Genomic DNA, 57,671 nt, shown 5'->3' with positions numbered 1-57,671 from the left:
TCCCGCCGAATGATGCGACATGTCTGATCCGGCCGTCCCGCGCCGACCGACCCTTGATCTCAGGTCGCTCACGCCCGCGCGCGTTGCGCTCGGGCGCAGCGGCGCGAGCGTGCCGACGAAGGCGCTGCTCGATTTCACGCTCGACCATGCCCGTGCCCGCGATGCCGTGCATGCCGCCTTCGATGCGCCGCGACTGGTAGAAGAACTTCGCGCGCTTGGTCTCGTCGTCACCGAGGCGCGGAGCCGGGCGGTCGACCGCCGCGACTATCTACGGCGTCCCGATCTGGGACGACAGCTTGATGCCGAATCGGCGGAGCTTCTGGCGCGAGATGCGAGCGAGCCATGCCAGATTGCTGTCGTGATTGGCGACGGGCTGTCGGCGGCCGCGGTCCACGCCCATGCTGTGGGTTTGCTGAAGCACCTGCTGCCGTTGCTCGCGAACGGGGACGATGTCGCGCTCCGCCATGTCGTCGTCGCCTCAGGCGCGCGCGTCGCGCTCGGCGACGAGATCGGCGCGATTCTCGGTGCGCGCATGGTGGTGACGCTGATCGGCGAGCGGCCGGGCCTGTCCGCGCCCGACAGTCTCGGTGCCTATCTGACCTTCGCGCCCAAACCAGGCCGCACTGATGCCGAGCGCAATTGCGTGTCGAATATCCACAAGGCTGGGTTGAGCTATCAGGAGGCCGCCTTCAAGATCGCCTGGCTGATCCGCGAGGGGCTGGCGCGGGAAGTCACGGGCGTGGCGCTGAAAGACGAGAGCGGCGACCGCGCGCCGCGTCGAATTGGCACGGCTTTTCCGGAATGACGGGCGTTTGGGCAAAATCGCCGCATCTTGATCGGTTTGGCCACCCTCCGCCTGCTTGCGAAAAGGGTGATTGACCTGCTAAACCCCACGCGGCCATTTTCCGCGCATTTTCAAAGGGCAAGCCTCCCATTGGTATGGCATTTTCAAGCCGTTCGCGGGACGCAATAAGCTCACAGACCGAGCCGATTTAGGAACTGGACAAGGCATGCTCGAAAAGCACCGCGAGAATGAGGTTCATGTCGACAAGGTCGAGCAGGGACCTGCGTCCTCGATCGCCTTCGGGCTCGAACGCATCGGACTGATCGCCGTCCGGGCGCCGATCGTCTCCTGCATCGTCCTGCTCGTGCTGATCGTCGGCGCGGTGTTCGGCATCCACCGGATCAAGATCGACGATTCGTTGTCGCAGCTGTTCCGGTCCAACACGCCGGAATTCCGCCAGTACGAAGCGGTGACAAAGAAGTTCCCGGCGGAAGAATTCGACGTCCTCGTCGTGGTCGAGGGCAAGACCCTGCTGGCGCGGAACAACCTCGAGAAGTTGCGCGACTTCGTCACCGACATGCAGCTGGTCGAAGGCACGCGTGGCCTCGTCTCGCTGTTCTCGGCGCGCCAGGCGCCGGCGCCCGGCAAGCTGCCAGCGGCGCTGTTCCCGCCCGAGCTGCCCGAGGGCGCGGCCTATGACAAGTTCATCGAGACCGTCAAGAACAACGAGATCATCCGCGGCAAGCTGCTGTCGGAGGACGGCACGCTGGCGCTGATCGTGCTGTCGCTCGACCCGGAGGTGGTCGCCTCCAGCAAGCTGACCAAGACCATTGCCGACATCCGCGCGCTGATGAAGGAAGACCTCAGCGATACCGGGCTCAACGTGCAGCTCTCCGGCGTGCCGGTGATGCAGCTCGAGATCCGCAACGCCGTCGAGCGCGACGGGCTCACCTACAACATCCTCGGCATCCTTGCCGGCTGCGTCATCGCCATCATCTTCTTCCGCAAGATCTCCTTCATGGTCGCGGCGGCGTTCCCGCCGATGATCGCGATCCTGCTGGCGCTCGGCGCGCTCGGCTGGGCCAATTTCAATCTGAACATGTTCCTGAACGTGATGACGCCGCTCATCATGGTCATCAGCTTCTCCGATTCGATGCAGCTGACGTTTGCCGCGCGCGACCGGCTGATCGCCGGTCAAGACAAGTTCACCGCATTCAAGAACGCGGTGCTGGTGGTCGGACCGGCCTGCGTGCTGACGCATGGCACTGCCGGCATTTCCTTCATCGCGCTCCAGTTCTCCGACTCGGACCTGATCCGCAAATTCGGTGAGGCGGGTCTGGCCGCCACCATCATCGCGCTGGTCGCGGTGCTGTCGCTGGTGCCGGTGTTCGGCGTGCTGCTGGTGCGCAACGAGAAACTGTTTGCGACCAAGTTCCAGAGCGCCGATGCCGGCGTCCAGGCGCTGCGCAATTTCTGCTACTGGATCGCGGTGCGCATGGTGGGCCGCCCCGGCCTGTTCAGCCTGATCGCGGTGCTGTTCGTCGCGGGCCTCGGCGTCATCTACGCCCATCTGGAGCCGCGCTACCGGCTCGCCGACCAAGTGCCGGACAAGCGCCAGGCCGTTGCCGCCAGTGACCGGCTCGATGCCAAGCTCACCGGCGCCAATCCGGTCAACGTGCTGATCCAGTTCCCCAAGGGTGAGACGCTCTACTCGCCGGAGACGCTGCAGACCATCGCGGACGTGCACGCGACCGTCGAGAAAGCCGCGGGTGTCGGCAACGTCTGGTCGCTCGAGACTTTGCGCCGCTGGCTCGCGGACAAGGCCGGCGGCGCCGACGTCGCGACGCTGAGGGAGTATGTGAGCGTCATTCCCGAACATCTGGTGCGGCGCTTCATCGATGCCGAGCAGGACGCCGTCGTGGTCGCGGGCCGTGTGCCGGACAAGGATTCCAGCCAGCTTCTGCCGATCGTCGACAAGCTCGACTCCGAGCTCGATGCCGTCCGCAAGAAGCATCCCGGCTACGAGGTTGCGGTGACGGGACTCGCCGCCATCGCCGCGCGCAACTCGGCCGGCATGATCGAGAAACTCAACCGCGGGCTCACCGTCGAATTCGCGCTGGTCGCGATCTTCATCGGCCTTGCCTTCCGCTCATGGGTCGTGATGTTCGCCTGCATCCTGCCTGGCATCTTCCCGGTGGTGATGTCGGGCACGGTGCTGTGGGCGATGGGTGAGGGGCTGCAATTCGCCAGCGTCGTCGCGCTCACCGTCTCGTTCGGCCTGGGACTGAGCGCAACCATCCACTTCCTCAATCGCCTCAGGCTGGAGAGCAAGCCGGGCGTCGGTTCGGCGCTCGCGGTGGAGCGCGCGACCGTGCTGGTCGGTCCGGCGCTGATCCTGACCACGCTGGTGCTGGCCTGCGGCCTCGTCGTCACCGTGTTCTCCGATCTGCCGTCACTGCGGCTGTTCGGCTGGCTCAGCGCTTTCTCGATGGTGATGGCGCTCGTCGCCGACCTCTTCATCCTGCGGCCGACGGCGATGTGGCTGATCAATCTGCACGCCAAGCTGCAAGGCCCCGATAAGCCGGCGATCTGAGCGGCTTCATCCATCGGACATGGAATCGGCGCAGTCTGGACGACTGCGCCGGAGTTCCGGTCGAGGATGCGCCATGCGGCACGACAGCTCCATCGTGGAGTTTCAACGGAAGCGAGGCGGCGATTCAGCCGCCTTTTTCGTTCCGTTCCTGACATCGGACACGATCCTGCTCGACGCCGGTTGCGGACCCGGGACCATCACGGCCGCGCTCGCGGGCATCGTCGGAAAGGCGGTCGGCGTCGATATCGAGCCGAAGGCGATCGCCGCCGCCAGTGCACTCGCGGCGGAGCCGGGCTTGAGCAACCTCGCCTTTGCCGAAGCGGACATGACCGCGCTGCCGTTCGAGGATGGATCGTTCGATGCCGTGTTCTTTCACGCGGTGCTCTACCATCAGAGCGAGGCGGTACTGACGCGAACACTGGCGGAAGCGCGACGGGTGCTGAAGCCGGGTGGCTTCCTCGCAACGCGTGACGCCGACGTCGGCGGCAATGTGCTTCACCCTGAAATCGACGGCGTGCGCCTCGCGCTCGATCTCTGGCAGCGCTGGTACGAGCACGACGATCCGGCAGCGCTTCGCTTCGGTCGCCGGCAGGGCGCCATTCTTCGCGCGCACGGTTTCGCGCCGGTCTGGGCGGGCGCCAGCTACGTCAACCACAGCGCCGATGCCGCGATCCGCAGCGAGGCCGTCGCCGATGCCAGGCGAAGCCTGCTCGGCCTCGGGCCGCGGCTTGTCGGCAAGGCGCTCGCCACGGACGACGAGATTCAGGCCGCGCTGGCCGGATGGGATGCCTGGGGGCGCGATCCCGACGCAGTCTATTTCAGATGCCGGTGCGAGTGCGTCGCGCGCAGAGACTGATCCAGCGGTGTGCGGCACTCGCGCGCCGACGCGGACGATCCTGTGAGGGTTGAATTTGAAACCGCCTACAGCAAAAGGCCCCCGGCTCGCGAGAACCAGAGGCCGTATTCATTTCGATGCGGGATAAGGCAATCAGCTCTTCGTCAACGTGATGTTGACGCCGCGGATCTCGCCCTTCGAAGAGATCTGCACCGTCTGCTTGGTGCCGTTGGTGCGCAGCGACAGATTGGCGGCGAAGCCGTTGGCCTCGACGAACACCTCGATCTGACCGCCGCCGGCGGTGCCTTGCAGATTGCCGAAGATGTTGCGGTTGGTCTCGCTCCAGTTGCCGGAGATCCGCTCGCCCTGGCTGGTCACGTCGCTGGTGAGGTCGAACTTGTAACTGTCGGACGCGCAGTGCAGGGCCTGCTTCAGGTTGAGACCGGTGCCGGCGACCTTGTAGTCCGCCCTGCAGCGGATCCGCTCGGTGGAACCGTCCGACAGCGACACCGTGCCGGTGCCGGTCCAGGCGCCATCGAAACCGGCAAACGGTCCGGCCGACTGAGCGTGGCTTGCCGAAACCGAGAAGAGCAGCGCAGCCCCGATGCCGGCCGCCTTGATCGCCAGTGCAGATCGCCCAAAAAATTTCATCACAAATATCCCGTTTTGGAACGACGTCCGCTCAACATCGGGGACGTCTCGCCACATCGAAGGTTTAGTGTTCCGAGCCTGTGTCAGGTTCAACGCCTGATCGCCAGACATGGCGGTTCATCAGGCGCCCGCGCCATGCCCGGACCCTGCGATTTGCTGTGTTTCAGCATGTTTCTGGCCGAAACGGCGGGGCGGACAGATGCAGCGCTGCAACAGCCGTGCAGTAAAATGCGCGGTGCCTGAATTATGACGTAGTATCAACCCCTTACATCTGTCAATGAAGGCCCGGGGAAGACCTGATTTGGTGGATGTGGCGCCAATTTGGCCGCATTTACCAGTGCTTGTGCCTTCTCCAAGGCCGCACTTTCCGCGGCGACTTGCCATCAGAACAATCCGCTCCCGCCGTCCGCCCTGTGCTGTCCGGGACCGGTGCGATTCTGCCGTCAGAACGAAGGAATACAATGCGTAAGCTTCTCGTCGCTCTCACCCTGCTGTCGGCATCCCTTTCCACGGCGGCTTTCGCCCAAGCAGGACGCGGCACGGACGCCGAGCAGAAGGCCTGCACGCGCGATGTGCAGAAGTTCTGCCGTCCGGTCATCGACCAGGGCGATTTCACCATCCTGGCCTGCCTCAAGGAGAACCGGGCCAAGATCTCGCAGTCCTGCGACCAGGTCCTGAAGAGCCACAATCAGTAAGCTCGGCCACTGGCCCACGAAGGCGGTCCTGGGGCCGCCTTTTCGGGCCGGATCCGGAAGGGCTGCCATCGACAGACAGGATTGGTTTTGCGGCCGTATTCCCCTATATGGGGGCCGCGGCGGCATCGTCGGCATGAGCCCGCGCGAGCGAAAAAGCCCTTCCTGTCCAAACGATTGTAGACCAGCCCTCGATGACCTCTGCGAGCGAATTGCGATCCGGCAAGGGTGAGCGCGACGAGAATTTTCCCGTCGCGTCCTGGATCATTCATCCGCGTCATCGTGCGCTGATCCTGGCGTATTACAATTTCGTCCGCACCGCCGACGATATCGCCGATCACGCCACCCTGCCGCCCGACGAGAAGCTGCGCTTGCTCGACCTGTTCGAGGCGGAACTGCTCGGCAACGGCGACACCCAGGCCGAAGCCGTTACGCTGCGCCGCGCGCTGGCCGAACGCGGCATGGCACCGCGCCACGCACTCGACGTGCTCATCGCGTTCCGCATGGACGTGACCAAGCTGCGTTACGAGAACTGGGACGAGGTCATTCACTACTGCCGCTACTCGGCAATGCCGGTCGGCCGCTTCATGCTCGACGTCCACGGCGAGAGCACTGCGACCTGGGCTGCATCGGATGCGCTCTGTGCGGCGCTCCAGATCAACAACCACCTGCAGGATTGCGGCAAGGATTTTCGCGAACTCAATCGCGTCTATCTGCCGCGCGATGCGCTGGCCGCGAGCGGCGCGTCGGTTGAGCAGCTTGGGCTGACCGAGTCGTCGCCGGCGATGCTGGCCTGCCTTCAGGGGCTCGCCGTGCGCAACGAAGCGCTGCTCGACGAGGGCAGGTCGCTAGCTGCGGAGATCCGGGATTTTCGCCTCGGCCTCGACGTTGCGGTGATCCAGGCCTATGCCGATCGCATCGTGCGCTTGCTGAGGGTGCGCGATCCGCTGCGCGAGCGCGTGCATCTGAACAAGTTCGAGCTTCTCACCTTCAGCCTCGCCGGGATGATCGGCGAAGCCGGCCGCCGCGCGATCGGACGCAAGGCCATTTCCAGACCGGGGACTGCACATGACGCTTGAGGCGGCCGCGCCCAGCGCCAATTACGGCTCGACCGCATCGAACAGCTCCTTCTACGCTGCGATGCGCATCCTGCCGCATGACCAGCGCGAAGCGATGTTCCAGATCTACAGCTTCTGCCGCCAGGTCGACGACATCGCCGATTCCGACGGTCCGCGCGACGAGCGGCTCGCCGCGCTTCAGGTTTGGCGCAACGACATCGAGGCGCTCTATCAGGGCAATCCGCCGCCGCGCCTTGCCGACTATGTCGGCTCCGTGAAGACCTTCGGGCTGAAGCGCGAAGATTTTCTCGCCATCGTCGACGGCATGGAGATGGACGTGCCGCAGGACATCCGCGCGCCCGACATGGCGACGCTGGATCTCTATTGCGATCGAGTGGCGAGCGCCGTCGGACGGTTGTCGGTGCGTGTGTTCGGTCTGCCGGAAGAGGACGGCATCGAGCTTGCCCATCATCTCGGCCGCGCGCTCCAGCTCACCAATATCCTGCGCGACATCGACGAGGACGCGGGCCTCGGCCGGCTCTATCTGCCGCGCGAGGCGCTGCTGCATGCCGGCATCACCTCCAACGATCCGGACCGCGTGATCGTCGAGCGTGCGCTGTCAAAGGTCTGCTTGCCGCTGGCACAGCGCGCAAAGGTGTATTTCGAGAAGTCGGACGAGATCATGAACCGCAACCGGCGTCGCGCCGTGCGCGCGCCGCGGATGATGTCGAAATACTATCACGCCATTCTGGACCTCCTGATCGCGCGCGGCTTCAACGCGCCGCGCGAGACGGTGCGTGTGTCGAAAGTCACACGCATCCTGATCCTGCTCCGTTACGCTTTCATCTGATGCAAAACACAGCTCACATCATCGGTGCCGGAATTTCCGGCCTCTCCGCCGCCGTGCGGCTCGCCAATGCCGGCTTCAAAATCGCCGTGCACGAGGCGACGCAGCAGGCCGGCGGCCGCTGCCGTTCCTATTTCGACGCCGCCACCAATCTCACCATCGACAACGGCAATCATTTGCTGTTGTCGGGCAACAGCCACGCGCGCGCCTATGCGCGCTCGATCGGCACCGAGGCCGGCCTCGTCGGCCCCGACAGCGCTCAGTTTCCTTTCGTCGATATCAAGACCGGGCAGCGCTGGCAGATCGATCTCGGCGCCGGCCGGTGGCCCGCCTGGGTGCTCGACGAGAGCCGCCGTGTTCCCGACACCGGGCTCACCGATTATCTCAAGCTGGCGCCGCTGATCTGGGCGTCGGAGCAGACGCTGGTCGGCAAGTCGATTCCTTGCGAAGGCGTGCTCTATCAGCGCCTCGTGCAACCGCTGCTGCTTGCCGCGCTCAATGTCGATCCGCCCGAGGGTTCGGCCGGGCTTGCCGGCGCGATCGTGCGCGAGACGCTGCTCGCCGGCGGACAGGCGTGCCGGCCGCTGATCGCGCGCGACGGCCTCAGCGCCGTGCTGATCGAGCCCGCCGTGACGTTCCTGCAGGAGCGTGGCCATACCGTTCAGCTCGGCCATGAGCTGCGTTCGTTCGTGACCAGCGATGGCAAGGCGAGCGCGCTGAATTTCGGTGGCGAGGATGTGATCCAGCTCGCCGACGGCGATGTCGTCGTGATGGCGGTGCCGCCGCGCTCTGCCTCCAGCCTGTTGCCGGGCGTGAAGACGCCGACCGAATTCCGCGCCATCGTGAATGCGCATTTCCGTATTGAGCCGCCGCCGGGTTCGGCGCCGATCCTCGGCGTGATCGGCGGCGTCGTGGAATGGCTGTTCGCGTTCCCGAACCGGCTGTCGGTCACCATCAGCAACGGCGACCGCCTCGTCGACATGCCGCGCGAGGAACTCGCACAGGCGATCTGGAACGATGTCTGCAAGGCGGGCGGTGTTTCGGGCGAACTGCCGCCGTGGCAGATCGTGCGCGAGCGCCGCGCCACATTTGCCGCGACGCCAGCGCAAAATGCCCTGCGTCCGGGGCCGGTCACTGCGCTGAAAAACCTGTTTCTCGCCGGTGACTGGACTGCTACGGGGTTGCCTGCAACCATCGAGGGATCGGTCCGATCAGGTGATCGTGCCGCAGATCTGGTTTTGGCCGCCAGGAAGTCTTGAAAAGCGGCCCTGAGGGGCAAACGTTCCCGTCAATTTCAATCGACAATCGGAGCAATCGAGCGAGATGGATTCCGTGAACGCGACCAGCCGCGAAGCTTTGGAATCGAAGGTCTTGGAGTCGAGCATTGCGTCGGCGACGCAAGGCGTCCTCGGCTTCCAGCAACCCGACGGCCATTGGGTGTTCGAGCTCGAGGCCGACTGCACGATTCCGGCCGAATACGTTCTGCTGCGTCATTATCTCGCCGAGCCCGTCGACACCGCGCTCGAAGCCAGGATCGCCAACTATCTGCGCCGCGTTCAGGGCGCCCATGGCGGCTGGCCGCTGGTGCATGACGGCGAGTTCGACATGAGCGCCAGCGTGAAGGCTTACTTCGCGCTGAAGATGATCGGCGACTCCACGGATGCCCCGCACATGGTGCGTGCGCGCGAAGCGATGCACGCACGCGGCGGTGCCATCAACAGCAACGTCTTCACCCGCTTCCTGCTTGCGATGTTCGGCGTGGTGACCTGGCGCGCGGTGCCGGTGCTGCCGATCGAGATCGTGCTGCTGCCGTTCTGGTCGCCGTTCCACATCAACAAGATTTCCTACTGGGCGCGCACCACCATGGTGCCGCTGATGGTGCTTGCCGCGCTGAAGCCGCGCGCGAAGAATCCGAAGGGCGTCGGCATCGACGAGCTGTTTCTCCAGGATCCGCGCTCGATCGGCATGACCGCGAAGGCGCCGCACCAGAGCATGGCCTGGTTCGTGCTGTTCCGCGCGCTCGACGGCATCTTGCGCGTGGTCGAGCCGATGTTTCCGAAGAGCCTGCGCAAGCGTGCGATCGACGCCGCGCTCGCCTTCACCGAGGAGCGGCTCAACGGCGAGGACGGCATGGGCGCGATCTATCCGCCGATGGCCAACATCGTCATGATGTACGACGCGCTCGGCAAGGACGAGAATTTCCCGCCGCGCGCGATCACGCGCCGGGGCATCGACAAGCTGCTCGTCATCAAGGACGACGAGGCCTACTGCCAGCCCTGCGTCTCGCCGGTGTGGGACACGACGCTGACGGCTCACGCGTTGCTGGAAGCCGGCGGCGACATAGCCGTGCCTGCGGCCAAGCAGGGCCTCGACTGGCTGATTCCGAAGCAGGAGCTCGCGGTGAAGGGCGACTGGGCGGTGAAACGGCCCGACGTGCGTCCGGGCGGCTGGGCCTTCCAGTACAACAACGCGCATTATCCCGATCTCGACGACACGGCCGTGGTGGTGATGTCGATGGACCGCATGCGCCGGGAGCACGGTGCGACCGGCTATGACGCGGCGATCGACCGTGGCCGGGAATGGATCGAGGGCATGCAGAGCGACGATGGCGGCTGGGCTGCCTTCGACGTCAACAATCTCGAATACTATCTGAACAACATCCCGTTCTCGGACCACGGCGCGCTGCTCGATCCCCCGACCGAGGACGTCACCGCCCGCTGCATCTCGATGCTGGCCCAGCTCGGCGAGACCGAGACAACCAGCAAGCATGTCGCCGACGGGGTCGCCTATCTCCGCAAGACCCAGCACCCGGAGGGGTCCTGGTACGGCCGCTGGGGCATGAATTTCATCTATGGAACCTGGTCGGTGCTGTGCGCCCTCAACATGGCCGGCGTCAGCCATAGCGACCCGATGATGCGCAAGGCGGCCGGCTGGCTGGCCTCGATCCAGAACCAGGACGGCGGCTGGGGCGAGGATGCCGTCAGCTACCGGCTCGACTACCGGGGATGGCAGGCCGCCCCCTCGACGGCCTCGCAAACGGCATGGGCCTTGCTTGCTCTGATGGCAGCAGGCGAGGTTGATCACCCGGCCGTCGCCCGCGGGGTGGAGTACCTGATTGCAACACAGAACAAAAAAGGACTGTGGGACGAGCAGCGGTACACCGCCACAGGCTTTCCTCGTGTATTCTACCTTCGATATCATGGTTACCCGAAGTTCTTTCCGCTGTGGGCATTGGCGCGGTATCGGAACTTGCGGAACACCAACAGCAGGGTGGTAGGGGTCGGAATGTGACTTTGGGGACGGGGGACTACCTTACCGCGGGCAATGCCATTGATCCGCGGCCGATCCTGATCGTGACCGGACTGGTTCAGGAGGCCCGCATCGCAGCCGGGCCCGGGATGGCGGTCATTTGTTCGTCGAGCAGCCCCACCCAGTTGCGGGCGCTTCTGACGGTGCTGGATCCCAATACGATTCGCGGCGTGATCTCGTTCGGCGTCGCCGGCGGGCTCGATCCGACGCTGCGCTCCGGCGACGTCGTGCTGGCGACCGAGGTGCTCTCGGGCGATACCCGCTGGGCGGCCGGCCTGTCGCTCGGCGACGACCTCATCGACCGCCTGACGTCCGGGCGCCGCCGCGTCGTGCGCGGCAGCCTCGCCGGCGCCGAGGAAGTGGTCACCGGGCGCTCCGGCAAGGCGGCGCTGCATTCGGAGACCGGCGCCTCCGCCGTCGACATGGAAAGCCACATCGCGGCCGCCTACGCCGCCGAGGCTGGCTTGCCGTTCGCCGCGGTCCGCGTCATCAGCGATCCCGCCCATCGCGCGCTGCCGGCGCTCGCCCGCGCCGCCATCAAGCCGAACGGCCAGATCGATCTCGCCGCCGTGCTTCGCGGCATCGTGCGCAATCCGACGACGCTGCATGCGCTGGTCTCGACCGGCATCGACTTCAACCGCGCGCTGCGCAGCCTGCGCGGCTGCCGCGACTATTTGATCGGCACCGAGCTCATCGAGAGCGAGGCCCTGGTCTCCAAGGCGGCCTGAGCGGGTTCTTCAAGCTGACAAAAGAAAAAGCCCGGTCGCCATTGGCGTCCGGGCTTTTTTTGTTCGTGGTCGCTGTTTGGCGCTTGCGCGGAATGACACTGCATTCAACTGACGCTGTCCGCTTTCCACGGAATGGCGCGGTGCTTAAATTATGCGCGACCACGGTCGCGCGCGGAGCCAGAAACCACTTGGCGAAACGGCGGTTAAGTGCACTGTCGTTCTCGACCGGGTGGCAGGCAGTCAACGCGCGCCATACACACACACTGAAAACTATCAGGTCTCAGAGCGGATGAGTATCCCACGGGTCGGTTGATGCGATTGCTCAGTTGCATCAATATCGTGGTCGATCGAACGAGCGGTGTTGGGAATGGTCGATCCGGAACTTTTGTCGCAGCTGATCGGCAATATCTACGACGCAGCACTCGACTCCAGATTGTGGGTAGGAGCTCTCGAGCAGGCGACGCAATTCATCGGCGGAACTGCGGCTGGAATTTACTGGAAGGACATCACCGTTCAGGGTGAGCTTCACTACGTTTACAATGTTGAACGGTCCAGCGTGGACGCGTATTTCAATAAATATATCCGCTTCGATCCGAGTTTGACGGCTCAATTCTTTTTCAAGGTTGGGGAGATTTACAACACAACCAACGTTTTGCCTTATGACGAGTTCGTCGAGACGACTTTCTACAAGGAGTGGGTCAAACCGAACGGGTGGGCCGATCATTTGGCTGCCACGCTCGACAAATCCGCAACGAGCTTCGCTCAGTTCGGAGTCTTCCGGAACGAGCGCCAAGGGCTTGCCGACGACGAGATGCGGCAGCGCATGCATCTGTTGGTTCCTCACGTGCGCCGCGCGGTGTTGATCGGGAATGTCATCGACCTTCAAAAGGAAAAAGCCGGAAGTCTATCGGATGCGCTCGACCGGCTCGACGCCGGCGTTCTTCTGTTGGACAAGCACTGTCATATTGCATTCACCAACATAGCCGCGCAGGCGCTGCTCGATGATGCGACGATCTTGCGAACCGTCAACAATGATTTGATCGCCGCGGACCCGCATGCGACGCAGCTATTGCGCAATGTCGTCGTCGCCGCCGCGAGCGGTGGCGATAATGCAGTCGGCGCGGATGGTGTTGCCATTCCGCTGTCTAGCAAGCTTGGCCAGAATTGGGTCGCTGATATCCTGCCGCTGACGTCGGGGGCGCGCCGCCAAGCCGGGGGCCTTCACTCTGCGGTCGCTGCCGTCTTCGTCCGAAAGGTATCAATGTCGGCGCCTTATCCGACCGAAGTGGCGGCACGACAATTCCAACTGACGCCGGGCGAAGCGCGGGTACTTGATGCGGTGCTGAAAGTCAGCGGAGTATCTGAAATAGCGGAGGTGCTTGGCATCAGCGAGGCCACCGTGAAAACTCATCTCCAAAACATCTTCGGAAAGACCGGCGTGCGCCGCCAGGCTGACTTGATCAAGCTTGTTGCGGCACATGCCAGTCCGTTTTCCGCGTAAGAGGACGAAACGTGTTGCGGCCACTAGTCGCGCTTTCCGAAGTCGACGGCAGCATGAATCTGGTGGATTGCGCGCCGGCATAGCGACACGGTCAGCAGCCCGTAGGATGGGTTGAACCCTTGCGAAACCCATCTCTCCACGCGGCGTGAAGGTGATCAGGCAACGCCACGATGGCATCGATCGTGAACGGATGGCGCTGGCGTGTCTCACGAAACGCCGCGCGCAACAGCTCGACATGGTCCGTGAGCAACGATAGTCTCCGTTCCACCAGATTGACGGTGAAGAAGAAGCATCCACCCGGAACGAAGTTGCGGCGGTACGCGGTCACGACGAACGTTACCACGAAGCAAGCGCGATGGGTTTCGCTAAGAGTTCAACCCATCCTACGGCTTTACAATTTCCGCGAGCAATACTAAGCCTACGTGCTGGTTCTTTTGCGGCAGCCAGCCAATGGAGCAGAGCAGACAATCCGGTTCAGGTGGCAAATGACCCTTCGAACACGGGCCCTCCTGTCCGCAATCTCAGTATTCCTAGTGGCTGTCGGATTTATGTACGCGTCCGCGCTAGCGCGTAGTCAGTCATACGCAATTGTGTTTGGCGCTCTCGCTTTCTTTTTTCTCATTCCGGGAGGTCTGTGGGTGAGAAGCATCTTTAGGTGTCCGGTTTGCGGAACATCCATATTTGAAAGAGAAGGTCTGCTGACTGCATTTTGGCCCGCGCGGACATGTGCAAAATGTCATGCCGATCTGGGGAATCGTTAGGAAACGCGGTGAACGGCGGCTTCGACCGTCTTGCCACCATCTACGATGCTCTGCGGCCGGGGGACAATGGCGATCGGAATTACGGTGGCAACCCGTAGGATGGGTTGAGCCCTTGCGAAACCCATCTCTTCCCGATCACCGCTCTCCATAATCGCAGCCATCATCCGACTGATCGCCCGCCCAGTCGGCTGGACAGTTGCCAAGTTCCACGTGACGATGAAACGAGGATGGCGCCCAGTCGCGTACCCGGTCGACCAGCCCGTGCTTGACCGGATTGATATGAACATAGTCGACATGCCCGGGCGAAATCGATTTCGTCGCGAATGGTGTGCTCCCAATATCTGCGTTGCCAGATGCCCCGTTCACCTTTGGCTGAACGACTTTGGGATATCCTTTCGTTTCGCGCCAGACCGCGCGAAAAGGTGGACTTGATCAACTGCCAGCGCAGTGCAAAATCTGCGTCGCCTTCGGGCATCGTCCATACGGTGTGAAGGTGATCAGGCAACATCACGATGGCATCGATCGTGAGCGGATGACGCTGGCGTGTCCCACGAAACGCCGCGCGCAACAGCTCGACATGTTTCGCCAGCAACGATAGCTTCCGCTCCGCCAGATTGACGGTGAAGAAGAAGCATCCACCCGGAACGAAGTTGCGGCGGTACGCGGTCACGACGAACGTTACCACGAAGCAAGCGCGATGGGTTTCGCAAGAGCTCAACCCATCCTACGGGCTACTGGCCAACCGATCAATCCAGCCACGGGAGGAACAGGTACTCAAGGCGAGACGCACGTACCTCTACCGCCCACACCGACTCCAGGTCGGGAGTAACAAGGCATTCCGATGACAACTCTCTCGCAAATCGACTTGGAAAACTTACAAGCTGACTCAACTAGCCTCGTGACTTCGACCTTCGTCGGAGTTCTGGTGGGCTTTGGTTCAATGATATTGCACTTTTCCAATGGTTCGTCGGTGCTCGTGCAGTGTGTATTCGAGGTATTTGGCGGTAAGGTCCCGCGGTCCGGTCACGGGCAGTCACCGGAAACTTCTGTGATCCTCTTTGAGTATTTCAACGAACACGTTGTCAGTGTTAGCGTCGACATGGTCGGTCGGATGACCTTTGACTTTGCCGCAGAAAGAGGGTTTCGAATAATTCCAGGTGGTTCAGGACTCGAGTCATATGTGCTGCGAACTCCGCGGGGGGTATTTCCGGTTTATTGAAACTGGTATTACGGTGACAGTGCTGGACTGCACCCTCAAGTGAGACACGGTAATTGCAGTGACAGACATTTCGGGGAGGGCCCGTGGTAGCACGAGAAGGCCGTCGGTTTCCGCCAGCTTTCAAATTCAAGGCGATCGGATTTCGGAAAGTGGGGAGCCGACCGCGTCGCTTATGGCGACTAGCCGGTAGCGATTTCCAGAAGGGCCATGATGGCATAGTGCCACTGTTTTGCCCGACGCGTCAAATCAAATTCGCAAAAAACGAAGTTCACGCTTGCCTGCGATTTAGCTCAACCCGACGACGTGTCTCGGATTTCGGTGCAACACTGCGGAAACGCCGGCCATTGCCCGTTTGCCGCTGATTTGCTCGACGCGGCAATGGCTTGAGCTAGTGGACATTGTGCCTTTCGGCCGTCGCGTTTCTACTGTGCATGGGGTTGTTTTCCATTTTTCTGTCGGAGAGCGGTCCGGCCCAGCAAGGAGCGCAGCCCGCGCATCGACCGCGCTCTTCCTCTGGCACTTGAGCTGAACAAAAGAAAAGGCCCGGTCGCCATCAGCGATCGGGCCTTTTTCGTTCGTAGTGGCTTACGTGCTTACGCGGCGGTCGAGGCCTTCCGCGCCGCCTTCTCCTGCGCGGCGGCGGCCTCGTCCTTGCGGATCTCCGACAGGCGCTTCTGCACCTCCGCCGAGAAGATGTACTGCGCCGGGCGCTGCTTGGTCATGTCGATCTCGGGCGCCATCGGGCCCGTGGTCCTGATGCCGCGCAGCGACACCCACATCGCCTTCAACGGGTTGTTGATGGCTGCGGTCGCCGCCGTCGGCTCGTAGCCGCAATGGGCCATGCAGTCGGCGCACTTCTCGTACTTGCCGGTGCCGTAGGTTTCCCAGTCGGTGGTGTCCATCAGCTCCTTGAAGGTTTTTGCGTAGCCTTCACCGAGCAGGTAGCAGGGCTTCTGCCAACCGAAGATGTTGCGCGCGGGCATGCCCCATGGCGTGCACTCGTATTCCTGGTTGCCGGCGAGGAAGTCGAGGAACAGGCCGGAATGCATGAAATTCCACTTCTTGCCCTTGCCCATCGCAAAGACGTCGCGGAACAGCTTCTTGGTCTTGGTGCGGTTGAGGAAGTGCTCCTGGTCCGGCGCGCGCTCATAGGCGTAACCCGGCGACATCGAGACGCCGACACCGAGCTCGACGGTGAGGTCGAGGAATTTTGCGATCTCTTCGGCCGGGTGGCCGTCGAAGATGGTGGCGTTGACGTTGACGGTGAAGCCGCGCGCCTTGGCCGCCTTGATCGCGGAGACGGCGCGGTCGAACACGCCCTTCTGCGACACCGCCTTGTCGTGATGCTCCTTCAGGCCGTCCAGATGCACCGAGAAGAACAAATAGGGCGAGGGCGTGAACAGATCGAGCTTCTTCTCGAGCAGCAGGGCGTTGGTGCAGAGCGAGACGAACTTCTTGCGCGCGACGAGGCCGCGCACGATCTCGCCGATTTCCTTGTGGATCAGCGGCTCGCCGCCGGGGATCGCGACCATCGGCGCGCCGCACTCGTCGGCCGCGTCCCAGCACTCCTGTGCGGTCATGCGGCGGTTGAGGATCGCGTCCGGATAATCGATCTTGCCGCAGCCGACGCAGGCGAGGTTGCAGCGGAACAGCGGCTCCAGCATCAGCACGAGCGGATAGCGTTTGCGGCCAAGCAGCTTCTGCTTGATCAAATAGCCGCCGATACGCATTTCCTTGAAGAAGGGGATAGCCATTACATAGTTTCTTTCTGGGCTTGGAATTCGGGTGGGTCAGCTCGCAGCCAAGAGGGCCGGAAGCCTGAATTCAATGTCTCGGGCGCCGAGGCGCCGGCCGTGGCGCCGACGGTCCTGGCATCTTTCAACCACTCCGGATTGAGCTTGCCGTCGGCAATCAAATAACGCGCGACGCCGGCCTCAGTGCCGATTTCGCGGAGCCGGTTCGAGTTCGAGCTATTGGCAGCGCCCACCACCAAGATCACGTCGACCAGCTTGCTCAAGTCCCTTACCGCAGATTGGTTGCCCTGTGTCGCATAGCAGATATCCCGGATATCCGGACCTTGAACATCTGTAAAGCGGGCCTGTAGGGCCGAAATGATATCCTTTGTGTCGTCCGCCGACAGAGTGGTCTCGGTGATGTAGGCCACTGGCGTATCTCCCAGCAGTTTCTGGGCGTTAACCCCTTCAACGCTCTGGACCAGCACGACGGGGGCGGGAACCTGGGCCATCATGCCCCCGACCTCGGGGTGGCGTTTCCCCTGATTGTGAACTTTCGTGACCGCACGGCGCACGTCAGCGGGCGTGCCGTACATGTCCAGCGCCCGTTCCACGATCTCGATCGTGCGCACCACGCCCGCGCAGAAGCCGCGCGGCTGCGCTGGAGAAACTTCCATCGGACGCCCATCACGCAAGTTGCACCAATCCGCTTCTGAAGTCCCCGGCGGCACCCCGATACTGACCAATGAGTTGCAATAACCGCACCATCGATCTCTCGCACGCGGTAACTGCCCACCCCAACTGGGCCCGCCGCATGGAGGCACAGCAATTTGTGTCAAAAAATCGGCAAAAAGGAAAGGCCGGATGAGCGTGGGTTCCCCGTCGCCTCAGTCCTGCGGTACTATGGTATCGAAACTGCTGTGGGCAAAATGACGACATTTGTGCTCACCCCCTTCGCCACTTTCCCGCCTCAACTCGCTGGCTATACCGACCGCCCCGCAAGGATTTTTTCTTGGCCGCCCGCCGTTTACCTCGAACCTTGTTCCGGCGGGTGCCACTCAAAACAGCAATAGGTTTCGCCCGGGAACTCCGATAAACAGCGGGCGTTTTCGGCAAGCTGTTCACACAGAAAGAAAAGAAGTGCTGCAAAGCATAGTTGTTGCCATCGTCAGGGCCTGCACCCGGTTTGCCTCCCTCGTCGTCGTTCTCGGGCTCCTGCTGTCGGTGGGGGCCGGCTATTACACGTCGCAGCACTTCGCCATCAACACCGACATCAACTCGCTGATTGCCCAGAATCTGGACTGGCGCCAGCGTGACCAGCAATTCGACCGGGCCTTCGACCGCGACGCGACGATCATTGCGGTCGTCGAAGCCAAGACGCCGGAGATGGCGACCGCGGCGGCGGACGCGCTGTTTGCAAAGCTGAAGGACGACAAGACCGATTTCCAGTCGATGCAGCAGCTCGGCACCGGCGAGTTCTTCGAGAAGAACGGCCTGCTTTTCCTGCCAACTGACGAGGTCGCCAAGACCACCAGCCAGTTCGAATCCGCAGCGCCCCTGATCGAGATCATGGCAGGCGACCCTTCGATCCGCGGCCTGACCGGCGCGCTGGAGACGGGGCTTGCCGGTGTCAAGCGTGGCCAGGTCAAGCTCGACAACACCGAGCGTCCGTTCAACATGATCGCGCAGACGGTCGAGACCGTGCTCAACAAGGGCAATGCGAGCTTCTCCTGGCGCGAGCTCGTCAGCGATGAGCCGCTGACTGATGCCGACAAGCGCGCCTTCATCGAGTTCAAGCCGATCCTCGACTACAACGCGCTGGAGCCCGGCAAGGGCGCCACCGACGCGATCCGCAAGGCCGCAGTGGATCTGGATTTTGCGACCAAGTACCAGGCGCGGGTGCGGCTGACCGGTCCGGTCCCGATCGCCAACGAGGAATACGCCACCGTCCAGGAAGGCGCCGTCGTCAACGGCATCGGCACCGTCCTCGTCGTGCTACTGATCCTGTGGATGGCACTGCATTCGTCGAAGATCATCTTCGCGGTATTCATCAATCTTTTCGTCGGCCTTGCGCTGACGACCGCTGCCGGCCTGATGATGGTGGGCTCGTTCAATTTGCTGTCGATCGCGTTCGCCGTGCTGTTCGTCGGCCTCGGCGTCGATTTCGGTATCCAGTACAGCGTCCGCTACCGCTCGGAGCGCTACAAGCACGACGATCTCGCCGGCGCGCTGGTGCTTGCCGCAAAGCGCTCCGCGGTGCCGCTGTCGCTGGCGGCAATGGCGACCGCCGCCGGCTTCCTCTGTTTCCTGCCGACCGACTACAAGGGCATCTCCGAACTCGGCCAGATCGCCGGCGTCGGCATGCTGGTGGCGTTCCTCTCCAGCATCACCGTACTGCCCGCGATGTTGAAGCTGTTGAATCCGCCCGGCGAGATGGAGCCGGTCGGTTATGCCTTCCTTGCGCCGCTCGATGAGTTCCTTGAGAAGCACCGTGTGCTGGTTGTGGGCGGCACTTTGCTGCTGGCGATTGCGGGCCTGCCGCTGCTCTACTTCCTGAAATTCGATTTCAACCCGATGAACCTGCGCAACCCGAAGGCCGAATCAATCGCGACCTTCCTCGATCTGCGCAAGGATCCCAACACCGGTGCCAATGCCATCAACGTGATGACGACGTCGGAGGAGCAGGCGAGGGCGGTCGAGGCGAAGCTCGAGAAGGTGCCCGAAGTGCTGCGGGTGATGTCGCTCAACAGCTTCGTGCCGGAGGATCAGGCGCCAAAGCTGAAGCTGATCGCGCAGGGTGCCAAGGTGCTGAACCCCGCGCTCAATCCCGACCAGGTCGACGCAGCGCCGACGGACAAGGAAAATGTCGAGGCGTTGAAATCCTCGGTCGACAATTTGCGCCGGACCTCCGGTGACGCGAAGGGCCCAGGCGCTATCGCCTCTCGCCGGCTGGCGGACGCGTTAGAAAAGCTCGCCAATGGCGACGAGGCCACGCGCAACAAGGCCCAGGATGTGTTCGTCGCGCCGCTGAAGATCGTGTTCGACCAGCTCAGGAACGCGATGCAGGCAGGTCCCGTCACCCTGAACTCACTGCCTCCGGACCTCGTCAACGCTTGGAAGAGCAAGGACGGCATCATCCGCGTCGAGGCGCAGCCGAAGGGCGATCCCAACGACAACGACACGCTGCGCAAATTTGCAGCCGCTGTGCTCAATGCCGAGCCGACCGCGATCGGCGGGCCGGTCTCGATCCTGAAATCCGGCGATACCGTGGTGAATGCGTTCATCCACGCCGGCATCTATGCACTGCTGGTGATCAGCCTGTTGCTGTGGCTCGCGCTGCGGCGGTTCATCGACGTGCTGATGACGCTGGTGCCGCTGCTGGTGGCCGGTGCGGTGACGCTCGAGATCTGCGTGCTGATCGGCCTGCCGCTCAACTTCGCCAACATCGTCGCGTTTCCGCTGCTGCTCGGCATCGGCGTCGCCTTCAAGATCTATTATGTCGTGGCCTGGCGTTCGGGCAGGACAAACCTGCTTCAGACCAGCCTGACACGCGCGATCTTTTTCAGCGCGCTGACGACGGCAACGGCGTTCGGCAGCCTCTGGCTGTCGAGCCATCCTGGAACGTCCAGCATGGGCAAGCTGCTCGCCCTCTCGCTGGTGACGACGCTTGCCGCCGTGCTGCTGTTTCAGCCGGCCCTAATGGGCAAACCCCGCAATCTCAGGGATTAGGCAGATGTCGCCGACGGGGTCGGCGACGCCCTTCTGGCCGGGCTTGGCGGCGGCAGTCTTCGGGGCTGCTGCTGCGGGCGCAGGTGGTGTGGCACCCGTCGTGCCGGCTGGGCCTTGTTGGGCTGCTTGGGTCCCTTGGGCTTTCGGCGCCGCGCCGGCGGGCTTTGTCGCGCCCTTGGCCATGGCGTTGGCGGGGCTCAAGGGGATTGGCGGGCCAACCCGGGTCCAGGTCTCGCCGCCGCAAAGAAATCCCATCACGCAGCCCTTGATCTCGAGCTGGTCGGTGCCGGTGGGTGTGATGGTCGCGCTGTAGGTCTGGCCGTCCTGTGCATTATAGACCTGCCCTTCCCACTGATCGGCGCCGGGCTTCTTCTTCATGTCGATCAGGGTCGGCATGGCCAGCGTCGGCCTGTTCTTTTTCGAGACATCCGGGTTGTTCTCGTCGCGGCCGCCCGGCTGTTTTTCCCAGGAAACGGCGCCCCACATGCTGCCGTTGCACTGGGCGACACGGATATTGGCGACGCCGTCGGCGACCCGCCAGTCGCCGGTGGGATCGGCGGCGAGCGCAGGGTTCAGGCCGGTGTAACCGCCAGCCAGTATTATTCCGGTGTAAATGGCCAAACGCATGAGTGTTCCTTGGCAGTGCAACATGGTTTAAAAGCTGTGCTTGCGAAGATGGTCCGAAAAAGGGCAAAAGGCCGCACAGACCGTTTTCCGTAACGGTCCGTTTTCAGTTGACGAAACGGTCCTCAATCGAAGTATGTAGCGGATGCACAGCCCAAATCCAGACATGTCTGAGCTATTCGCGGACCGTCAGGCCCAGCGCAGCGCCCTGCATAATCGGTATCTGAACGAGCAATTCGTTCGGGTGCTGAAGACCATCGGCTACGATGTCGGCTTCCAGAAGGGGCAGGGGCAGTACCTCTACGACCGCGACGGCGCGCGCTATCTCGACCTGCTGTCCGGCTTTGGCGTGTTTGCGATCGGGCGCAATCATCCGGTCATGCGCGAGGCGCTCAAGAGCGTGCTCGATGCCGACCTGCCCAATCTCGTCCAGTTCGACGTCTCGGTGCTTGCCGGCGTGCTCGCCGAGCGGCTGCTGAAATACGTCCCCTATCTCGACAAGGTGTTCTTCGCCAATTCCGGCGCCGAATGCGTCGAGGCCGCCATCAAGTTCGCGCGCGGTGCTACGGGGCGTCCCGGCATCGTCTATTGCGCCCACGGCTATCACGGCCTGACCTACGGCGCGCTGTCGCTGACCGGTGATTCGAACTTCCGCACCGGCTTCGAGCCGCTGCTGCCGGGCTGCACCTCGATTCCGTTCAACGATCTGGCCGCGCTCGAAAAGGCGCTGGCCTCGCGCGAGGTGGCTGCCTTCGTCGTCGAGCCGATCCAGGGCAAGGGCGTCAACATGCCGACCGACGAGTTCCTGCCGGGTGCTGCCGCGCTTTGCAAGAAATACGGCACGCTGTTCGTGGCCGACGAGATCCAGACCGGCATGGGCCGCACCGGCCGCTTCCTCGCGGTCGAGCACTGGAACGTCGAGCCCGACATGGTGCTGCTGTCGAAGTCGCTGTCGGGCGGCCATGTGCCGGTCGGCGCGGTGCTGACGCGCAAGGGCATCTTCGACAAGATCTTTAATCAGATGGACCGCGCCGTGGTGCACGGTTCGACCTTCTCCAAGAACGATCTGGCGATGGCTGCTGGTATCGCCACGCTCGACGTCATGGAGTCCGAGAAGTTGATCGAGTCCGCGGCCAAGCGCGGCGCCGAGCTGCGGCTGGCGCTGACGCGCATGGTGCCCGGCTACGAGCTGCTGAAGGAAGTGCGCGGCAAAGGCCTGATGATCGGCGTCGAGTTCGGCCCGCCGAAGTCGCTGCGCCTGCGCGCCTCCTGGAACGTGCTGGAGGCCGCCAACAAGGGCCTGTTCTGCCAGCTCATCACCGTGCCGCTGTTCAAGGATCACAAGATCCTCACGCAAGTCGCCGGTCACGGCAGCCACACCATCAAGCTGCTGCCGCCGCTCACCATCACTGAGGAAGATTGCGGCTGGATCGAGAAGGCGTTCGACGACGTGATCGCCGGCAGCCACAAGGTCCCCGGCGCGATCTGGTCGCTCGGCAAGACGCTGGTGGACAACGCGGTGCGGCGATCGGCGTAAGGCCGATCGCTCAGGCCGCTTTAGGTTGTTCACAGTCTCGATGTCGCAGACGTCGGTGGTACTGCACGGCCATGCGGAGGCCAATCCCATCAGCCTCAGTGGTCGAAAACCGCATTGAACAGCGACAGGACGTCGCCGTCCTTCTCGATCGCGAGAATGGCGCGGCGCTGTGTCGCGTACATCATTGGAATGTCCATCCAGGCTCTGCTCCTGATCAGAAGCGAATTGTTGGACGCGTCCTGCGGGACAGCGGAGAGGCCGATCAGGAAATGCGTGTCGTCGACCTTCACCGCGAGTGCGGCAATGGGAATGCCCTTGGCCTGCTCGTTTGCCTTCATCAGAAGGCCCATGACCTGCTTGATCCTGCCGGCGGCGAAATCAGGCGCGACCTCGACCTGTATGGTGTGACTGGCGGGCAAGGTGGAATCGAAATTGCGTCGGATGAATAGCGTCAAGCGCAGGTTTCGCTCGGGCACCTCGACGTCGCCGCGTATCGTGACGTCGCCAGGCGGCGCGGCGGCATCGCTCGTCGGTTCGATCCGCCAACTGACCTGTCCCTCCGAGCGATCGCTCTTCGCGTTGGCCGGGTCTTCCTCGTAGAGGACAGTCCGCATCGTGACTGCGTCTGTGTCGCGGGCTGCGGCCGGCCCCGGCACGGCTATCGTCCAGACAAACGCTGCGGCAAGAAAAAGAACACGCTTCATGGCGCTGAATTAGCAGCGCCTCTCCATTTCTGCAATTAAAAGTTGCTTTTGACGAGGAGGTGCTACCCCATCTCATCAGCACTACCTACCATAGTTCCAGGCGTGGAGAATGCCCAGGGTCACCAGACCGGCGATCCCCGCGAGGACGGCGAGACCTGCAAACCACACCCATTGTTTTCGGTCTTTCAACGCCAGCAACGCGGCGCAGCCGACAGCGAACATCGACGGCAGGGTCGTACAGAGAATCAGTGTGGGAAGCATTGTGGTCCTCCTTGATGACGGCTCCACTCTGCCGTGCTGCGCTCAGGAGGACCGTGAGTCCCGTCACCATTGAACGGTCAATTGGTCGAGGGGCGGGCGAAGCTACCCCTCCACATTTGCCTTCATCGCCGCCTCGAACTTGTCCACGAACTCGGCGAGTTCGTCGGCGCCGATATCGCTGACGGCCCAGAAGTTCAGGCCGCGCTCGCCCCAGCGGCGGCAATTGAAGCCCTGCATGGTCTGGGTCTTCGGCGGGCGGTGCTCGGTGCTCGATGTCTGCGACACGAACAAATTGATGACGTGCTGCCTGCGCTTGTAGACGACTGCGCCGATGGCGCGCGCGTCGATATAGTCGAGCCGGCCGCCGACCAGCGTAAAGCCCTGCGCGGTGAGATCGATCACGGGCGGGGCGACGTCGAGCTTGCCGTTGAACCATGGCTTGACGGTGTGCTGGTCGGTCGAGACCACGTCGATGAGATGGCCGGCCTGGAGCGAGCGCAGATGGGCGGAGACGACCTCCGACAGGATGCGCTGCTGGTCGTCCTGTCGCAACACCACGGCAACGACACCGGAGGCGGCGAGCGCGGAGACAGCCGAGCCCATCGCAAAACCGCGCAGCACGGAGCGGCGGGTCGGTTGCTGGCGCTGTGGTTGCGGCAGCGACGCTTCGATCCGGTTCCGCAGGCTTGCGGGCGCGGTGTAACGCAGATTGGTGTCGGCGAGCACGCGCTGCATCTCGCGCTGTGCGGCAAACTCCGCGGCGCAATCCGGGCAGCCGGCGATATGGGCTTCGACCTCGCGCGCGTGGCCGGCATCCAGCTCGTTGTCGAGCAGCGCGTGAAGCAGGATCTTTGCTTCGTCGCAGGTCATCTTGCTTGCTCCTCTTCCGCCGTCCAGGCCGCGCGCAGCATGGCGCGGGCGCGGGCGAGGCGGGACATCACGGTGCCGACGGGCACGCCGGCGGCCTCGGCGATTTCACGATAGGACAGGTTGTTTATCTCCCGCAGCACGAATGTTTCCTTGAACGGTTCGGCCAGCGCGTCGATCAGCTTGCGGATGGCGCCGGCATCGCGGCTGCGCAGCACTTCGGCCTCCGGGCTCGCCTCGCTCTCCTGCCATATCGGCGTCTGCTCGGCGGCGCCGGGCGTATCCTCGATCGCGCTGTGTTTGTGGGCGCGACGTGCATATTCGGCATTGCAGACGTTACGCAGGATCGCGAACAGCCAGGGCTTCATCGCCGGCCCGCGATAGCTGCCGAAATGCTTCAGCGCGCGCAGATAGCACTCCTGCACCGCGTCCTCGGCATCGGAGGCGTCGCGCAGCAGATAGCGCGCAAGCGTGTAGACGTCGTCGAGATAGGGCAGCGCCGCCTCGCGGAAGCGCTGCGCCTTCTGCAAATCGTCGTTGGCGGGCATCGCTCCTCGCTTTGCCTCTTGTTCTGCGCGTTGCGCCGTTTCGTCCAGGTTCGTTTGGTCGGCGTGTGTGACCGAAGGCACACGAGCCCGGCCGGCGTGGGACCACCGGCCGGGCAAGACGTTGATGCCTTGGTTGGAGACGTTACTCAACCTTGATCATCCCCGTCATGTGCGGGTGCAACGAACAAAAATATTTGTAGTCGCCCGCATTGGTGAAGGTGAACGTGAACTTGTCGTCGGTATCCAGGGTTTTGGATCTGAACTTGCCGGCCGACACCACGGTATGAGGGATGTCGTCCCGGTTGGTCCAGCTCACGGTGGTGCCGACCTTGATCGTGAGTTCGGCCGGCTGGAAAACGAAATTGTCGATATGGACTTCCATGTCGTCGGCACGGGCAGTTGTCGCGGGCAACAGGACGGCCGCGGCCAAAGCGAGACCGAGGTCGACACCGAAGTCGCGGCGATTGAGTGTCTTCATTGTCAGCTTCCGTTCAGCCTTGCATCAACCTTGGATCGGCGTGTCGATGATCGCGAGCCGCTGCTCGTTCTGCTTGAAGTTGATGCTGGCAACGCCGAGCATGGAGCGGAGTTTTGCGTCCTCGACCTTCATCGGTCCGGGCGAGAGGGCGGCCCCCGGCGCCGGTTGCGGGAAGGCGGTCGAGCGCGCGGTGTGGAAGGTGACGTTGCCCTCGACCTTCTGCATCACCTGGTGGATGTGACCGTTCAGCACGGTAACCGAGCCAAAGCCCTTGACATATTCCAGCGCGCGGCCGCCATCCTCGGTGCCCCAGCCCCATTCGGGATAGACGGTCCAGAGCGGAATGTGGGCGAACAGCACGACCGGCGTCGATTTCGACTTGCCGCGCAGATCGTCCTCCAGCCAGGCGAGCTGCTCGGCGCCGAGGTTGCCAAGGCCGCCTGCCTTGAGGTCGACGACGTTGACGAGGCCGATGAAGTGCACGCCGCCGGCGTCGAACGAATACCAGCCCGCGCCCTTGGTGCCGCGGCCGTAGCGCTCGCGATAGAACTTCACTTCTTCGTCGAGGAAGTCATGCTCGCCGGGCACGTAGTGCACGTCGAGCTTGCTTTGCGAGATGATGCGATCGGCATTGTCGAACTCGGCGGCCTTCGACAGATGGGTGATGTCGCCGGTGTGGATCATGAATGACGGCTTGGCCGGCATCGCGTTGATCTTGTTGACGGCTTCCTCCAGCGTGCCGAGCGCGTTGGGATTGGCCGGCTTGTCGAAGCCGACATGGCTGTCGCTGATCTGGAGGAAGGTCATGCCGGGCGCGGCCGGGGTCGCCGCTTGCGCGGAATCGATGATGCCGAGCGAGCGCGGCACGCCGCCCGTGATGGTCCAGAGCACCCCGGTGCCGGCCCAGGTCATGCATTCCAGCACCTTGCGGCGGCTGACGCCGTCGTCCCCGTGATCGTGTCCGCTCATCGCACGTCTCCACTTCGCCCTGAATTGGGCTTCGGGGAGGTGATCGGGGGAGGGGGGGACTTATTCCCGGTTGGGATGACGTTTTCGTGAGGTGGTGCCGTGTCCCGGACGCGGTGCAATGCGTAGCATTGCTGCGCAGAGCCGGGACCCAGAAGGCCGCACGGCACGTGGTGAGATGGGCCCCGGCTCAGCAGCGCATCACTTCGTGCTGCGCTGCGTCCGGGGCACGAGACTTATTCTGCGAAATCTCGCACGGCCTCGACCACGCGCGCCGGCACTTCCTGCGCCACGCAGTGCCCGGCGTCCTCAAAGACCATCGTGCTGACGCGCGGAATCAGCGACACGGCGCGTCGCGCCATCTCCTTGTAGATCGGCCCCGATTTGGCGGCGGTCGTGACGCGCACGGGACAGTCGATCTCGGCGAGCGAGGCGAAGGAATTACCGCGGGCATCGCCGGCATAGACCTGCTCCATCGCCTCGTAGATCGGACGTAGGATCGCCGACTCGATCTCGGGCGTGCAGCAGAGCCGCACCCGGCCATCGTCGAGCGGCGCGAAGCCGTGACGCACATAGGCCCGGAGCGAGATCTCGGTCCAATCCGCAAACGCCGGCGCGGCGCGATAGCGCTCGAACACGGCGTCAGCACTGTCGAACTCGGCGCGCCGGCGCAGCGTCCCTTGCACGAGGGACAAGGATACCTCGCTCAATCCTCCGGAGCGCGCCGCACGCGGGTCCATCACGGTCGGCTCCATCACGAAGAGACGTGTGAAATATCCGGGCCGTAGTTTCGCCGCGAGTAGGAGGTCGGTTGCACCCGCACTGTGGCCGATGCCGTAGACGCCGCGCAGCCCGAGCGCATCGATCACCCGGCAGACGTCCTCGGCATAATCGAGAAAATGATAGGCGCCGGGCTTGTGGCTGGCGCCGTGGCCGCGGCGATCGAGCGCGTAGACGGTATAGGTCGAGGCGAGATCGCGCGCGACCTCGTCCCAGACATCGGCAACGAAACCGGTGCCGTGCACGAGCAGGGCGGGCGGCTTCCCGCTCCCGCCCCATTGCAACATGGCGATCTCCGCGCCGGCGGGGCCGATTGAAAAGCGGTGCGGGTTGATCATGGTGGCGGGATGCTACTTCGCATCCTCCAAAATCATCGTCGCGCCTTTCTCGGCGATCATCGCCGTTGGCGTGTTGGTGTTGCCCGACGTTATCGTCGGCATGATCGAGGCATCGACGATGCGCAAGCCTTCGAGGCCGTAGAAGCGCAGGCGTTCGTCGACCACCGCCATCGGATCGCTCGCCGCGCCCATCTTGGCGGTGCCGACGGGATGGAAGATGGTGGTGCCGATATCGCCGGCGGCCTTCGCGAGCGAGGCATCATCGTCGCCGACGGTAGGGCCGGGCAAATATTCGCTCGGGCGATATTTTGCGAGCGCCTTCTGCTGCATCAGGCGGCGGGTAGTACGGATGGCGTCGGCGCCGACCTGACGGTCGTCGTCGGTCGAGAGGTAATTCGGCGCGATGATCGGCTTCTCGTCGGGCGTTGCCGAGCGCAGCCGCACCGTGCCGCGCGAGGTCGGCTGGAGATTGCAGGCGCTTACCGTGATCGCGGGGAAGCGGTGCAGGGGATCGCCGAACTTGTCGAGCGACAGCGGCTGCACGTGGAACTGGATGTTGGCGCGTGCACGTGTCGCATCCGAGCGCGTAAAGATGCCGAGCTGCGACGGCGCCATGGTCAAGGGACCGCGGCGGCGGAACGCGTAATCGAGCCCCATCAGGCCGCGGCGGAACAGATTGTAATAGGTCTCGTTCAGGGTGCGCACGCCCTCGACCTTGTAGATCGCACGCTGCTGGAGATGGTCCTGCAGATTGCGCCCGATGCCGGGCTTGTCCATCACGATATCGATGCCGAGCGGCGACAGCCAGTCGGCCGGACCAATGCCGGAGCGATGCAGCACCTGCACCGAGCCGATCGAGCCCGCCGAGAGGATCACTTCGCGCTTGGCGCGCGCCTCGATGATCTCGCCGTTCTGGATGAAGCGCACGCCGACGGCGCGGCCCTGCTCGATGATGAGACGGTCGACCAGCACGCTCTTTTCGAGCCGCAAATTGGGGCGGTTCAGCGCGGGCTTGAGAAAGCCGCGCGCCGACGACCAGCGCCGGCCGCGCTTCTGGTTGACGTGAAAGTAGCTGGTGCCTTCGTTGTCGCCGGTGTTGAAATCCGCAATGCGCTTGATCCCCATCTCCTCGGCGGCATCGCCAACGGCATCGAGCACGTCCCACGACAGCCGCGGCGCCTCGATGCGCCAGCCGCCGCCTGTGCCGTGATGCTCGCCCGCGCCGAGGAAGTGATCCTCGAGCCGCTTGAACAGCGGCAGCACATCGTCATAGGCCCAGCCGGTCATGCCGAGCTGGCGCCAATGGTCGTAATCGGCGGCTTGGCCCCGCATCGAGATCATGGCGTTGATCGCCGAAGAGCCGCCGATCACCTTGCCACGGGGATAGGCGAGTGCGCGCCCGTTCAGGCCCGGCTCGGCCTCGGTCTTGAACATCCAGTCCGAGCGTGGATTGCCGATCGCGAAGAGATAGCCGACGGGGATGTGGAACCAGATCCAGTTGTCGTCGCCACCGGCTTCGAGGATGAGGACGCGATTGCCTGATACGGCCGAGAGCCGGTTGGCGATGATGCAGCCGGCGGTGCCGGCTCCGACGACAATGTAGTCAAACTCACCTTCGAGCCGCCTTGGCATTCTGCTTCCACCCGGATGGTCACTTGACGTTCCGTCCTAATAGGCAGACGCGGCCGATCGGGACAAGCCCGGCCATGCCGGGCGGGCAGGGCCAGGCCCCGATGTCAGGCAGTTGGGTGGACTGGCGCTTGCATGGTAGACAGTCCTGTATTTTCAACAAAGCTCGAGACCCTCAATGCCCATCGTGAACCGCGTCGCCGACCTTCAACCCGATATTCAGGCCTGGCGCCGGGACATCCATGAGCATCCCGAGCTTCTCTACGACGTCCACCGCACCGCAGCATTCGTCGCGGACCGGCTGCGCGAGTTCGGCTGCGATGAGGTCGTGACCGGCCTCGGCCAGACCGGCGTGGTCGGCGTGATCAAGGGCAACAAACCGGCGGGCGAGGGCCTCAAGGTGATCGGCCTGCGCGCCGACATGGACGCGCTGCCGATCGACGAGCAGACCAACCTGCCTTACGCCTCCAAGACGCCGGGCAAGATGCACGCCTGCGGCCATGACGGCCATACCGCGATGTTGCTTGGCGCCGCGCGCTATCTCGCCGAGACCCGTAACTTCGCCGGCGATGCCGTGGTGATCTTCCAGCCGGCCGAGGAAGGCGGGGCCGGCGGCTTGGCCATGGTCAAGGACGGCATGATGGAGCGCTTCGGCATCGAGCAGGTCTACGGCATGCACAATGGCCCCGGCATTCCGGTCGGCTCGTTCGCGATCCGGCCGGGTCCGATCATGGCGGCGACCGACGAGGTCGACATCATGATCGAAGGTCTCGGCGGCCACGCCGCGCGTCCGCACAAATGCATCGATTCCGTGCTGGTGGGCGCACAGGTGATCACGGCGTTGCAGTCGATCGTCGCGCGCAGCGTCGATCCCCTGGAATCGGCAGTGATCTCGATCTGCGAATTCCACGCCGGCAACGCCCGCAACGTCATTCCGCAGACGGCGACGCTGAAGGGCACCATCCGCACGCTGTCGCCGGAGGTGCGCAAGCTGGTCGAGAAGCGCGTGCACGAGGTGGTGGCGGGCGTGGCGCAGATCACCGGCGCCAAGATCGATTTGCACTACAAGCGCAACTATCCCGTCGTGAACAACCACGCCGCGGAGACGGAAGTCGCGCGGCGTATCGCGAAGCAAGTCGCGGGCGATGCCAATGTGCACGAGATGCCGCCGCTGATGGGCGGCGAGGATTTCGCCTACATGCTGGAAGCGCGCCCCGGCGCCTTCATCTTCTGCGGTAACGGCGACAGCGCCGGCCTGCATCACCCCGCCTACAATTTTGACGACAAGGCGATCGTGTTCGGCACGTCTTATTGGGTCAAGCTGGTCGAGGAATCGCTCGCGGCGTCGTGAGGGCCGAACTCGAAGCGCAAATGAAAAGGGCCCGTGCATCGCACGGACCCTTTTGTCTTGGCGGGATCTGATCGGCCTCAGAGGATGCGCGAGAAGATCACGTAGAGCGTTCCCGACAGCAGGATGGCGACGGGCAGGGTCAGCACCCAGGCCATCACCATGTTCCTGATGGTGGCGATCTGGAGACCCGAGCCGTTCGCGGCCATCGCGCCCGCGACGCCTGACGACAGCACGTGCGTTGTCGACACCGGCAGGCCGAAATTGTCGGCGGCAGCGATGGTGGCGGCGGCGACGAGTTCGGCGGAGGCGCCCTGTGCGTAGGTCAGGTGCGTCTTGCCGATCTTCTCGCCGACGGTCACGACGATGCGCTTCCAGCCGATCATGGTGCCGAGGCCGAGCGCGATCGCCACCGCAACCTTCACCCAGGTCGGGATGAACTTGGTCGCGCTGTCGAGCCCGCCCTTGTAGGCGTTCAAGGTCGCGACCTCTTCCTTGCTGAGATCGTTTTCCTTGTCCTTCATCAGGAAGCGGATCGCTTCCGAGGTCAGGTACATGTCGTTGCGGGTGTTGCCGACCACTTCGGCCGGCACCTTGTTCAGCGAGCCGTACTTCGCGACCTGGTCGCCGACATCCTTCACCAGCACCGCCAGCGAAGGATAGGTGCCTTCGGCGATGTGATGCGAGGTGATGTACTGCGTCACCGCGGGACGGGGGTCGCCGATGATGCTGTGGCCGGCGCCCTTGGCCGCAACCACCTTGGAGGCGGCTTCCGAGACCTTCTGGAACTGGGCGACCTGCGACTCCGGCAAGGCGCGATTGAGCGCGTAGGCCGTCGGCACGGTGCCGATCAGGATCAGCATGATCAGGCCCATGCCCTTCTGGCCGTCGTTCGAGCCGTGGGCGAAGCTGACGCCGGTGCAGGTCAGGATCAGCAGGCCGCGAATCCAGATCGGCGGGGCCTTGTTGCCCTCAGGCGCGGTGTAAAGCGCCGGGCTCTTGATGATCATCTTGAGCAGCAGCAACAGGACCGCGGCGCAGACGAAACCCACCAGCGGCGACAGCAAGAGCGCATAGCCAATCTCGGTGGCCTTGCCCCAATCCACGCCCGAGGTGCCGTCGCGGCCGCGCATCATTGCGTTGGCAACGCCGACGCCGATGATCGAGCCGATCAGCGTGTGCGAGGAGGAGGCCGGCAGGCCGAAATACCAAGTGCCGAGGTTCCAGAGGATCGCGGCGATCAGCAGCGCGAACACCATGGCGAAGCCGGCGCCGGAACCGACCTGCAGGATCAGTTCAACCGGCAGCAGCGAGACGATGCCGAACGCCACGGCGCCGGTCGAGGTCAGCACGCCGAGGAAGTTGAACAGGCCGGACCACATCACCGCGAATTCCGCCGGCAGCGAATGGGTGTAGATCACGGTCGCGACCGCGTTGGCCGTGTCATGGAAACCGTTGACGAACTCGAAGCCGAGCGCGATCAGCAGCGCGACGACCAGGAGCATGTAGGGGACGTAGCTCGTGACCTTGGTGCCGGTCGCATCAACATCGGAATAGATGCTGTAGGCGACATAGAGCAGGCCCACGGCAAGGATGCCGAAGAAAAGAATCATGGTGAGCGGGTTAAAACCCTTGTCGAGATTGGGCCGCGAAGCCGGCTGGACGGGCGACGGATCGCCTATAGCCCTGTCAAATGTTGCATCGGTCATTTTTGGACGCCCCTTAACTTATTGGAGGGGCTATTGTCCGCGATGGATTTGAAGGCTGGATGACAGCCTGCGTCTTAAAGTCGCTTTCTCACCGGTATTTAGGCGGCGTGTGCGGCTTTCCTCTGCAAACGGGCCGCGATCTTCAAATCTTCGACAAAGCGCTGATATTCCAGCACTTTGGCCTCCGGATCGGGCAGCCGCAGCAGATAGGATGGGTGCACCGTCACCAGAGCCTTGCGCCCGTCGGGCAGGTCTATGAGCCGGCCGCGGGTCTTTCCGATCGGAGTGATCTTGCCGAACACGCTTTGCGCGGCGGTGGCGCCCATGGCGACGATGAGTTCGGGCTGGATTGCCGAAACTTCCCGCTCATACCATTGCCGGCACGCCCGGATCTCCGGCGTCGCCGGCTTCTGATGCAGGCGGATTTTTCCGCGCGGCACGAATTTGAAGTGTTTGACTGCGTTGGTGACATAGACCTTCTTGCGGTCGACACCGGCTTCCGCAAGCGCGCGGTCGAGCATCTGGCCGGCCGGGCCGACAAAGGGATGGCCGGCAAGGTCTTCCTTGTCGCCGGGCTGCTCGCCGACCAGCATGATGGTGGCATCCTTCGGACCTTCGCCGAACACGGTCTGGGTCGCGTCCTTGTAAAGCGGGCAGGCGCGGCAATGGGCGGCTTCCTCGCGGAGCGCTTCGAGATTGTCGGCAGCAAGCTTGCGTGTCATCGGGGCCTCCGGCCGCTTCTGAGGCTTGTGCGGATCGGTTGCGGCATTGGCGATCATGGCGCCGGTCATGCGTTCGGCGTCCTCGATCAGAGGCTTAATGATCGAAGCCTCGGGCAGGTTCCTCCAGTATTTCTTCGGCATCTCGCTCTGCATCGCCTTCACCTTCAACCGCGCCGGATTGAAGATGCTGGCGTAGTAGCGCCGCCAGGTTTCCTCCAGCCGGTCTTCGCCCGGAGCCTCGCTCTTGCTGACGCCCGGTGTGAAGGTGAGGGCGTGGCCGTCCCAATGCGCGCAGAGGTCGGGCGTCAGGATCGACCAGGGCATGTCGGCAAAGCGTTTGGCGAAGAACGGCGCGGCGAGCTCGACGATGTGATGTTCCGGCTCGAACCAGGCGACGTAGTGTGCGGCGCGTTCCCGGCCGATCTCGCGGAAGCGCACGAAGGCATGCATCTTGTGCTCGTCGCGATGGACCGCTCTTGCCATGGCTGTGACTTGCGCGACATCAGGATCGGTCGCGACCTCGATGAGATCGTGATTGTCCTTCAATCGCCAGAGCAGGCGATAGAGGATCGCGAAACGCTCGCTGTCGCGATGCAAGATTGTCGATTTCGCGAGATCGACGAATTTGCCTGATACGTTGAAGGTGCCCTCGTTCACCTCGAGGATCGGAGACGGCGCGGGCGGTGCGAACAACTCCGCTTCGCCGCCTTGCACGGCCCAGGTGACATCGGTGGGCTGCACGTGATGCAGCACGAGGTGACGCGCGGCTTTGCGCCAGCCGGCGAAATCGGTTTCGGTGTCGAGGATGATGTACTGCATCAAAAGCCAAACCCCAATTGTGTTGCCTTCGGCTTGAACCGCTCGATCAGCCGCGCCTCGTCGAGACGATGCGGTGAGGGGCGGTGATCGCTGAGCACGATGAACGGCAGCGCCTTGTTGCGAGGCACGTGCAGCCGCGCGAGATCGGAGAGGCGGATCGTGGTGGTGCGGCGCGTCGCGATGATGCATTCGACCGCCTTGGTGCCGAAGCCGGGCACGCGCAACAGCTCCTCGCGGCTGGCGCGGTTGACGTCGAGCGGGAAGCGGTCGCGGTGGCGCAGCGCCCAGGCGAGTTTCGGATCGATGTCGAGCGGCAGCATCGCGCTGTCGTCGACGATCTCGCCGACGTCAAAACCGTAGAACCGCATCAGCCAGTCCGCCTGGTAGAGCCGGTGCTCGCGCAGCAATGGCGGCGCGCGCAGGGGCAAAGCGCGGCTGGCATCGGGGATCGGGCTGAAGGCGGAATAATAGACGCGCCGCAGCCGGTAGGAGCCGTAGAGATTGGCGCTGGTGTGGAGAATGGTGTGGTCGGAGGCGCTATCTGCGCCGACGATCATCTGCGTGCTTTGGCCGGCCGGCGCAAAGCGCTGCGGTTTTGTCTTTGTTTTCGCCGCGCGGCCTTCCTCTGCTTCGTCCAGCTTCAGCCGCAGCCGGCCCATGGTGCGCCGGATCGCGCGCATATCCTTCTCGGGCGCGAATTGCTGCAGGCTGGTCTCCTCAGGCATCTCGATGTTGATGGAGAGGCGGTCGGCATATTTGCCGGCCTCCGTAATCAGCGCGTCGTCGACCTCGGGAATGGTCTTGAGATGGATGTAGCCGCGGAAGTGATGCTCCTCGCGCAATTTGCGCGCGACGCCGACCACCTGCTCCATCGTGTAGTCGGGGCTGCGGATGATGCCGGAGGAGAGAAACAGCCCCTCGATGTAATTGCGCCGGTAGAAGTCGAGCGTGAGCTTGACCACCTCATCGATGGTGAAGCGGGCGCGCGGCACGTTGGAGGAGGTACGGTTGACGCAATAGAGGCAATCGTAATTGCAGGCGTTGGTCAGCAGCACCTTGAGCAGCGAGATGCAGCGTCCGTCCGGCGCGTAGGAATGGCAGATGCCCATGCCCGGCGCGGTCGAGCCCATGCCCTTGCCGTCGCTGGAATCCCGCTTCTCGGTGCCGCTGGAAGCGCAGGACGCATCGTACTTGGCGGCGTCCGCCAGAATTTCCAGCTTGCGTTGTACGTCCATCCCGGAATCCCTTTGATTTAACGTACGAATCCGGATGAGCACCAATTCGATTGACTCACCCGGTCCCGTTAGCTTTATATTAGAACATATCATGAACAAATGAGCCAGTCGCAGGTTCTTATTTTTGAGAGCCTCGGCAATCACCCCTGAAGGAGCGGCGAGCATGAGCGGCGCACGTCTAAGCGCGCTTGCAACCTTGCGCGGCCAGATCGAGCGCATCGAGACGACGGAGGTCGTGCATCAGCAGGATCGCGTCGCGCTCGGCCACAGCGAGGTTGATGGCGCGCTGCAGGGCGGGCTCGCGCGCGCGGCAATCCATGAAGTGTTTTGCGAAGGGCGTCAGGGGGTGGCCGCGACGGGTTTTGTCACCGGGCTTGCGGGGCGCGTGACGGCGCGTAAGCCGCTGCTATGGGTGCGTCAGGACTTTTCAGAGATAGAGACGGGCGCGCTGTCGATGAGCGGGCTCGCCGAGATCGGCCTCGATCCGCGCCGCGTGGTGATGGTGCGCGCCGCCGATGTCGAGAGCGCGCTGCGTACCGCGGCCGACGCGCTTGCCTGCGATGCGCTGGGTGCCGTCGTGCTCGAGCTCTGGGGCGAGACCAGGCAGTTCGATCTGGTGGCGAGCCGCAAGCTGACGCTGGCCGCGCAATCGTCCGGCGTCACCGGTCTGCTGCTGCGGATGGCGGCGCAGCCGCTGCCCTCGACTGCTGAAACGCGATGGATGCTGCGCGCGGCGCATTCGCCGCCGGGTTCAGCATGGAGCATCTGGGGCGCGCCACGCTTCGATGCCGAGCTGTTGCGCAATCGTCATGGCCCGTGCGGCCGGTGGATCATGGAATGGAAGTGTGATGAGTGCCAGTTCAGTGAACCGCCGGCGTATCCTCAGTCTGTGGCTGCCGCGCCTGCCCATCGACCGGATCCAGCGTTTTTTCAGCAGCGCCGGGCTGGTTAAGAACAATGATCCCAGCATTGTCGTCATCAAGGACAACAATGCGCTGGTGATCCATGCGCTGGACGAGGCCGCTGAGCGCCTCGGCTTGTATATCAGTCAGCCGCTCGCGAATGCGCGGGCGATGTGTCCGGATTTAAAAGTGTTCGACGCCGATGTCGTGGCCGATGCGAAGACGCTCAGCGACATCGCCGACTGGTGCGACCGTTTCACGCCGCTGGTGGCGCTCGATGCGCCGCACGGGCTGTTCCTCGACATCACCGGCTGCGCACACCTGTTCGGCGGCGAAGCCGCGCTGTTGCAGACGCTGATCCGGGCGCTCGATCGGCAAGGCTTTGCCGTCAGCGCAGCGATTGCCGGCACCTCGGTCTGCGCGCGTACGCTGACGCGGCAGGCGCCCGGCATCATCGTCGCCGATGGCGGGGAGGCGGCGGCGATCGACCGGTTTCCGGTGTCCGCGCTCGGTGCGGGCGAGGCCATCACCACCGGCCTGCGCCGTGCCGGCCTGAAGACCATCGGCGATGTCGCCTCGCGCGCGCCGGGCGAAATCACGGCGCGGTTCGGCGCACGGTTCTCCACGCTGCTCGCGCATGCGCTGGGGCAGGGCGATGCGCCGATCAGTCCACGAAAGCCGTTGCCCGACTACATCGTGGAGAAACGTTTCGCCGAGCCGATCGCGACCGACACCATGATCGCGATGACGCTGTCGCGACTCGCCGACACGTTGATCGCGTCGATGGAGAAGCAGGGCAAGGGCGCGCGCCGGCTGGAGGCCGCGTTCTTCCGCACCGACGGCGTGGTGCGCGCGATCATGGTCGAGACCGGACGGCCGGTGACGCAAAGCAAAGTTATCGACCGCCTGTTCCGCGAGCGGCTCGATGCGCTCGCCGATCCCCTCGATCCCGGCTTTGGCTTCGACATGGTGCGGCTGTCGGCAAGCCGGACCGAGATCGTGGTGCAGGAGCAGCGCGATCTCGACGCCCATGTCCACGACAATGACGAGCTTGCCGCGCTGATCGACCGCATCGCCGCGCGCATCGGGGGAAAACGCGTCGTCGTGCATTTGCCTGAGGATACCCATATCCCCGAATGCGCGGTGCTGGCGGCACCGGCACAGCATCATCTCGCCGCCGCCATGCAGGCGGAATGGCCGGCCCGCGCCGAGAGCGAGCCGCCGCTGCGCCCGCTCAGGCTGTTCGACAAGCCCGAGCCGATCAAGGTGCCATTCGCGACCGTGCCCGACGGTCCGCCGCACCAATTCACCTGGCGCCGTGCGCTGCATGCGGTGGTGCGGGTGGAAGGGCCGGAGCGCATCGCGATGGAATGGTGGCGGCAGGACGGCAAGCAGTTGACGCGGGATTATTTTCGCATCGAGGATGCCGAGGGCCTGCGCTTCTGGATTTTTCGCGATGGTCTCTACGAAGGAGAGGTGTTCGACGGCGACGGCAAGCCGGCTTCTCCGGGCTGGTATGTGCACGGTCTCTTCGCATGACGACATCAGCTTATGCCGAGATCGGCATCACCACGAACTTTTCTTTTTTGCGCGGCGGCTCTGATCCGCGGGCCTATGTGCATCAGGCCAGCAAGCTAGGCATTCCCGTGATCGGCATTGCCGACCACAACACGCTTGCCGGCGTGGTGAGGGCATGGAACGAGCTCGACAATGACAAGGTGTTGCACAAGCCAAAGCTGCTGATCGGCGCGCGCATCGTCTTCATCGACGGCACGCCCGACATTTTCGTCTACCCGCGCGACCGCGCCGCCTATGGCCGGCTGTGTCAGCTTCTCACACGAGGCAAGCGCGGCGACGACATCACGCGGATCGAAAAGGGCGAATGTCGTCTTACCTTCGCCGATCTTCTCGAGTTCTCGGAAGGCCAGCTCCTGATCCTGACGTTGCCGCATCGTTTCGAGCCCGAACAGGCGCTGGATGTTCTCGCAAAATTGAAAGCGAGCCGCGCCGAGGGCGTGTGGCTGGCGGCGAGCCTGATCTATCGCGGCGACGACCGCCGCCGTCTGGCAGGGCTCGATGATCTCGCCGCCAAAGCAAAGGTGCCGCTGCTCGCCACCAACGAGGTGCTCTATCACGATCCCGGCCGCCGTCCGCTTCAGGACGTACTCACCTGCATCCGGGAAAAGACCACGATCGAGGCGGTCGGACGAAAGCTGGAAGCCAATGCCGAGCGCTTCTTGAAGACGCCCCGCGAGATGTCCCGCTTGTTCCGCGATGTCCCCGCGGCGATCGCGGAGACGATGCGTTTTGCGGACAAGATCAATTTCTCGCTCGACCAACTCAAATACCAGTATCCGGACGAGCCGGTGCCGCCGGGCAAGACCGCGCAAGGGCATCTGGAGGATCTGACCTGGGCGGGCGTCGACAAATACTTTGGCAGTATCGAGAACATTGACGCAAAGCTGCACGCCACGCTGAAGAAAGAGCTCTCGCTGATCGCCGAGCTGAAGTACGCGCACTATTTTCTCACCGTGCACGACATCGTCCACTATGCGCGCAGCCAGAACATCTTGTGTCAGGGACGGGGATCGGCGGCGAACTCGGCCGTCTGCTACGTGCTCGGCATTACCTCGGTCGATCCGACCAAGGTCGATCTGCTGTTCGAGCGCTTCATCTCCAAGGAGCGGCTGGAGCCGCCTGACATCGACGTCGATTTCGAGCACTCCCGGCGCGAGGAGGTGATGCAATATGTTTATCGCCGCTATGGTCGCCACCGCGCGGCGATCATCGCCACCGTCATCCATTACCGTCCGCGCAGCGCCATCCGCGATGTCGGCAAGGCGCTGGGACTAACCGAGGACGTCACCGCCGCGCTCGCGGATACCGTCTGGGGCAGCTGGGGCAAGGGCCTCAACGACATGCAGGTCAGGCAGGCCGGGCTCGATCCGCAAAATCCCATGATCAATCTCGCGGTCGAGCTTGCGACCGAGCTGATCGAATTCCCGCGCCATCTCTCCCAGCATGTCGGTGGCTATGTGCTGACGCAGGACCGGCTCGACACCTATGTGCCGATCGGTAACGCCGCGATGGACGACCGCACCTTCATCGAATGGGACAAGGACGACGTCGACGCGCTCAACATGATGAAGGTCGACGTGCTCGCGCTGGGCATGCTGACCTGCATCAGGAAATGTTTTGATCTGATCGCGGACCACAAGGGCAGACGTTACGAGCTTGCGGACATAAAATCGGAGGATGACGACGAAGTTTATCAGATGCTTCAGCGAGGGGAATCGCTCGGCGTGTTCCAGGTCGAGAGCCGGGCGCAGATGAACATGCTGCCGCGCCTGAAACCGCGAACCTTTTACGATCTCGTCATCGAGGTCGCGATCGTGCGGCCGGGTCCGATCCAGGGCGACATGGTTCATCCGTATTTGCGGCGGCGGAATGGTCTGGAAAAGGTGAGTTATCCCTCGCCGTCGCCGGACCACGGCGACAAGGACGAGCTTTACAATGTGCTGCACAAAACGTTGGGCGTGCCTCTGTTCCAGGAGCAGGCGATGCGCATCGCGATCGAGGCAGCGAAATTCACCTCCGAAGAAGCCAACGGCCTGCGCCGCTCGATGGCGACCTTCCGCAATGTCGGCACGATCGGCCAATACGAGGAGAAGCTGATCGGCAACATGGTCACGCGCGGCTACGACCCTAATTTTGCTCGTAGCTGTTTTGACCAGATTAAGGGCTTTGGCTCCTACGGTTTCCCGGAGAGCCATGCTGCGAGCTTTGCGCAACTCGTCTACATCTCGTCATGGCTGAAGCATCACCATCCCGACGCATTCTGCTGCGGTCTCCTGAACTCGCAGCCGATGGGCTTTTACGCGCCCGCTCAGATCGTCAGCGATGCCCGCAAGAACGGCGTCGAGGTGCGCGACATCGATGTGTCCTACAGTTTTGCTCAGAACACACTGGAGAATGGTGACGGAAAATACTGCGCTGTGCGTCTGGGCTTCCGTCAGATCGACGGCTTTCATTGGCTCGATCCGGATGAGGAGTTCCTCAAAGAGGAGCAGGCGAAACGGCAAGGCAAGGAATACGTCAAGCAGGAAGATTGGGCTGACTGCATCATCAAGGTCCGCAACCGGCGCAGCTTTACTTCGCTCGAGGATTTCGCCCGCGACACCGGCCTGCCCAAGCGCGCGCTGATCCTGCTCGCGGATGCCGACGCGTTCCGCTCGCTCGGGCTCGATCGCCGCGAGGCGCTGTGGCAGGTGCGGCGGCTGCCCGACGATGTTGCACTGCCGCTGTTCGAGGCGGCGACCGCGCGCGAGCAGCCGGACGAGCACGCGCAGCCGTTGCCATTGATGCCGCGTTCCGAGCAGGTCGTCGCGGACTACCAGACCATCCGGCTGTCGCTGAAGGGCCATCCGATGGAATTCCTGCGCGAGATGTTTTCGCGCGAGCATATCGTCGCCTGCAAGGAGATCAGCCACGACAACGAGCGGCGCCGCGTTCGCTGCGCCGGCGTGGTGCTGGTGCGGCAGCGGCCGGGCAGCGCCAGCGGCGTCGTGTTCATGACGCTGGAGGACGAAACCGGCATCGCCAATGTCGTAGTGTGGCCCAAAGTCATGGAGCAGTACCGCAAGGAGGTGATGGGTGCGCGCCTCATCGAGGTTCAGGGCTATATCCAGAGCAGCCCCGAAAAGGTGACGCATCTGATCGCCCAGCGCATGATCGACCGCTCGCACGATCTGGTCAGCCTCGCCAACGATGCGCTGAGCCGCAAGCATCCGGTGCCGGCAGGCGCCACCGTGATCGAGCCGCTCAACGAAGACCCCCGTGCGCTTGCGGACATGCCCGCGCAAAAACACCGCCACCCCCGCAACGTCCGCATCCTGCCGCCGTCGCGGGATTTTCATTGAAGTGGTGGCGCGGGCTTCCGCCACAACATCATTGCGAGGAGCTCTTGCGACGAAGCAATCCAGACTGTCGCCGCGGAAAGATTCTGGATTGCTTCGCTACGCTCGCAATGACGAGTTTGCGGAGACGACCGAGTACCCAACTCTCGGTCGTTACGCTCCCTAAAAATTCACCCGGTTCGAGATCGCCCCGTCCACGACGAGATTCGATCCCGTGGTGAACCCCGACACCGGGCTTGCGAGAAACACCGCCGCGCTCGCGATCTCCTGCGGCGTTGCCATCCGGCCCGTTGGATTGCGCTTCATCGCGTCGTTGTAACGTTCTGGCGCGTTCTGCTCGATCATGTTCCAGACGCCGCCCTTGAAGTAGACGGTGCCGGGCGACACGACATTCACGCGGATTTTCTTCTTTGCGTATTGCCGCGCCAATCCCTTGGCCATGTGGATCAGCGCCGCCTTGATCGGGCCGTAGGAGCTCGCGAAATCGGCCTGCGCCGCCGCGATCGAGGAGATGATAACGAAGGCGGCATCGCCGCTCTTTTCGCCGCTGGCCTCCAGGAACGGCCGCGCGGCGTCGAACGCATGCACGGCGCCGAGCACGTCGAGCCGGAAATTCTGCTCCCATGATGCGGGATCATGGCCTTGCGCCATGGCGCCGGCATTGGCGAACAGCAGGTCGATGCCGCCGAGCTCCTTTGCCACGCCCTCGACCCATGCCTTCAGCGCCGCGCCGTCGGTGACGTCGACCGTGCCGCCAGCGGCGCGGATGCCGTTCGCCTTCAGCTCAGTGACGGTCGCCGCAACCTGCTCCGCGTTGCGCGCGCACACCGCGACATTGGTGCCTTCACCAGCCAGCGTTGCCGCAATCGCCCGCCCGATGCCACGCGTGCCACCGAGCACGACGGCGATTTTTCCTTTGAGACCGAGATCCATTGTTTGGTTTTCCTTCTTGTTGGTGCAGGGAGTGTAGCCGCTTCAGGAGAGACGCAGAAGCCTCCACAACATCATTGCGAGCGCAGCGAAGCAATCCAGAAGTGCAACCGAGGAAACAGTCTGGATTGCTTCGTCGCAAGAGCTCCTCGCAATGACGGCGGAAAACAGCGCCCCTCACTCCGGCGCCGCGCCCACCGGCGGGCCGCCGGGCGGGCGGTGCAGGAAGGTCAGCGAGGCGTAGGCGCCGGCCCAGGAGCCGATCGCCGCGAAAGCGACATAGAACGCATTTTCCGTGTAGCTGATCACCGCGTAGGAGGAGAGCATGTACCAGACGGCGCTCCAGTTGGCCGCTGGCACGCGTTTTCGCGCGATCACGGCCGAGGTGAACATCACATAGACTGCGTCGGTGGCCGCCGTTGCGACGAACACGGCGCCGGCGGTGAGGGGATCGATGGCGGCCATTGCATTCCTTTATGTGCTAATGCGATGGCTGCAAAACTACAGCATGATCCTGAAAAGTGCGCAGCGGTTTTCCGAAAAGATCATGCTTAGACTTGAAAGGGAGAGAAGCGGACATGCAAAGCCCCGCCGACATTCTCAAGGGTATCTGGACTTCCGCCGGCGGCGATAAGGCCGCGCTCTCGTGCGTGCGGCTGACCGGGGAGGAGCCGCAGATCCCGTCCTCGTTCCGCGTTGCCGTGGCCGGGCAGGCGACGATCGCCGCAGCTGGCCTCGCCGCCGCCGAGATATGGCGCCTGCGCAGCGGCGTGGCGCAGGACGTCACTGTCGACATGCGCCACGCCGTCGCCGAATGCCGCTCCGAGCGTTATTTGCGTCTCGACGACAAGCCGCCGCCTCCGGCCTGGGACGCCATCGCCGGCGTCTACAAGACCGGCGACAACCGCTTCGTCCGCTGCCACACCAATTTTCCGCATCACCGCGATGCCGTCTGCAAGGTGCTGGCTTGCGAGCCTGAGCGCGAGCAGGTGCAGGCAGCGTTGATGCAATGGACGGGCGAGGATTTTGAAACTGCGGCTTATGCTGCCGGCGGCGTCGTTGCCCTGATGCGCTCTTACGACGAATGGTCGGCGCTGCCGCAGGCACGTGCGCTTGCCGAACTGCCGCTGATCTCGATCGAGAAGATCGGCGAAGCCCCGCCAAAGCCGTGGCCTCAAGGCGATCGTCCGCTTGCCGGCCTTCGTGTGCTCGACCTCTCCCGCGTCATCGCAGGCCCGGTTGCCGGCCGCACGCTCGCGGCGCATGGCGCGGATGTGCTGCTGGTGTCAGGGGCGGAGCTGCCTGCCATTCCCTGGCTCACCATCGACACCGGTCGCGGCAAGCTCACGACGTTTATCGCGCTGAAGAGCGAGGCGGGCAGGGCGCAATTGCGCGAGCTCCTGAAAGAAGCCGACATCTTCTCGCAAGGCTATCGCCCGCGTGCGCTTGCCGCCCTCGGCTTTTCGCCCGAGGACGCCGCGAAGATCAATCCCGGCATCGTCTATGTCACGTTGTCGGCCTATGGCCATGCCGGCCCCTGGGCCGAGCGGCGCGGCTTCGATTCCCTGGTGCAGACCACCACCGGCTTCAACCACGCCGAAGGGCAGGCCGCCGGCATCGATGGTCCCAAGGAATTGCCGGCGCAGATGCTCGACCACGCCACCGGCTATCTGATGGCGCTCGGCGCGATGATGGCCAAGGTCCGCCAGGCCGGCGAAGGCGGCAGCTGGCATGTGCGCGTATCGCTGGCCCAGACCGGGCGCTGGCTGTGGAATCTCGGCCGGCTCGACGGGGGGCTGAATACCCCGGATCTTACGGGCGAAGCCGTACATGCTGCGTTCATCGAGAGCGTGCCATCTGGCTTTGGCACGTTGAAGGCGATGCATCATTCGGCGCTGCTGTCGAAGACGCCGGCGCAATGGAGCCGTCCGGCGATGCCGCTCGGCAGTCATCCCGCGAAGTGGCCGGCGCGAAACTGACGTGAAGCTGACGTGTCGCAAAATTTTAACGTAAACCGAAAGGCGCCCGGCGTTTTTTAGGTTGTTTGAAATCTCAATTCAGCACTATTAGCGCGACCGATGAGGCAGTCGTTTGCCGAGATCGTCGCAGACATGACCGGGCCCTATGGTAGTTGAAAATACCAAGCGATTGCAGGTGTTTACAAAACAACGGGTGATCACATCCGTAGTTTTACTGGCACTTGGCGGCGCCGGCGCCTATGGCTTCCTCTACGCGGGGACCAAGGACAAGAGCCACTCCGAGATCTCCAGCCAGTCGCGCAGGAATGCGCAGAACTTCACGCCCACGCCGTCCGAATGGGCGACGCTGACGATCGAGCCGGTCAAGGCCAAGACCTTCCGGGCCGAATACGTCACCGAAGGCAAGGTCGCGGTCGACGAAGACCGTTCGACGCCGGTGTTCTCGCCCTATGCGGGCCGCGTCACCAAGCTGCTCGCCAAGCCGGGCGAGATGCTCAAGCAAGGCCAACCGCTGTTCACGATCGAAGCCGCCGACACCGTGCAGGCCCAGAACGATTTCATCGCGGCGATGACCTCGCAGAACAAGGCGAAGTCGGCGATCGACCTTGCCGACATCCAGTTCAAGCGCGCCAAGGATCTCTATGAAGGCCACGCCATTCCGCTGAAGGACTATCAGCAGGCGGAGGCGACCCAGGTCCAGGCGCAGAACGACATGCGCTCCTCGGGGACGGCGCTGGAGGCCGCGCGCAACAAGCTGCGCATCCTCGGCTTCACCGACGAGACCATCAAGGTATTCCAGGACAAGGGCGTCATCGACCGGGAGATCACGATCTACTCGCCGATCGCGGGCACGGTCGTGCAGCGCAAGATCGGCCCCGGCCAATACGTCAATTCCGGCGCCAGCGATCCGGTCTTCGTGGTGGGTGATCTCTCGACGGTCTGGCTCACCGCCTTCGTACGCGAGAGCGACGCCGCCGCCGTGTGCATCGGGCAGGACATCAGCGTCAATGTGATGGCGCTGCCGGGCCGCCCGCTGACCGCGAAGATCAACTACGTTGCGGCGGCGATCGATCCGAGCACCCGCCGCCTGCTGGTGCGTGCCACCATCGACAACAAGGACGGTCTGCTCAAGCCCGAAATGTTCGCCAACGTCACGATCTATTCGGCCGGCGACCGCGCCGCACCGGCGGTGCCGAAGCAGGCCTTGATCTATGAAGCCGACAAGGTCCGCCTCTGGGTCGCGCGCGAGGACAAGTCGGTCGAACTGCGTGAGATCAAGATCGGCCTCATCAACGGCAACCTCGTCGAAGTCACGAGCAATTTGAAACCCGGCGAGCAGATCGTCGTCAAGGGCAGCCTGTTCATCGACCGCGCGGCGTCCGGCAGCTGATCGACGACCCAAGAAACTGAAGACAGACTGAAGACCTGAATGGATCGCCTCGTCGCCCTTGCCGTCAACCGGCGCTTCCTGATGGTCGGCATGTTCGTCGCCGTACTGATCGGCGGCCTGATTGCGTTCAACCAGCTCAACATCGAGGCCTATCCCGATCCGACCCCGCCGATGGTCGACATCGTGACGCAGTCGCCGGGCCTGTCGGCGGAAGAGATCGAGCGCTACATCACGATCCCGATCGAAACTCAGGTCGCGGGTCTGAAGAACCTCACGACCATCCGCACCATCTCGCTCTACGGCCTCTCCGACGTCAAACTCCAGTTCTCCTTCGCCTATACTTATGACGAGGCGCTGCAACAGGTGTTGAACCGCCTGGCGCAGCTCGCGCCGCTGCCGGGCAACGTGCAGCCGCAGATCTCGCCGCTGAGCCCGATCGGTGAGATCTTCCGCTACCGTCTGGTCGGCCCGCCGAACTACAGCGTGCTCGACCTCAAGACCATCCAGGACTGGGTCCTCCAGCGTCGTTTTCGCGCCGTACCCGGCGTCATCGACGTCACCGGCTGGGGCGGCAAGAGCAGGACCTACGAGCTCCAGGTCGACAACAACAAGCTTGTCGCCAACGGCCTGACGTTGCCGCAAGTGCTTCAGGCCGTCAGCAATTCCAACGTCAATGTCGGCGGCAACACCGTCAATATCGGCCAGCAATCGGCCGTGGTGCGCGGCGTCGGCCTGATCCGCTCGATCGACGACCTCGCCAACACCATGATTGCCCAGACCAACGGCAATCCGGTGCTGGTCAAGGACGTCGCCACGGTCACCGTTGGGCAGAAGCCCCGCCTCGGTATCGCCGGCATCGACGATGCCGACGACATCGTGCAGGGCATCGTACTGATGCGCCGCGGCGAGCAGAGCTCGCCGACCATCAAGCGCGTCCACCAGCTCGTCCAGACCATCAACAACTCCAGCATCCTGCCGCCGGGCGTACGCATCGAGCGCATCTACGACCGCGGCGACCTGATCGAGCTCACCACCCACACCGTGCTGCACAACATGGTGGTCGGCATTCTGCTGATCGTGCTGTTGCAATGGATATTCCTCGGCGATCTCCGCAGCGCGCTGATCGTCGGCGCCACGATACCGTTCGCGCTGTTCTTCGCCGTGATCATCCTGGTGCTGCGCGGGGAATCGGCCAACCTGCTGTCGGTCGGCGCGATCGATTTCGGCCTGATCGTCGATGCCACCGTCATCATGGTGGAGGCGATCTTCCGCCGCCTGACGCAGACGACGCCGGTGTCGGACTCCGATCATATGTCGCCCGAGACGCTGTTCGGCATGAAGAGCCACGCCATCCTCAGCGCCGCGGCCGACGTGTCGCGCTCGATCTTCTTCGCCGCCGCCATCATCATCGCAGCCTTCCTGCCGCTGTTCACGCTGTCAGGCGTCGAGGGCAATATCTTCGGGCCGATGGCGCGCACCTATGCCTATGCGCTCGCTGGCGGCCTGCTTGCGACCTTCACCGTTACCCCGGCGTTGTCGGCGATCATCCTGCCCGCGCATGTCCGGGAGACCGAGACCAGGGTGATGCGGATCCTGCATCGGCTCTATATGCCGTTGCTGAACTGGGCGGTCGCCAATCGCAAGCTCATGCTCGGTGGTTCGGTCGGACTCGTGCTGATGACAGTCGCGCTCAGCCGGCTGCTCGGCCTCGAATTCCTGCCGAAGCTGGAAGAGGGCAATCTCTGGATCCGCGCTACGCTGCCGCCGACCATCTCGCTCCAGGAAGGCAACAGCTACGTCAACGAGATGCGGAAGTTGATCCGCGCCCGGCCCGAGGTCGAGTCCGTGGTGTCGCAGCACGGCCGACCCGATGACGGCACCGATGCGGCCGGCTTCTTCAACGCCGAGTTCTTTGCCCCGCTGAAGCCCGCCAGCCAATGGCCCGGCACCCACGACAAGGAAGAGCTGACCGCGCAACTGCTCAAGCAGCTCGACGACCGCTTCCCCGGCGTCGAGTTCAACTTCTCGCAATATCTCCAGGACAACGTCTCCGAAGCCGTGTCCGGCGTGAAGGGCGAGAACTCGATCAAGCTGTTCGGCAGCGATCTCCAGGCGCTGACCGACACCGCCAACAAGATCAAGCAGGTGCTGTCGACCGTGCAGGGCGTCACCGACCTTGCGGTGTTCACCTCGCTCGGACAGCCGACCATCCAGATCGACATCGACCGCGCCAAGGCCGCGCGCTATGGCCTTGCGCCTGGCGATATCAACGCCACCATCAAGGTCGCGATCGGCGGCGATACCGCCGGCGATATCTACGAGCCCGGCTCCGACCGCCATTTCCCGATCATCGTCCGACTGGCGCCGGAATTCCGCCGGAGCGCGGAGGTGATCCAGAATTTGCGGATCGGCGCGCCCGGGCCGAACGGCACCGTCACGCAGATTCCCCTGAGCGAGGTCGCCACCATCAGCCTCGTCTCGGGTGCGGCCTACATCTATCGCGAGCAGCAGGAACGCTACCTGCCGATCAAGTTCTCGGTGCGCGAACGCGATCTCGGCAGCGCCATCCGCGAGGCGCAGCAGAAGGTCGCCGACCAGGTGCAGTTGCCGCCCGGCGCGCACATGGACTGGGTCGGCGAATTCGGCAATCTCCAGGATGCGATCCGGCGGCTGTCGATCGTGGTGCCGATCTCGCTGGCGCTGATCGGAATCCTGCTGTGGTTCAATTTTGGCTCGATGACCGACACGCTGCTCGCCATGAGCGTGATCCCGATGGCGATCTTCGGCGGCGTGCTTGGACTGTTGATCACCGGCACCGCCTTCAGCGTGTCCGCGGCAATCGGCTTCATCGCGCTGTTCGGCATCGCGGTGATGGACGGCATCATCATCCTGTCGCAGTTCAATCAGCTGATCGAAGAAGGCATGGACCGCATGAGCGCGGTGATCCGCACCGGCGAGTTGCAGCTCCGGCCCGTGCTGATGACCTGCGTCGTCGCCGGCGTCGGCCTGCTGCCCGCTGCGCTTTCGGAGGGCATCGGCTCGCAGGTGCAGAAGCCGCTCGCGGTCGTCGTGGTCACCGGCATGATGCTGGCGCCGATCGTGATCCTGGTGACGCTGCCGGTCCTGATCTCCTTCTTCTCCCGCCGCGCGCGCTGACGAAGCAATCCAGATTGCTTCCGCGGAAAGATTCTCGGCTCGTCAAAACATACGCTGCGCGATCCGCACCAGCATCGTGGTGCCGAGCCCGAGCAGCATCAGGCTCGCGAACCGGCTGCTGAGCGACAGCACCCGTGGCGTCAGCCGTGATCGCGCGGTTGCGACGATGGTGCTGAGCATCATCCACCAGACTGCAGAGCCCACGAAGACGCCCGCGACGAGCGGTGCGGTCGCAGCCTGCGTGGAAAACGCATGCAGCGCGGCCAGAAACAGGATGGCCGTCAGCGGATTTGTCAGCCCGAGCGCGATGGCGCTGAGATAGGCGCGCGCCAGCCGCACTCTGTCGATCTCGCCGGCCTCTTGAAGCACGACGGCGCTCCGATGCGTGCGGATCGCGAACCACAGCAGCGTAAAGGCCGAGACGACGCCGAAGACCGCCGCATTCGCCTCGACCCATGGCTGTGCGAGCGAGCCAAGTCCCAAGACCGCAAGGGCGCTGTAGGTGAGATGCACAGTCGCCGCACCGAAACCGGTTGCCAGGCCTGTGGCCATGCCCGATGCCAATGTGCGCTGAATGCACAGCATGCCCATGGGCCCGATGGGAGCGGCGACGGTGAAACCAATTCCGATGCCGGACAAAAGCGCGGCAAGATAATGCGATAAAGGCATGCACCCGCACGAACAAATGAAATCCGTGCGTGTGCGTATCGGGATGCGCGGGTTCGTGCCTCAACCGAATGGGTGAAAAGCGAAAGCAAACACGAACACGTTCGTGTGAGTCCGACGTCGTTGTGATTTTGCGATAACAGTTCCGCGATTCGAACACGGAACTGCGTCGCTTCGTTGAACCTAATTGCGCGTGTCGCGACTCAGAAGCCGTAAAGTCGCGCGGGGTTGTCGACCAGGATCTTCTTGCGCACATCCGCATCCGGCGCCCACACCGGAAGCTGGTTGAGCAGGCGGCCATCGTCGATCTGATAGAGCGGCGCGATGTCGGTGGCTTTGCGTCCCTCGACACGACTCGAATCCGGATGCGGCCAGTCCGTTCCCCAGACGATGCGGTCCGCGTTCGCGGCGATCAGCGCCTTCGCGAACGGAACCATGTCCTGATAATCGGGCGCAAGCGTCGACGAACGGTAGGCACCCGAAATCTTGACATAAGCCTTGCCGGACTTCACCAGCGCGACGAGATCGGAAAAGCCCGGCTGCTCCAGGCCGCGCGAGGCTTCGAGGCCGCCGAAATGGTCGAACACGACGGGCACCGGTGCTGTCTCGACAAGGTCCTTGATCGCCGAGATCATCGGCAGCGTGGTGTAGAGTTGCACGTGCCAGCCGCGCGCCTTCATGCGCTCGACGGCAGCGGTGAAGCGCGGCCGGCCGACATTGGGGTCGTTGACGCCACCGGTCGCGAGATTGAGGCGGACGCCGCGGAAACCGTCCTGCTGCATCGTATCGAGCTGGGCCTCGGTCGTCTTGTCGTCAATGACGGCGACGCCGCGCGCATTCGCGCCGCGTGCTTTCATGCCGAACAAGGTCGACGAATTGTCGGTGCCGTAGACGCTGGGCGTGACGATCACCACGCGTTCGATATGCAGAGCCTTGTGCAGCGCGGCCATCTCCTCCGGAGAGGCCAGCTCGGGCGTGTAGACGCGCCCGGCGAAGAACGGAAATTTTTCGGGATCGCCATGAATGTGCGTGTGGCAGTCGCAGGCGTGCGCCGGGACGTCGAAATTGACCGGCGTCGCGGGCTGCGCCGCGCGGGCGTGGGCTCTGTTGGTCATGGCTACTCCGGCGGCGAGGGAGGCAAGCAGGACGTTGCGTCGATTGAGCACGGTTCTCTCCCTGATTTTTATTTGGATATCGTGGAGAACGGTATCACATCAGCCCGGCAGCTGCTCCGCTTCGCTGCATAGCTGCTCGACAAGCTCCGCAAGCGGACGTGAGCCGTCAACGCGCACGACCGGGCAGGGCAGGCCCGCGAGCCAGGATTCATGCTTGGCGAGATTGCGGCCCTCGCGATCGCCGGCTTCGTAATGGGAGGCCCATTCGACGAAGGATTCGGTCTCCTCATGGCGCCAGCCGCCCGGCGCGACGGCGTCAGCGCCGAAATGGGCGGCCTCGCGGGCGCGCAATCGTTTCAGCCGGATGTCGCGCGGCGTGGTCACGTAGACGACCAGATCAAACAACGGAACGAGTTCGTCGCCCCAGCCGGTGATGGATCCGCTCAGCACCCAATCGAGACGCGGCAGAAACATCTCGCGCATCAGGCGCAGGCGCTCGGTCGCGGGACGCGTCGTCTGGTAGGGTGGCACGGTCGGCAGCCAGAAATAGTCGTCGCTGTCGTGATGCGCCAGCGCAAGCCGGCCCGCGAGCGCGCGGCCGAGCGTCGTCACGCCGGAGCCCGAAGCTCCCATCAGATGGATGCGGCAGCGTTTCATCGGCACCAACGATTTGAAACTACTGCCCCGACGGCGTGCGCAGGCCGTGCCAGGCGTCACGGACCTGCTGGTAGTGCACCTCGGGCAAATAGTCCGGCGTGTTCAGGCTCAAGGTCTTGACGTCGAGATGGCCGACGGCGCTGAGCAGCGTGTAGGAGGCGATCACGCGGTCGCGGTTGGCGCCGATCAGGCGGGCCTTGGCCTGGATCAGATCGGCCTGCGAGTTCAGCACGTCCACCGTCGTGCGCTGTCCGCCCGCGGCTTCACGCTGCACGCCCTGGAGCGCGACGGTTGCCGCCTTCACCTCGGACTCCGAGGCCGAGACCGCGATCTTGGCGCCTTCATTGGCAACCCAGGCGCTCACCGCCGCCGTGCGTGCCTGGTTGCGCACCTGGTCGAGCACGAGCCGGCTCTGCGCCGTGATTTCCTTGGCCTGCCGGGTCTGCGCGGCGGCCTGGCCGCCGTCATAGATCGGCACGGTGACATTGGCGACGATCGAGGCCTGGTCCTCGGCGAAGGTGCCGAGCGTCGGGTCGTTGTTGCGGCTTTTGCTGGCGCTGCCCTGGAGGTTGGCGCTCGGCAGCAGCGCGCCTTCGGCAACGCGGATATTGGTGGAGGCGACGTCGACGTCGAAGCCGGCCGCCATCACCGCCGGGTGCTGCCGGATCGCCATCGTCAGCGAGTCCTCGCGGCTCTTCGGCAGATAGCGGTCGACGACTTCGGCAGCCCGAAGCTGCGACGGCGCATTGCCGATCACCTGCGCATAAGTCGCCTGGCTCACCGCGAGCGCGACTTCGGCGGCGTTGAGATCGGAAAGGCCGCGGCTGAGCCGCGCCTCGGCCTGGGCGGTGTCGGTCGGCGTGACGTCGCCCGCGTTGAGGCGGCGCTGGGTCACCGAGAGCGTCTCGCGCAGGAACGCGACGTTGGAGCGCTGCGCTTCGACCAGCGACTGGTTGGCGAGCACGTTGGTGTAGGCGGTGACGGCGTCGAGCAGCACGCCTTGGCCGACATTGCGCAGCGCCTCGCGGCCCGATTGCACCTGGAGTTCGGCGGCGCGCACGTTGTTGGCGGTGCGGAAGCCGTTGAACAGGGTCTGCGTCACGGTGACGCCAATGATCCATGGCTTCAGATTCGCGGTCTGGATGGTGTTGTCGGGCAAGAGATTGCGCACCGATTGCAGGCCGGCGCTGAGGCTCGCCACGATCTGCGGCCGGTAGCCGGCCAGCGCCTGCGGCACGTTCTCGTCCGTGGCGCGCTGGCGCGCGCGCTCGGCATTGAGCTGCGGATTGGTCTGGTAGGCTTTGGCCAGCGCCTCGGGCAGGGCTTCCGCCCATGCCGCCGAGGGCAGGGCGCACGTGAGCGCCAGCGTGGTCCATGTCGCAAGCACAGGACCCACGCCCGGTCGACGCCGCGTCATCACGCGACCAGCTCTGGCGGTACGCCCAATCATGTAATCCCGCTTGACCCCGGCTGTCCGCCCCCGCCGACGGTGGCCTCTTAACTGTTTAACCAGCCGGGGTCCCGCAGGCAAACTGCCGCGGGGAAAACCCCCATCTATTCCGTGCTTGTTGCAGGTGCGTCACAGGGTTTCTGCGGGAAGGTGGCAGAGTCTTACACCAGCCTGACCGTTCGCCGGTATTAGCGGTTCTTGTTCACCGGCTTGCGTTTCTCGATGAAGGCGGCCATGCCCTCGGAGCGGTCTTCCAGCGCGAAGGTCGAATGGAACAGATTGCGCTCGACGCTCATGCCCTCACTGAGCGTGGTCTCGAAGGCGCGATTGACCGCTTCCTTGGCCATGGCGGCGGCGGGCTGCGACATCGAAGCGATCTTCTCTGCCGCGGCCATGACTTCGTCCATGAGCTTGTCAGCGGGCACAATGCGGCTGACGAGGCCGCTGCGCTCGGCTTCCGCGGCGTCCATCATGCGGCCGGTGAGGCAAAGGTCCATTGCCTTGGACTTGCCGATCGCGCGGGTCAGGCGCTGGGTGCCCCCGATGCCGGGAATGGTGCCGAGCGTGATTTCGGGCTGGCCGAATTTTGCGGTGTCGGCGGCGATGATGAAGTCGCACATCATGGCGAGCTCGCAGCCGCCGCCGAGCGCGTAGCCCGAAACCGCGGCGATGGTCGGCTTGCGGCAGCGCGCGACGCGATCGCCGCCGATTGCGGCAAAGTCCTCGGAGAACATGTCGATGAAGCCCTTCGGCTGCATTTCCTTGATGTCGGCGCCGGCGGCAAAGGCCTTCTCGCTGCCGGTCACGACGATGCAGCCGATGGCGTCATCGCCCTCGAGATCGTCGACGGCGGCGGCAATCTCGCGGAAGACGCCGAAGGAGAGCGCGTTGAGCAGCTTCGGCCGGTTCAGCTTGATGATGCCGACCGCACCGATGCTTTCGACGATGATGTGTTCGAACGTGCTCATGCTCCACCCACGCTTTTGATTGGGCCGGCAATGTGCCCGCTGGCGCGGATGGCTTCAAGGGGGCCAATGGTGGCCCGGAACGCGCGGCAAGACGCACGTCCCGGGCGGGATTTCCTCAGGCCAAGAGATCAGGCCAAGAAATCAAGCCATGAACATCCGCGCGGCGGAGGCCAGCGTCAGCAGCGTGCCGACTCCGATGAAGATCTTGCCGATCAGCGAGCTCTGGTCCCAGGCCGAGCTATGGTCGCTGCTCGCCATCACCGGTGCCGGCCGCGGCTGTGCGTCGGTTGCGGCGATCACCGCCTTCTGTGCGGGCGCAGGGTCGGGATCACCGAGCTGATCGGGTGCCGTCGCATGGTTCTCGGCCTGGTTCTCGGCATTCGGCGTGGCGGTATTGTCGGCCGCGGCCTGGACGGTGTCGTTGGCGCGGCCTGTCATGGTGGAGGCCGCAGCCGCGGGCGGCGTATCGGCGGCGGCGAGCTGCGCATGGGCGTTGGCGATTTCGGGCGGCATCTGGCTCGAGGCCGGGATGTCGTTATCGGCCTTATTATTGCCGGTCTTGTTATTAGCGGTCTTGGCCTCGTCCGATTTCGCCTGGTCGGATTTGGGGGCGGCATCGGTCTTGCCGGCCTTGTCGTCGGAGGATTTCTGCGCCGTCTTGCTGCTGGTGCGGCGAGACGTGTGGCGCCGGTGCTTGTCCGGCTTGACCGCGTCGGCCTGTTTGCCTGCGCTGTCCGGTTTGCCGCTCGCAGCCGAACTCGGCGCCGCCTGTGCGGCGCCTCCGAACAGCAGGAAAAGTCCGGCCAGAAGAATCAGGGCGGCGCGCCCGCTCGCTTTCATCATGTTGACGATCTCCCCAATCGACCCATCCCGGGACCGAACAGAGACGCCGGGGCGTGACGACAGCGGGGCAGAAAATGGGAATCTTCGGGCTACACTTGGCAAAAACGGGGCAAGCCGTCCCGTCTGCAGCCGGCGCCGGGTGCGTACGGGACCGATCAGTGTTATGAGCCGTCGCAGATTTTTGGCGGCCGCGCAGACAATGGGTCCCGCATCGATCACGAGTTCGTGATCATGAGGGTGCTCGCGTAACAAACTGAAAGAGCGGCCGAATTGCATGGTGAGGGCGCGCGTGCGCGGACGTGAGGACGAGTGGACCGGCCTGATGCGGTCGGCCATGGCAGGCGATGATGCGGCGTATCATCGCCTGTTGAGGGCGGTCACGCCCGTGCTGCGCGCTGCCGCGAGGCGTGGCTTGGCGCGGGCCGGGCAGCCTCCCGATCAGGCCGAGGATATCGTGCAGGAGATTTTGTTGGCGGTGCATCTGAAGCGGCACACCTGGGACAGCGAAGCCCCCTTCGCGCCATGGCTGTTTGCGATCGCCCGCAACAAGCTGATCGATACGCTGCGGCGGCGCGGCAGGCGCATCTTCGTCGATATCGACGATTTCGCCGAGACCCTGCCGGGCGAAGTGCCGGAGGAGACCGCTTCGCCGGCCGAAGTCGCGACGCAGCTGGGTACGCTGCCGCAGCGCCAGCGCGACGTGTTGCAGTCGATCGCGGTCGAGGCCGCCTCGATCAAGGACACGGCGGCAAGATTTTCGATGAGCGAAGGTGCGGTGCGGGTCGCGCTGCATCGCGGACTTGCGGCACTGACTGCCAAACTGCGGGACCACTAGTCATGGATACCGATCAACTCATTCGTTCGCTCGCGGCCGACAATGCCAGCCGAGCCCCGCGCGTCGGCGCCGTGCTGACGATGGGACTTCTCGTCGGCGCGCCGCTGTCGATCTTGATCTTCGCCACCTTCCTCGGCGTGCGGCCTGACGTGATGAGCGCGATGCACAACCCGTTCTTCGACATGAAGTTCGCAGTCACGCTGTCGCTCGCAATCCCCGCGATCATCATCAGCCTGCATTTGTCGCGGCCCGAAGCCTTGATGCGTGGTTGGGGTTGGCTGCTGCTGCTCCCGGTCGGGCTGCTCGCGGTGGCGATCGGTAGCGAGGCGATGATGGCGCCGGCCATGCCGATGACGATGCGACTCGTCGGCAAGAACTCGCGGTGGTGCCTGTCGGCGATCCCGGCGATGTCGTTGCCGCTTCTCGCGGGCGCGCTGTTCGGCCTGCGCCACGGCGCGCCGTCGCGGCCGGCGCTGGCCGGTGCGCTCGCCGGCCTGGTGTCGGCTGGATTGGCCGCGACGCTCTACGCCTCCCACTGCACCGACGACTCGCCTCTGTTCGTCGCAACCTGGTACACGATCGCAACCGCACTGGTGACGGCGATTGGCGCCGCGGTTGGCTCGAGAGTCCTGCGGTACTAGGGACGTTTCGCGCAAACTGGCGTGACGTCAAATTGCCACGAGTGCCAGGCGAGCTCGATCGCTCTCTCGAGCCCGCATTCATGAATGGCGCTAATAGGTTCATGCGCTTGTGAACGGCTAATACAGGCCACGCCTAGAAACTAACTTCGGTTGGACGACTTCTATCCAGCGCGCCGATGGGCGCTGCTGTAGCGAGGGATATGCCCAACCATGCGAGAACCCAGCGCATTCGAAATGTCGCGGCGGAACCTCTTGATTGGAACCGCCACGTCGGTTGCGATCGGAGCTGCTTCGCACGCGGCCAAAGCTCAGAATTCTGCCACCGCGCTTCCGGCCGCTGCGGAGGAAGCGCCGGCGATGGCGACGGTTTCCTTTAGCGTCAACGGCGAGGTCCGCGCTCTGAAGCTCGACACCCGCACGACGCTCCTCGACGCTCTTCGCGAGCATCTCCATCTTACCGGCACCAAGAAGGGCTGCGACCACGGTCAATGCGGCGCCTGCACCGTGATCGTCGGCGGGCAGCGGATCAATTCGTGCCTGACACTTGCGGTCATGCATGAGGGCGAGACCGTCACGACCATCGAGGGGCTTGGTACGCCGGAACAGATGCATCCGATGCAAACCGCCTTCGTCAAGCATGATGGTTTTCAATGCGGCTATTGCACGCCCGGGCAGATCTGCTCAGCGGTCGCCGTGCTCGACGAGATCAAGGCCGGAATCCCAAGTCACGTCACGGGCGACCTGAATGCCGTCCCGCACCTGACCAACGCCGAGCTGCGCGAGCGCATGAGCGGCAACATCTGCCGTTGCGGCGCCTATTCCAACATTGCCGAGGCGATCACCGAAATTGCCGGGAGGCCCGCATGAAGCCCTTCACCTATGAAAAGGCAAATTCGCCCGCAGCGGCGGCATCGGCGGCCGCTGGGCGCAGCAACGCCAAATTCATCGCCGGCGGCACCAATTTGCTCGATTTGATGAAGCTTGAGATCGAGACGCCGTCCCATTTGATCGATGTCAACGGCCTGGGATTCGACAAGATCGAACCAACGTCCGACGGCGGACTTCGCATCGGCGCGCTGGTGCGCAACACGGCGCTGGCGGCCGATGCACGGATCCGGCGTGACTATGGCCTGCTGTCACGTGCGTTGCTTGCCGGCGCGTCCGGACAATTGCGCAACAAGGCGACCACCGCCGGCAATCTGCTGCAACGGACACGTTGCCCATACTTCTACGACACCAATCAGCCCTGCAACAAACGTAACCCCGGCAGCGGCTGTGCCGCCATCGGCGGCGTAACCCGCCAGCATGCGGTGATCGGTGCGAGCGACGCCTGCATCGCGACGCATCCGAGCGACATGGCGATTGCCATGCGTGCGCTCGATGCGACCGTTCAGACGGCGCGCCCGGACGGCTCGATCCGGGACATTCCGATCGCCGATCTCCACCGTCTGCCCGGCGATACCCCGCACCTCGAGACGACACTGACCCCGGGTGAACTGATCACGTCCGTCACGCTGCCCAAGCTCGTTGGCGGAACGCATATCTACCGGAAGGTCCGCGACCGCGCTTCCTACGCGTTCGCATTGGTCTCGGTCGGAGCGATCATCCAGCGCGACGGGACGGGACGCGTTGCCGTCGGAGGCATCGCTCACAAGCCGTGGCGGGTCGAAGCGGCCGAAGCCGAAATGCCGCACGGTGCAAAGGCCGTTGCCGCGCGTCTGCTCGAAGGAGCCAGTCCCACGAAAGAAAATGCATTCAAGCTTTCGCTGGTGGAGCGAACCCTGGGCGCGGTCCTGACCGAAGCGAAAGGTTGAGCCATGAAGTTCGACACGCCTGCGACCACCAATCCGATCGATCAGCTCAAGGTCATCGGTCATGCGACCAGCCGGATCGAGGGTCCGCTGAAGACCACCGGACGGGCTACCTATGCCTACGAGTGGCACGATCGCGCCGCCAGCGCCGCCTACGGCTACATTGTCGGCTCGGCCATCGCCAAGGGCCGGATTGCTTCGATGGATCTGTCTCGTGCCAAGTCCGCGCCCGGCATCATCGCGATCGTCACGGCGGAGAATGCCGGCAAGCTCGGCAAAGGCAATTACAACACGGCAAAGCTGCTCGGCGGGCCCGACATCGACCATTATCATCAGGCGGTCGCGGTCGTCGTCGCCGAAACCTTCGAGCAGGCCCGCGCCGCAGCCCAGCTCGTCAAGGTCGATTA

At 63.7% G+C, this 57,671-nt stretch carries 48 protein-coding genes and 2 pseudogenes (2 of these 50 cut by a window edge); 25 read left to right on the top strand and 25 right to left on the bottom strand.

Annotated features, from left to right (window positions below; genetic code table 11):
- The 4 genes from IVB29_RS02325 to IVB29_RS02310 form a co-directional block, all read left to right on the top strand.
- Positions 1 to 13 carry the 3' portion of a B12-binding domain-containing radical SAM protein gene (locus IVB29_RS02325; RefSeq protein ID WP_247501769.1) on the top strand. 1,574 nt of this gene lie to the left of the window's left edge, so the window shows 13 of its 1,587 coding nt (coding positions 1,575-1,587); its start codon lies off the left edge, out of view; it ends in the stop codon at positions 11 to 13.
- Between the two features lie 6 nt (positions 14 to 19).
- On the top strand, positions 20 to 805 hold the full coding sequence (gene eutC / locus IVB29_RS02320; protein ID WP_247501768.1) for an ethanolamine ammonia-lyase subunit EutC: 786 nt from the start codon (positions 20 to 22) through the stop codon (positions 803 to 805).
- 205 nt (positions 806 to 1,010) lie between these two features.
- Positions 1,011 to 3,377, top strand: a complete 2,367-nt coding sequence (locus IVB29_RS02315) for an MMPL family transporter (protein WP_247501767.1) — start codon at positions 1,011 to 1,013, stop codon at positions 3,375 to 3,377.
- A 73-nt stretch (positions 3,378 to 3,450) separates the two neighbouring features.
- Entirely contained in the window at positions 3,451 to 4,233 is a 783-nt protein-coding gene (locus tag IVB29_RS02310; protein ID WP_247501766.1) for a class I SAM-dependent methyltransferase, read from the top strand.
- A gap of 132 nt (positions 4,234 to 4,365) precedes the next feature.
- Here the strand turns inward: IVB29_RS02310 and IVB29_RS02305 are convergent, their stop codons facing one another.
- Complete coding sequence (locus IVB29_RS02305; RefSeq protein ID WP_247501765.1) at positions 4,366 to 4,863, bottom strand: hypothetical protein; 498 nt, start codon at positions 4,861 to 4,863, stop codon at positions 4,366 to 4,368.
- 461 nt (positions 4,864 to 5,324) lie between these two features.
- On the opposite strand from IVB29_RS02305, the gene IVB29_RS02300 reads away from it, so the two are divergent.
- The 7 genes from IVB29_RS02300 (at position 5,325) to IVB29_RS02270 (ending at position 12,998) form a co-directional block, all read left to right on the top strand.
- A complete protein-coding gene (locus IVB29_RS02300) occupies positions 5,325 to 5,558 on the top strand; it encodes a hypothetical protein (RefSeq protein WP_247501764.1) in 234 nt (77 codons plus the stop codon).
- Between the two features lie 191 nt (positions 5,559 to 5,749).
- Positions 5,750 to 6,634 carry a squalene synthase HpnC gene (hpnC, locus tag IVB29_RS02295; RefSeq protein ID WP_247501763.1) on the top strand — a complete coding sequence of 295 codons (885 nt, stop codon included), beginning with the start codon at positions 5,750 to 5,752 and terminating at the stop codon, positions 6,632 to 6,634.
- Positions 6,624 to 7,463: a presqualene diphosphate synthase HpnD gene (gene hpnD, locus IVB29_RS02290; RefSeq protein WP_247501762.1), complete on the top strand. Its 840-nt coding sequence runs from the start codon at positions 6,624 to 6,626 to the stop codon at positions 7,461 to 7,463. Before hpnC ends, hpnD begins: the two co-directional genes overlap by 11 nt.
- Positions 7,463 to 8,719, top strand: coding sequence for a hydroxysqualene dehydroxylase HpnE (gene hpnE, locus IVB29_RS02285; RefSeq protein ID WP_247501761.1), 1,257 nt, complete (start codon positions 7,463 to 7,465; stop codon positions 8,717 to 8,719). The genes hpnD and hpnE overlap by 1 nt, the downstream gene beginning before the upstream one ends.
- Before the next feature lie 64 nt (positions 8,720 to 8,783).
- Complete coding sequence (gene shc / locus IVB29_RS02280) at positions 8,784 to 10,751, top strand: squalene--hopene cyclase (RefSeq protein ID WP_247501760.1); 1,968 nt, start codon at positions 8,784 to 8,786, stop codon at positions 10,749 to 10,751.
- Positions 10,748 to 11,497, top strand: a complete 750-nt coding sequence (locus IVB29_RS02275) for a phosphorylase (protein ID WP_247501759.1) — start codon at positions 10,748 to 10,750, stop codon at positions 11,495 to 11,497. Before shc ends, IVB29_RS02275 begins: the two co-directional genes overlap by 4 nt.
- A 367-nt stretch (positions 11,498 to 11,864) precedes the next feature.
- Positions 11,865 to 12,998 (top strand): helix-turn-helix transcriptional regulator, encoded by a 1,134-nt coding sequence (locus IVB29_RS02270; protein WP_247501758.1) that lies wholly within the window; start codon positions 11,865 to 11,867, stop codon positions 12,996 to 12,998.
- A 142-nt stretch (positions 12,999 to 13,140) separates the two neighbouring features.
- On the opposite strand, the pseudogene IVB29_RS02265 reads toward IVB29_RS02270, so the two are convergent.
- The 4 genes and pseudogenes from IVB29_RS02265 to IVB29_RS02250 form a co-directional block, all read right to left on the bottom strand.
- A pseudogene (locus IVB29_RS02265) lies at positions 13,141 to 13,326 on the bottom strand (transposase); the annotation flags it as partial.
- A 568-nt stretch (positions 13,327 to 13,894) separates the two neighbouring features.
- Positions 13,895 to 14,429 (bottom strand): annotated as a pseudogene (locus IVB29_RS02260) (transposase).
- 1,142 nt (positions 14,430 to 15,571) lie between these two features.
- The gene (gene hpnH / locus IVB29_RS02255) at positions 15,572 to 16,732 is read right to left on the bottom strand and encodes an adenosyl-hopene transferase HpnH (RefSeq protein ID WP_247501757.1); all 1,161 of its coding nucleotides are present in this window, start codon (positions 16,730 to 16,732) and stop codon (positions 15,572 to 15,574) included.
- The gene (locus IVB29_RS02250; RefSeq protein ID WP_247501756.1) at positions 16,732 to 17,388 is read right to left on the bottom strand and encodes a hypothetical protein; all 657 of its coding nucleotides are present in this window, start codon (positions 17,386 to 17,388) and stop codon (positions 16,732 to 16,734) included. Before IVB29_RS02250 ends, hpnH begins: the two co-directional genes overlap by 1 nt.
- Positions 17,389 to 17,851: 463 nt before the next feature.
- Between IVB29_RS02250 and IVB29_RS02245 the strand changes: the two genes are divergently transcribed.
- Entirely contained in the window at positions 17,852 to 20,440 is a 2,589-nt protein-coding gene (locus IVB29_RS02245; RefSeq protein ID WP_247501755.1) for an MMPL family transporter, read from the top strand.
- Here IVB29_RS02245 and IVB29_RS02240 read toward each other — a convergent pair.
- Positions 20,408 to 21,067, bottom strand: a complete 660-nt coding sequence (locus IVB29_RS02240) for a DUF2147 domain-containing protein (protein WP_247501754.1) — start codon at positions 21,065 to 21,067, stop codon at positions 20,408 to 20,410. The genes IVB29_RS02245 and IVB29_RS02240 overlap by 33 nt on opposite strands.
- 142 nt (positions 21,068 to 21,209) lie before the next feature.
- Between IVB29_RS02240 and hpnO the strand changes: the two genes are divergently transcribed.
- Entirely contained in the window at positions 21,210 to 22,601 is a 1,392-nt protein-coding gene (gene hpnO, locus IVB29_RS02235; RefSeq protein ID WP_247501753.1) for an aminobacteriohopanetriol synthase HpnO, read from the top strand.
- A 95-nt stretch (positions 22,602 to 22,696) separates the two neighbouring features.
- On the opposite strand, the gene IVB29_RS02230 is transcribed toward hpnO, so the two are convergent.
- From IVB29_RS02230 to IVB29_RS02195, 8 genes are all read right to left on the bottom strand, one after another.
- Positions 22,697 to 23,215 carry a hypothetical protein gene (locus IVB29_RS02230; RefSeq protein WP_247501752.1) on the bottom strand — a complete coding sequence of 173 codons (519 nt, stop codon included), beginning with the start codon at positions 23,213 to 23,215 and terminating at the stop codon, positions 22,697 to 22,699.
- A 171-nt stretch (positions 23,216 to 23,386) separates the two neighbouring features.
- A complete protein-coding gene (locus IVB29_RS02225; RefSeq protein WP_247501751.1) occupies positions 23,387 to 23,566 on the bottom strand; it encodes a hypothetical protein in 180 nt (59 codons plus the stop codon).
- Between the two features lie 102 nt (positions 23,567 to 23,668).
- Positions 23,669 to 24,436, bottom strand: coding sequence for an anti-sigma factor (locus IVB29_RS02220; protein WP_247501750.1), 768 nt, complete (start codon positions 24,434 to 24,436; stop codon positions 23,669 to 23,671).
- Positions 24,433 to 24,981 carry a sigma-70 family RNA polymerase sigma factor gene (locus tag IVB29_RS02215; RefSeq protein WP_247501749.1) on the bottom strand — a complete coding sequence of 183 codons (549 nt, stop codon included), beginning with the start codon at positions 24,979 to 24,981 and terminating at the stop codon, positions 24,433 to 24,435. The genes IVB29_RS02220 and IVB29_RS02215 overlap by 4 nt, the downstream gene beginning before the upstream one ends.
- 142 nt (positions 24,982 to 25,123) lie before the next feature.
- Positions 25,124 to 25,459, bottom strand: coding sequence for a cupredoxin family copper-binding protein (locus tag IVB29_RS02210; protein ID WP_247501748.1), 336 nt, complete (start codon positions 25,457 to 25,459; stop codon positions 25,124 to 25,126).
- A 24-nt stretch (positions 25,460 to 25,483) separates the two neighbouring features.
- Positions 25,484 to 26,428: a metallophosphoesterase gene (locus tag IVB29_RS02205; RefSeq protein WP_247501747.1), complete on the bottom strand. Its 945-nt coding sequence runs from the start codon at positions 26,426 to 26,428 to the stop codon at positions 25,484 to 25,486.
- A 233-nt stretch (positions 26,429 to 26,661) separates the two neighbouring features.
- Positions 26,662 to 27,543 (bottom strand): alpha/beta hydrolase, encoded by an 882-nt coding sequence (locus IVB29_RS02200; RefSeq protein WP_247501746.1) that lies wholly within the window; start codon positions 27,541 to 27,543, stop codon positions 26,662 to 26,664.
- Positions 27,544 to 27,555: 12 nt separating this feature from the next.
- A complete protein-coding gene (locus tag IVB29_RS02195) occupies positions 27,556 to 29,175 on the bottom strand; it encodes a GMC family oxidoreductase N-terminal domain-containing protein (RefSeq protein ID WP_247501745.1) in 1,620 nt (539 codons plus the stop codon).
- Between the two features lie 175 nt (positions 29,176 to 29,350).
- On the opposite strand from IVB29_RS02195, the gene IVB29_RS02190 reads away from it, so the two are divergent.
- On the top strand, positions 29,351 to 30,523 hold the full coding sequence (locus tag IVB29_RS02190; RefSeq protein ID WP_247501744.1) for a M20 aminoacylase family protein: 1,173 nt from the start codon (positions 29,351 to 29,353) through the stop codon (positions 30,521 to 30,523).
- Between the two features lie 77 nt (positions 30,524 to 30,600).
- On the opposite strand, the gene IVB29_RS02185 is transcribed toward IVB29_RS02190, so the two are convergent.
- The 3 genes from IVB29_RS02185 to IVB29_RS02175 all read right to left on the bottom strand — a co-directional run bounded on the left by IVB29_RS02185 (position 30,601) and on the right by IVB29_RS02175 (position 35,005).
- A complete protein-coding gene (locus IVB29_RS02185) occupies positions 30,601 to 32,229 on the bottom strand; it encodes an inorganic phosphate transporter (RefSeq protein ID WP_247501743.1) in 1,629 nt (542 codons plus the stop codon).
- Positions 32,230 to 32,327: 98 nt separating this feature from the next.
- Positions 32,328 to 33,770, bottom strand: coding sequence for a UdgX family uracil-DNA binding protein (locus tag IVB29_RS02180; protein ID WP_247501742.1), 1,443 nt, complete (start codon positions 33,768 to 33,770; stop codon positions 32,328 to 32,330).
- On the bottom strand, positions 33,770 to 35,005 hold the full coding sequence (locus tag IVB29_RS02175) for a putative DNA modification/repair radical SAM protein (protein WP_247501741.1): 1,236 nt from the start codon (positions 35,003 to 35,005) through the stop codon (positions 33,770 to 33,772). Before IVB29_RS02175 ends, IVB29_RS02180 begins: the two co-directional genes overlap by 1 nt.
- 163 nt (positions 35,006 to 35,168) lie before the next feature.
- Between IVB29_RS02175 and IVB29_RS02170 the strand changes: the two genes are divergently transcribed.
- Genes IVB29_RS02170 through IVB29_RS02160 form a run of 3 tightly spaced genes read left to right on the top strand, consistent with a single transcriptional unit; the run spans position 35,169 to position 40,826 of the window.
- Positions 35,169 to 35,957, top strand: a complete 789-nt coding sequence (locus tag IVB29_RS02170; protein WP_247501740.1) for a DNA repair protein — start codon at positions 35,169 to 35,171, stop codon at positions 35,955 to 35,957.
- The gene (locus IVB29_RS02165; RefSeq protein WP_247501739.1) at positions 35,854 to 37,446 is read left to right on the top strand and encodes a DNA polymerase Y family protein; all 1,593 of its coding nucleotides are present in this window, start codon (positions 35,854 to 35,856) and stop codon (positions 37,444 to 37,446) included. Before IVB29_RS02170 ends, IVB29_RS02165 begins: the two co-directional genes overlap by 104 nt.
- The gene (locus IVB29_RS02160) at positions 37,443 to 40,826 is read left to right on the top strand and encodes an error-prone DNA polymerase (RefSeq protein WP_247501738.1); all 3,384 of its coding nucleotides are present in this window, start codon (positions 37,443 to 37,445) and stop codon (positions 40,824 to 40,826) included. The genes IVB29_RS02165 and IVB29_RS02160 overlap by 4 nt, the downstream gene beginning before the upstream one ends.
- Before the next feature lie 159 nt (positions 40,827 to 40,985).
- Here IVB29_RS02160 and IVB29_RS02155 read toward each other — a convergent pair whose 3' ends face one another.
- Both IVB29_RS02155 and IVB29_RS02150 read right to left on the bottom strand, forming a co-directional pair.
- A complete protein-coding gene (locus IVB29_RS02155; protein ID WP_247501737.1) occupies positions 40,986 to 41,756 on the bottom strand; it encodes an SDR family oxidoreductase in 771 nt (256 codons plus the stop codon).
- A 174-nt stretch (positions 41,757 to 41,930) separates the two neighbouring features.
- On the bottom strand, positions 41,931 to 42,218 hold the full coding sequence (locus tag IVB29_RS02150; protein ID WP_247501736.1) for a hypothetical protein: 288 nt from the start codon (positions 42,216 to 42,218) through the stop codon (positions 41,931 to 41,933).
- 113 nt (positions 42,219 to 42,331) lie between these two features.
- Between IVB29_RS02150 and IVB29_RS02145 the strand changes: the two genes are divergently transcribed.
- From IVB29_RS02145 to IVB29_RS02135, 3 genes are all read left to right on the top strand, one after another.
- Complete coding sequence (locus tag IVB29_RS02145; RefSeq protein ID WP_247501735.1) at positions 42,332 to 43,732, top strand: CoA transferase; 1,401 nt, start codon at positions 42,332 to 42,334, stop codon at positions 43,730 to 43,732.
- A gap of 145 nt (positions 43,733 to 43,877) precedes the next feature.
- The gene (locus tag IVB29_RS02140) at positions 43,878 to 45,122 is read left to right on the top strand and encodes an efflux RND transporter periplasmic adaptor subunit (protein WP_247501734.1); all 1,245 of its coding nucleotides are present in this window, start codon (positions 43,878 to 43,880) and stop codon (positions 45,120 to 45,122) included.
- Between the two features lie 39 nt (positions 45,123 to 45,161).
- A complete protein-coding gene (locus IVB29_RS02135) occupies positions 45,162 to 48,278 on the top strand; it encodes a CusA/CzcA family heavy metal efflux RND transporter (protein WP_247501733.1) in 3,117 nt (1,038 codons plus the stop codon).
- A 42-nt stretch (positions 48,279 to 48,320) separates the two neighbouring features.
- On the opposite strand, the gene IVB29_RS02130 is transcribed toward IVB29_RS02135, so the two are convergent.
- The 6 genes from IVB29_RS02130 to IVB29_RS02105 form a co-directional block, all read right to left on the bottom strand.
- Entirely contained in the window at positions 48,321 to 48,947 is a 627-nt protein-coding gene (locus tag IVB29_RS02130) for a LysE family transporter (protein WP_247501732.1), read from the bottom strand.
- 200 nt (positions 48,948 to 49,147) lie between these two features.
- On the bottom strand, positions 49,148 to 50,110 hold the full coding sequence (locus IVB29_RS02125) for an amidohydrolase family protein (RefSeq protein WP_247501731.1): 963 nt from the start codon (positions 50,108 to 50,110) through the stop codon (positions 49,148 to 49,150).
- A gap of 48 nt (positions 50,111 to 50,158) precedes the next feature.
- A complete protein-coding gene (locus IVB29_RS02120; protein ID WP_247501730.1) occupies positions 50,159 to 50,716 on the bottom strand; it encodes a hypothetical protein in 558 nt (185 codons plus the stop codon).
- A gap of 19 nt (positions 50,717 to 50,735) precedes the next feature.
- Entirely contained in the window at positions 50,736 to 52,133 is a 1,398-nt protein-coding gene (locus tag IVB29_RS02115) for a TolC family outer membrane protein (RefSeq protein ID WP_247501729.1), read from the bottom strand.
- A gap of 221 nt (positions 52,134 to 52,354) precedes the next feature.
- The gene (locus IVB29_RS02110) at positions 52,355 to 53,134 is read right to left on the bottom strand and encodes an enoyl-CoA hydratase (protein WP_247501728.1); all 780 of its coding nucleotides are present in this window, start codon (positions 53,132 to 53,134) and stop codon (positions 52,355 to 52,357) included.
- Between the two features lie 141 nt (positions 53,135 to 53,275).
- Positions 53,276 to 53,977: a hypothetical protein gene (locus IVB29_RS02105; RefSeq protein WP_247501727.1), complete on the bottom strand. Its 702-nt coding sequence runs from the start codon at positions 53,975 to 53,977 to the stop codon at positions 53,276 to 53,278.
- A 289-nt stretch (positions 53,978 to 54,266) separates the two neighbouring features.
- Here IVB29_RS02105 and IVB29_RS02100 point away from each other — a divergent pair, with 289 nt between their 5' ends.
- The 5 genes from IVB29_RS02100 to paoC form a co-directional block, all read left to right on the top strand.
- Positions 54,267 to 54,812, top strand: coding sequence for a sigma-70 family RNA polymerase sigma factor (locus IVB29_RS02100; RefSeq protein WP_247501726.1), 546 nt, complete (start codon positions 54,267 to 54,269; stop codon positions 54,810 to 54,812).
- Positions 54,813 to 54,814: 2 nt separating this feature from the next.
- Positions 54,815 to 55,453: a DUF1109 domain-containing protein gene (locus tag IVB29_RS02095; RefSeq protein ID WP_247501725.1), complete on the top strand. Its 639-nt coding sequence runs from the start codon at positions 54,815 to 54,817 to the stop codon at positions 55,451 to 55,453.
- A 210-nt stretch (positions 55,454 to 55,663) separates the two neighbouring features.
- Entirely contained in the window at positions 55,664 to 56,320 is a 657-nt protein-coding gene (gene paoA, locus IVB29_RS02090) for an aldehyde dehydrogenase iron-sulfur subunit PaoA (RefSeq protein ID WP_247501724.1), read from the top strand.
- Positions 56,317 to 57,267: a xanthine dehydrogenase family protein subunit M gene (locus IVB29_RS02085; RefSeq protein WP_247501723.1), complete on the top strand. Its 951-nt coding sequence runs from the start codon at positions 56,317 to 56,319 to the stop codon at positions 57,265 to 57,267. Before paoA ends, IVB29_RS02085 begins: the two co-directional genes overlap by 4 nt.
- Before the next feature lie 3 nt (positions 57,268 to 57,270).
- Positions 57,271 to 57,671: the 5' end (the start) of an aldehyde oxidoreductase molybdenum-binding subunit PaoC gene (paoC, locus tag IVB29_RS02080; RefSeq protein WP_247501722.1), read on the top strand. It continues 1,804 nt past the right edge of the window; the window shows 401 of its 2,205 coding nt (coding positions 1-401); it begins with the start codon at positions 57,271 to 57,273; its stop codon lies beyond the right edge, outside the window.

It is taken from the genome of Bradyrhizobium sp. 1, assembly GCF_023073315.1.
In the GTDB taxonomy this organism is placed as follows: Bacteria; Pseudomonadota; Alphaproteobacteria; order Rhizobiales; family Xanthobacteraceae; genus Bradyrhizobium.
This window is presented reverse-complemented; position numbering and strand designations above follow the sequence as displayed.

Coding starts and splice junctions, on each gene's coding strand:
- hpnD (WP_247501762.1), top strand. CDS start 6,624: ATGACGCTTGAGGCGGCCGCGCCCAGCGCCAATTACGGCTCGACCGCA.
- IVB29_RS02190 (WP_247501744.1), top strand. CDS start 29,351: ATGCCCATCGTGAACCGCGTCGCCGACCTTCAACCCGATATTCAGGCC.
- IVB29_RS02110 (WP_247501728.1), bottom strand. CDS start 53,134: ATGAGCACGTTCGAACACATCATCGTCGAAAGCATCGGTGCGGTCGGC.
- hpnC (WP_247501763.1), top strand. CDS start 5,750: ATGACCTCTGCGAGCGAATTGCGATCCGGCAAGGGTGAGCGCGACGAG.
- IVB29_RS02105 (WP_247501727.1), bottom strand. CDS start 53,977: ATGATGAAAGCGAGCGGGCGCGCCGCCCTGATTCTTCTGGCCGGACTT.
- shc (WP_247501760.1), top strand. CDS start 8,784: ATGGATTCCGTGAACGCGACCAGCCGCGAAGCTTTGGAATCGAAGGTC.
- IVB29_RS02145 (WP_247501735.1), top strand. CDS start 42,332: ATGCAAAGCCCCGCCGACATTCTCAAGGGTATCTGGACTTCCGCCGGC.
- IVB29_RS02130 (WP_247501732.1), bottom strand. CDS start 48,947: ATGCCTTTATCGCATTATCTTGCCGCGCTTTTGTCCGGCATCGGAATT.
- IVB29_RS02150 (WP_247501736.1), bottom strand. CDS start 42,218: ATGGCCGCCATCGATCCCCTCACCGCCGGCGCCGTGTTCGTCGCAACG.
- IVB29_RS02170 (WP_247501740.1), top strand. CDS start 35,169: ATGAGCGGCGCACGTCTAAGCGCGCTTGCAACCTTGCGCGGCCAGATC.
- IVB29_RS02205 (WP_247501747.1), bottom strand. CDS start 26,428: ATGAGCGGACACGATCACGGGGACGACGGCGTCAGCCGCCGCAAGGTG.
- IVB29_RS02210 (WP_247501748.1), bottom strand. CDS start 25,459: ATGAAGACACTCAATCGCCGCGACTTCGGTGTCGACCTCGGTCTCGCT.
- IVB29_RS02215 (WP_247501749.1), bottom strand. CDS start 24,981: ATGCCCGCCAACGACGATTTGCAGAAGGCGCAGCGCTTCCGCGAGGCG.
- IVB29_RS02155 (WP_247501737.1), bottom strand. CDS start 41,756: ATGGATCTCGGTCTCAAAGGAAAAATCGCCGTCGTGCTCGGTGGCACG.
- IVB29_RS02140 (WP_247501734.1), top strand. CDS start 43,878: ATGGTAGTTGAAAATACCAAGCGATTGCAGGTGTTTACAAAACAACGG.
- IVB29_RS02160 (WP_247501738.1), top strand. CDS start 37,443: ATGACGACATCAGCTTATGCCGAGATCGGCATCACCACGAACTTTTCT.
- eutC (WP_247501768.1), top strand. CDS start 20: ATGTCTGATCCGGCCGTCCCGCGCCGACCGACCCTTGATCTCAGGTCG.
- IVB29_RS02115 (WP_247501729.1), bottom strand. CDS start 52,133: ATGACGCGGCGTCGACCGGGCGTGGGTCCTGTGCTTGCGACATGGACC.
- IVB29_RS02095 (WP_247501725.1), top strand. CDS start 54,815: ATGGATACCGATCAACTCATTCGTTCGCTCGCGGCCGACAATGCCAGC.
- paoA (WP_247501724.1), top strand. CDS start 55,664: ATGCGAGAACCCAGCGCATTCGAAATGTCGCGGCGGAACCTCTTGATT.
- IVB29_RS02180 (WP_247501742.1), bottom strand. CDS start 33,770: ATGCAGTACATCATCCTCGACACCGAAACCGATTTCGCCGGCTGGCGC.
- IVB29_RS02300 (WP_247501764.1), top strand. CDS start 5,325: ATGCGTAAGCTTCTCGTCGCTCTCACCCTGCTGTCGGCATCCCTTTCC.
- IVB29_RS02220 (WP_247501750.1), bottom strand. CDS start 24,436: ATGACCTGCGACGAAGCAAAGATCCTGCTTCACGCGCTGCTCGACAAC.
- hpnO (WP_247501753.1), top strand. CDS start 21,210: ATGCACAGCCCAAATCCAGACATGTCTGAGCTATTCGCGGACCGTCAG.
- IVB29_RS02270 (WP_247501758.1), top strand. CDS start 11,865: ATGGTCGATCCGGAACTTTTGTCGCAGCTGATCGGCAATATCTACGAC.
- IVB29_RS02230 (WP_247501752.1), bottom strand. CDS start 23,215: ATGCGGACTGTCCTCTACGAGGAAGACCCGGCCAACGCGAAGAGCGAT.
- IVB29_RS02185 (WP_247501743.1), bottom strand. CDS start 32,229: ATGACCGATGCAACATTTGACAGGGCTATAGGCGATCCGTCGCCCGTC.
- IVB29_RS02310 (WP_247501766.1), top strand. CDS start 3,451: ATGCGGCACGACAGCTCCATCGTGGAGTTTCAACGGAAGCGAGGCGGC.
- IVB29_RS02135 (WP_247501733.1), top strand. CDS start 45,162: ATGGATCGCCTCGTCGCCCTTGCCGTCAACCGGCGCTTCCTGATGGTC.
- IVB29_RS02165 (WP_247501739.1), top strand. CDS start 35,854: ATGAGTGCCAGTTCAGTGAACCGCCGGCGTATCCTCAGTCTGTGGCTG.
- IVB29_RS02200 (WP_247501746.1), bottom strand. CDS start 27,543: ATGATCAACCCGCACCGCTTTTCAATCGGCCCCGCCGGCGCGGAGATC.
- IVB29_RS02225 (WP_247501751.1), bottom strand. CDS start 23,566: ATGCTTCCCACACTGATTCTCTGTACGACCCTGCCGTCGATGTTCGCT.
- hpnE (WP_247501761.1), top strand. CDS start 7,463: ATGCAAAACACAGCTCACATCATCGGTGCCGGAATTTCCGGCCTCTCC.
- IVB29_RS02240 (WP_247501754.1), bottom strand. CDS start 21,067: ATGCGTTTGGCCATTTACACCGGAATAATACTGGCTGGCGGTTACACC.
- IVB29_RS02085 (WP_247501723.1), top strand. CDS start 56,317: ATGAAGCCCTTCACCTATGAAAAGGCAAATTCGCCCGCAGCGGCGGCA.
- IVB29_RS02195 (WP_247501745.1), bottom strand. CDS start 29,175: ATGCCAAGGCGGCTCGAAGGTGAGTTTGACTACATTGTCGTCGGAGCC.
- IVB29_RS02315 (WP_247501767.1), top strand. CDS start 1,011: ATGCTCGAAAAGCACCGCGAGAATGAGGTTCATGTCGACAAGGTCGAG.
- hpnH (WP_247501757.1), bottom strand. CDS start 16,732: ATGGCTATCCCCTTCTTCAAGGAAATGCGTATCGGCGGCTATTTGATC.
- IVB29_RS02175 (WP_247501741.1), bottom strand. CDS start 35,005: ATGGACGTACAACGCAAGCTGGAAATTCTGGCGGACGCCGCCAAGTAC.
- IVB29_RS02305 (WP_247501765.1), bottom strand. CDS start 4,863: ATGAAATTTTTTGGGCGATCTGCACTGGCGATCAAGGCGGCCGGCATC.
- IVB29_RS02250 (WP_247501756.1), bottom strand. CDS start 17,388: ATGGAAGTTTCTCCAGCGCAGCCGCGCGGCTTCTGCGCGGGCGTGGTG.
- IVB29_RS02120 (WP_247501730.1), bottom strand. CDS start 50,716: ATGAAACGCTGCCGCATCCATCTGATGGGAGCTTCGGGCTCCGGCGTG.